The organism is Stenotrophomonas sp. FR024, assembly GCF_047500745.2.
GTDB classification, from domain to species: Bacteria; Pseudomonadota; Gammaproteobacteria; order Xanthomonadales; family Xanthomonadaceae; genus Stenotrophomonas; species Stenotrophomonas maltophilia_A.
The window spans coordinates 1-57,671 of sequence record NZ_JAXAXM020000023.1 but is presented as its reverse complement, the minus strand read 5'-3'; the positions used below and the strand labels follow the sequence as shown (position 1 = coordinate 57,671).

Sequence of the window (57,671 nt, the reverse complement as noted above, 5' to 3'; positions counted from 1 at the left end):
GTAGCCGAAGTCGGTCTTGACCGGGCCGATCACGTCACCCGCCTTGGCGGCGAACAGGGCGTCTTCGAACGGCTTGACCATCGCGCCACGCTCGACCCAGCCCAGATCACCGCCCTGGTCCTTCGAACCCGGGTCTTCCGAATTGGCCTTGGCCAGTGCAGCGAAGTCGGCACCCGCCGCCTTGGCTTCGGTGGCGATCTTGTTCGCCTTGGCTTCGGCACCGTCACCGGTGATCAGGATGTGCGCGGCCTGGCGCTGTTCCGGCGAAGTGAACTTCGCCTTCTCGTCCTCAAAGCGCTTGCGCAGGGTCGCTTCGTCGGCCGCGGTCGGTGCCGGCAGGTTGGCGCCATTGATCTCGACGTATTCCAGCGACACGCTTTCGGCCTGGCGGAAATCCTTGCCGTGGCTGTCGTACCACTGCTTGATCTGCTCATCGGTGACCGGCGCGGTATCGGCCGGAACCTCCGGCAGCGCGGCCAGTTCGACGTCGCGGGTCTCACCCAGCAGCTTCAGCAGGCGCTCGGTCTCGGACTGGGTAACGAAGCCCGAGTTCTGCAGGCCCGACGGAATCACCGACTGCTGCAGGCTCTCACGCACCAGTTCCTGGAACTGGGTCGGCGTGCGCGGCGGATTGCCACCGGCCAGAGCCAGGCGGTAGTTGTTCTCGTTGAACTTGCCGTTCGAATCGAGGAAGGCCGGGATGGTGGCGATGTACTCGCGCACCGCGCCATCGCCGATCACGACACCGGCCTGCTCGCCGACCAGGCGCACGACCTGTTCGTCGATCAGCTGATCGAGCACGGCCAGCTTGTTTTCGGTGCTTTCAAACGCGCGCGGGTCGAAATTCTCGCCCTGCTGCTGGCGCTCACGCATGCGCTCCTGCTCGAAGCGGGTGCGGAAATCCTGCGCGCTGATCTCATGATGCTGCCACAGCATGCGCACCGGCCACCACGACGGTGCCGAACGCCACCAAGTCGGCGGCGCGGAAACCTTGGCCACGTTCTGTGCGCCAACGCCACCGAGGTAGCTGTTGTCGATCACGAACAGGAACGGAATCATCAGCAGCCCCAGGATCACGGTGACGATCCAGCCTGAGGTCTTGTCGCGGAGTTTCTGCAGCATGGTGAGGAATCACAAGGCCTGATTGGCGAGCCCGGCAGTGTAACCCGCTTCGTCGCAGGGACCAAAAGCAGCGCCGGCGCGGCCTGCGCCGATCTCCGCGGACCTGTGCCGTCAGCACCTCGGCAGGCCTGCTGCCGCAGGGCACAAAGAAAAAGCCCCCGGCTTGCGCCGAGGGCTTTTAAAGTTGGCGGAGCGGACGGGACTCGAACCCGCGACCTCCGGCGTGACAGGCCAGCATTCTAACCAGCTGAACTACCGCTCCGCGCTGAAACTTTGCAGGCGCCCAGTATATCCGAAGACTCCCTGGAAACCCAGCCCGATGAACACTTTTTTCAAAGTTTTTTCACAGGGACTTAAGAATTCTGCAATGGCGGAGCGGACGGGACTCGAACCCGCGACCTCCGGCGTGACAGGCCAGCATTCTAACCAGCTGAACTACCGCTCCGCATTGTTGCTATTTCCTGTTTTCCCACCGGCCTGGACCGGGGAGAAAACAAAGCCTCCAGCTTTTGGCCGGAGGCCTCGTTGAATGGCGGAGCGGACGGGACTCGAACCCGCGACCTCCGGCGTGACAGGCCAGCATTCTAACCAGCTGAACTACCGCTCCACACTCAAACTTTTACCGCGGTGCTGTGGTGGGTGCTGAGGGTTTCGAACCCCCGACCCTCTCCGTGTAAAGGAGACGCTCTACCGCTGAGCTAAGCACCCCAGCGAGCCGCTTAGTTTACAGCATCCTTCAGGGCCTTGCCAGCCTTGAACGACGGATTCTTCGAAGCAGCGATCTTGATGGTGTCGCCGGTCTTCGGGTTGCGGCCGGTGCGCGCAGCACGGTCGCGGACCTGGAAGGTACCGAAGCCAACCAGGGTGACCGCATCGCCGTCCTTCAGCGCCTTGGTGACGGCAGCAACGACGGCATCGACAGCGCGGCTGGACTCGGCCTTGGTCAGGTCGGCAGCTTCAGCAACGGCATCGATCAATTCGGTCTTGTTCATTCTCTACAACTCCTTTGGCGGTGGGTTCCGCTTATTCGACAGGGAAGCAACCGCACGCCTTCTGCATGCGGCCGCCATGTGGAAACGGTTCGCCGATTCAGTCATCGCTGACAGCGATCACTCATTCGCGAGTGCTGCTTTTATACCAGTGGCCCTACCCCCACGCAAGCTGGAAAGCCAGCAACGACGCGGGTTTCGGGCCATCGGACAGCGCGCGTCAATGCTTGACGCGCGCGCTTCCACTCGGTTTGGCCTTGCTGCGCACCGTGACACGCTGCGCACTCTTGCGCGCCTTCTTCGGTGCCAGCGGGCGCTCCAGCGCCAGGTCCAGGACTTCTTCGATGTACTTCACCGGCACGATCTCCAGATCGCGGGTGACGTTGGCCGGAATATCTGCAAGGTCCTTGCGGTTCTCTTCCGGAATGATGACCGTGCGGATACCACCGCGCAGTGCGGCCAGCAGTTTCTCCTTCAAGCCACCGATGGCGGTGACACGACCACGCAGGGTGATCTCACCGGTCATCGCCACGTCGGCACGCACCGGCACCTTGGTCAGCATCGACACCAGCGAGGTGACCATTGCCGCACCGGCACTCGGTCCGTCCTTCGGCGTGGCACCATCGGGCACGTGCAGGTGCACGTCGTGCTTCTGCAGGAAGTCGCTGTCGATGCCAAAGCCCACGGCGCGCGAACGCACCACCGACAACGCCGCCGACGCCGATTCCTTCATCACGTTGCCGAGCTGGCCGGTCAGGATCAGCTGGCCCTTGCCCGGCACCAGCGTCGATTCGATCTGCAGCAGATCGCCACCGACTTCGGTCCACGCCAGGCCGGTGACCAGGCCGATCTCGTTCTCTTCCTCGGCGCGGCCGAAATCGAAGCGACGCACACCCAGGTACTTGTCCAGGTTCTTGCTGGACACGCTCACCAGCGCCTTGGACTTCTTCGCGCCCTTCTTCGCCTTCACCGGCTGCGGACCGGCCAGCGCGATCTCCTTCACCACCTTGCGGCAGATCTTGGCGATCTCGCGTTCCAGGTTGCGCACGCCCGATTCGCGCGTGTAGTAGCGCACGATGTCCTGGATCGCATCGCTGCCGATCTCCAGCTCTTCCGGCTGCAGGCCGTTGGCCTTGATCTGCTTCGGCACCAGGTAGCGGGTGGCGATGTTGAGCTTCTCGTCCTCGGTGTAGCCGGGGATGCGGATCACTTCCATGCGGTCCAGCAGCGGGCCGGGAATATTGAGCGAGTTCGAGGTGGCCACGAACATCACTTCGGACAGGTCCAGGTCCACTTCCAGGTAGTGGTCGTTGAACGCGTTGTTCTGCTCCGGGTCGAGCACTTCCAGCAGCGCCGACGACGGATCGCCACGGAAGTCCATCGACATCTTGTCGATCTCGTCGAGCACGAACAGCGGGTTCTTGCTGCCGACCTTGTTGAGGTTCTGCACGATGCGGCCCGGCATCGAACCAACGTAGGTACGACGGTGGCCACGGATCTCGGCTTCATCGCGAACGCCGCCCAGCGACATGCGCACGAACTTGCGGTTGGTAGCCTTGGCGATGGACTGGCCGAGCGAGGTCTTGCCCACGCCCGGCGGCCCGACCAGGCACAGGATCGGGCCCTTCATCTGCTTCACGCGCGACTGCACCGCCAGGTATTCAAGGATGCGCTCCTTGACCTTCTCCAGGCCGTAGTGGTCGGCGTCGAGGGTGTCCTGTGCGGCCTTCAGGTCCTTGCGCACCTTGCTGCGCTTCTTCCACGGCACGCCCAGCAACCACTCCAGGTAGTTGCGCACGACGGCCGCTTCAGCCGACATCGGCGACATCTGCTTGAGCTTGTTCAGTTCATTGCGTGCCTTGGCTTCAACCGCCTTCGGCATGCCGGCTTCGGCGATCTTGCGGGCCAGCTCTTCCAGCTCGCCCGGTGCATCGTCCAGGTCACCCAGTTCCTTCTGGATGGCCTTCATCTGCTCGTTGAGGTAGTACTCGCGCTGGCTCTTCTCCATCTGCGACTTCACGCGGCCGCGGATGCGCTTTTCCATCTGCTGCACGTCGATCTCGCCATCGACCAGGCCGACCAGCATCTCCAGGCGGTCACCGACGGCCAGCGTTTCCAGCAGGCGCTGCTTGTCGGCCAGGCGCACGCTGATGTGCGCAGCGATGGTGTCGGCCAGGCGGGCCGGCTCATCGATGCCCGACAACGTCTGCAGCAGCTCCGGCGGCAGCTTGCGATTGGTCTTCACGTACTGCTCGAACAGCGACATCAGCGAGCGGGCGATCGCCTCCACCTCGCGTGCTTCGCGCTCGTCGGTGGCGTCGATCTCCACGGCCTGGCCGTGCAGCGAACCGTTACGCTCGTCGACGTGGGTGACCTGCACGCGCGACAGGCCTTCGACCAGCACCTTGATGGTGCCGTCGGGCAGCTTCAGCAACTGCAGCACCTGCGCCAGCGTACCGACCTGATAGAGGTCGGCCGCATGCGGGTCGTCGGTCTCGGCCGACTTCTGCGCCAGCAGCAGGATGCGCTTGTCCGCCTCCATTGCCTGTTCGAGCGCGTGCATGGACTTGTCACGGCCGACGAACAGCGGGATGACCATGTGCGGGAACACCACTACGTCGCGCAGCGGCAGGACCGGCAGGTCGAGGGTTTCACTTGGGGAACGGGCCATGGGGGCTCCAGGGAAGGGGGAAAACCGCCTCCGGGAGGGCATCTTCCGGAGACAAAAAAAGCCGATGGCCCCGTTATGGGGCCATCGGCTTTCAGATGCAAGGCATTCCTTGAAAATCCTTTCCAATCAACAACCTGGAAGGATCACTCGGCGCCTGCGGCCTTCTGTTCAGGGGCCGCTGGGGACTGGTAGATCAGGTACGGCTCGGACTTGTGCTCGATCACCGACTCGTCCACCACCACCTTGCTGACGTTTTCCTGCGACGGCAGGTCGTACATGGTGTCCAGCAGGACCGATTCGACGATGGTACGCAGGCCGCGGGCACCGGTCTTGCGCTTGAGCGCCTTGCGGGCAATGGCCGACAACGCGTCCGGGCGGAACTCCAGCTCGACGTTCTCCATCTCGAACAGCTTCTTGAACTGCTTGGTGATGGCGTTCTTCGGCTCGGTCAGGATCTTGATCAGGGCCGGCTCATCCAGCTCCTCCAGGGTCGCCACCACCGGCAGGCGGCCGACGAACTCGGGAATCAGGCCGAACTTGATCAGGTCTTCCGGCTCGACTTCGGCCAGCACCTTGCCCACTTCCTGCTTGCGCTCGCTGCTCTTCACCTTGGCGCCGAAGCCGATGCTGCCGACGTCGGTGGAACGGGCCTGGATCACCTTGTCCAGCCCGGCGAACGCGCCGCCGCAGATGAACAGGATGTTCTTGGTGTCCACCTGCAGGAATTCCTGCTGCGGGTGCTTGCGGCCGCCCTGCGGCGGAACGCTGGCCACGGTGCCTTCGATCAGCTTCAGCAGGGCCTGCTGCACGCCTTCGCCGGACACATCGCGGGTGATCGACGGGTTCTCGCTCTTGCGCGAGATCTTGTCGATTTCATCGATGTAGACGATGCCCTGCTGCGCCTTCTCGACGTCGTAGTCGCACTTCTGCAGCAGCTTCTGGATGATGTTCTCCACGTCCTCGCCCACGTAACCGGCTTCGGTCAGCGTGGTGGCGTCGGCCATGGTGAACGGCACGTTGAGAAGGCGGGCCAGGGTCTCGGCCAGCAGGGTCTTGCCCGAACCGGTCGGGCCGACCAGCAGGATGTTCGACTTCGCCAGTTCGACGTCGTCGTTCTTCTGCCGGCTCTCGATGCGCTTGTAGTGGTTGTACACGGCCACGGCCAGCGTGCGCTTGGCGCGGTTCTGGCCGATCACGTACTGGTCGAGGACCTCGAGGATCTCGCGCGGCTTGGGCAGCGAACTGCGCGCCGACTGCGCCTTTTCCTCAAGTTCCTCACGGATGATGTCGTTGCACAGCTCCACGCACTCATCGCAGATGAATACGCTCGGACCCGCAATCAGCTTGCGCACTTCATGCTGGCTCTTGCCGCAGAAAGAGCAGTAGAGGATCTTGCCGGTGTCCGTGGAACGACCTTGGCGGTCTTCGCTCATGCTTCGCTTACCCAGTTACCCCACCCGCTGAACGGGGGTTCGATTCGAGAATAGCACAGGGCCGAGGGGACACCAGTCCCGCCCGACCCTGCAGGAACGGGGCCTCCCTGGCCCCGTGATGGCCGGTCAGCCGGCCTGGATCGACTCGTCCGGACGACGCTCCAGGACCTGGTCGACCAGACCATAGGCCTGCGCCTCGAAGGCGCTCTTGAAGTTGTCGCGCTCGGTGTCGCGGGCGATCGTCTCCAGCGACTGGCCGGTGTGCTTGGCCAGCACCTCGTTCAGGCGCGAACGCAGGGTCAGGATCTCACGCGCGTGGATGTCGATGTCGGTGGCCTGGCCCTGGTAGCCACCCAGCGGCTGGTGGATCATCACGCGCGAGTTCGGCAGCGCATAGCGCTTGCCAGCTTCGCCCGCGGCCAGCAGCAGGGCGCCCATCGAGGCGGCCTGGCCGATGCAGGTGGTGCTCACATTCGGCTTGATGTACTGCATGGTGTCGTAGATCGCCATGCCGGCGGTGACCACGCCACCCGGCGAGTTGATGTAGATGTTGATGTCCTTTTCCGGGTTCTCCGACTCCAGGAACAGCAACTGCGCCACCACCACGTTGGCCATGTGATCGTCGATCGGGCCCACGAGGAAGATCAGGCGCTCCTTCAACAGGCGCGAATAGATGTCGTAGGCACGCTCGCCGCGGCTGGTCTGCTCGACCACCATCGGAACCAGGTTCAGGGCTTTGGTTCGGTTGTCCATTACGTGAGGTACCTATCTTGGGGGGCAACAACCCCGCGCCGGCAAAGGCGCGGGGCATCCGGTGATCCGCCCGGGCTTACTGGCGGATCGCGTCCTGGAACGACAGCTTCTCTTCGGTGTGCTGGGCACGCTCGGCGATCCAGTCGATCACCTGCTCTTCCATCACACGGTTCTGCAGGCCAGACATCAGCTGGGGGTCGTTGCGGTACATCTCAATGACCTGTTCCGGCTCTTCGTAGGTCGAAGCGATCAGACGCATCGTTTCGTTCAGGCGCTTGGCTTCCAGGCGCAGGTCGTTGATGCGGGCCACTTCACCGACCAGCAGGCCGACCAGCACGCGCTTGGCGGCCGCTTCCTTGAAGCCTTCGTGGGCATCGGCCGGGATCTCGCCGACGTTCTGGCCGTTGCGGCGGATCTGCTCGACCTGCTGGGCCAGCATGGCGCGGGCTTCGTTCTCGACCAGGCGCGGCGGCATTTCCACCGACGAGTAGGCGGCGATCAGCTGCTCGCCCACTTCGCGGCGCAGGCGGTTCATCAGAGCGCCCTTCAGCTCGCGCTCCAGGTTGGCGCGGATGTCGCTGCGGAACTGCTCGACGTCGCCGCCCTTCACGCCGAAGCTCTTGATGAAGGCTTCGTCGACCGCCGGCACGACCGGCTCGGACACTTCGGCGACCTTGACGGTCACCTGCACGGTCTTGCCGGCCAGCACCGGCACGCGCCAGTCAGCCGGGAACTCGACGTCCAGGGTCTTTTCTTCGCCCTTGGCCAGGCCGACCAGGCCCTTTTCGATGGTGTCGAACATCATGCCCTGGCCGAGCACGATCGAACCCTTCTCGGTGCCCTCGGCCGGCAGGCGCTCTTCGCCGGCCTGCGACCAGGTTTCCACCGCGACCAGGTCACCGTCCTGCGCGCCACGGCTGACCGGGGCCCAGGTACGACGCTGGTTCTGCAGGTTCTCGATCATCTGATCGATGTCGGCGTCGGTGATCTCGGCGCTGTGGCGCACGACGGTCAGCTTGCTGACGTCGATGTCGCCGAAGTCCGGCACCACTTCCACGGTGGCCACGAAGGAGAATTCACCCTCGTCGCCCTTGTCGATGCGCGGGCTGCCGACGATGCGCAGGTCGTGCTCACGCACGGCGGCATCGAAGGTTTCGCGCAGCAGGCCGTCCAGCGCCTCGCCACGGACCTGCGCGCCGAAGCGCTGCTCGATCACCTTGGCCGGCACCTTGCCCGGACGGAAACCCTTGATGCGGGTGGTACGGGCGATTTCGCCCAGGCGGCCGACGATGTGGCTCTGCAGACGCTCTTCCGGCAGCGAGAAGCTCAGGCGGCGTTCCAGGTTGCCGGTGGATTCGATCGAAGCTTGCATGTTGACTCCTGCCACCGGTGGCCCACGCCCCCGGCTCGATGATTGGGATGAAACGGTTGTAAGGACACGACGTCTGGGACGCGCCTGCTTGCCGCAGCCCTTTAGTTTCGCCCAATTCGGCCTGCACTGCCAGCGCGTGCCGGTCAAGGGGGCGCAGATGGCCCGATCAGGGCGGGGACAGGCCGGCACTGGTGCGAAAGGGGGGACTCGAACCCCCACGCCTTGCGGCACTGGAACCTAAATCCAGGGCGTCTACCAATTCCGCCACTTTCGCGTGGCCGGCTCAGGCGTTCATTGTCGCAGGCGGGGGCTGGAAGCGGAAGGCCTGCACAAAACTGAATCTGCAGCGATGCGCGCGGCCCCTGCATCGCTGCCGTCCCGGCGGGCGCACCACCCGCCAGGACGACTGCGGCTTACTGCTGCGGTACAGCGCGGGCCGGTGCCATGCCTGCATGTTCGGCGGGCGCCTCCCCCTTGCGGATCTCCACGCCCCCGTCATCGGTACGGCGCAGAGCCACCGACTCCGGCATGGCCTTGCGCACATCCACCGAACCGTCCGCATTGCGCTGCACATCCACCGCGTCAGGCAGGACCTCCGCTTCCGCAGGCTGAGCTGGCTGCATCTGCATGGCGTCACCCACCGGGCGCGCCGGAGTGCTCTCCGTGCCCGCATCGCGTTCAACGGTCTTCGCGGGACCATTGGCTGGTGCGCAGGCCGCCAGCGCCATCAACGCGAAGGGAACCCACAGCGTGCGGTGCAATCGATTGATATCAGCCATCAACATCTTCCTTCGTGCATGCGCCATCGGCGCGGAAGATCCATTGGGTGCGATGCGGGACGCGATGCGGTGAGAAGCAGCGCACAGCATTGAAAACACTGATGACGCGTATGTCCCTGATTTCAGCATCGCTTCAGTAGATTCACGCCATGCGCCGTTTCAGTCGATGAAATGCCACCCGGCGCGCAGACAAGAAAAAAGCCACTTGGCGAACCAAGTGGCTTTCGTCTGGTGGGCTGTCAAGGATTCGAACCTTGGACCTATTGATTAAGAGTCAACTGCTCTACCAACTGAGCTAACAGCCCGAAATCGGGGCGCGAATTATGACCCGATCCGCTCGGTGGGTGCAAGCACTTTTTTCAACATCGTTGAAACCAGCACTGCGGTCCCGCTGCATTGCAGATCCACGGCCAAGCGGGGCTCTGCAACCCGTCATCCATCGAAACGATGGGAGTCACACTTATAAGAAAAAAGCCACCTGGGATACCAGGTGGCTTCTGTCTTGGTGGGCCGTCAAGGATTCGAACCTTGGACCTATTGATTAAGAGTCAACTGCTCTACCAACTGAGCTAACGGCCCGTAAAACTCAGACGCACATTGTAGCGTGCTTTCTGTTTATTGCAATACCGTTTCGGCTGCGCCGATGCGGTTGAATCAGTGGGGTGGCTGAGGGGATTCGAACCCCCGACCACCGGAATCACAATCCGGTACTCTAACCAACTGAGCTACAGCCACCACTGAAACTTTCGCTCCACCGCCGATGAGGCTGACGCTGGACCTTGATGCTTTGCTAGCGGGTGGAACCAGAAGTCCGTCCCCCGAAGCGAGTCCGGCATTTTCCGGGAGTCGCGAAGGAATTGCAAGCACTTCTTCACATTGATGTGCAGGGGCCGGAACAGGAGATCAGGGCTGCTCCGCCTGGATCACGCGCACGGTGTCCCCATGCTCATCCAGGAATGACAGCGTGGCCTCCCCCTTCGGCGTGACCTGCAACTGCAGGCGCGGCCGGCCCGCTCCGTCGAGCAACTGAAGCATCGCATTGCGCGACTGCGTCCTGCCAGGAAACACACGACGGGTAATCGCTTGCACACCCTGCGCGTGCAAGCACTCATCTTCGGCCGAGAACATCGGCCGCAGCTGTCCATCGGCGACATCGTTTCGATCACGTCGAACGACACACTGCGTTGGGCCGTCGCCCCCATCAGCAGGCCAATCAACGCCAGCCGGGTGACACCGCCGCAGTACAGGGTAGGTCGCCGTTGGTGCCTGCGCAGTTGATGCACTTCGGCCAGCACCTGCTCCACATCTCCCGCGTCTTTCGAAACCGCATTTCATGCCGAGCACCAGAAGGTGCGTGCCGCACGCACCGAAGGTCAGGCGCTGGCAAACAGCTCATCCGTCGTCGGACGCGCTGCCGAGATCGTGAACTTTAAGTGAATGGATCATGAATGGATCTGGAACGGCAATGGGGGAGATCCATTCATACAACGTTAGCTGCAGGACATGGAACGCAGGGCGCGCGTTTGCAACCATGCCGGTTCCTGCAATGAAGGTGAGATCAATAGATGAGCAAGCGGCTAATCGGATTCGTCGCGCTGGCAGCCGTGCTGGCAGTGGCAGCCGTTGCAATGTCCGGCTACCGGCAGCAGGCAACTGCGGATGCCACGGCAGAGGAATCCGGGAAGAGTGGCAGCCTCGATGAACGGCCTGACCAGGGAAGGCAGCTTCCGGCGTCAGGTGCGGCGGCCGCGCAAAGGCTTGAGCGGGACAACAAGATCCCGCCGGGCTCGTACAAGGCCGTGGGCCCCAAGGCCTACGAAATCGTAAGAGGCAATGAGTTCCGGCCTCCCGGTGACGCGCTTGCCCACGTCAAGCAACTGATGCTGCGCTCCGAATCCGGAGATGCCACGGCAACCTACGAAATCTATCGAACCATCGAGCAATGCCAGACCTTCATCTCGGATCGCGCTGACAAGCTGGCGGATTCGGCCACCACGGTCGGGGCCGGCAACTGGTTCCTGGAGCGGTCGGAACGAATCCTCAAAGAGTGTGAGTCGCTGGCTCTGGATCAGGACATCTATCACGCCGATTGGCTTTCGAAGGCCGCCGCCATGGGCTCGCAGGAAGCGATGCGCGCCTACTCGCGATCGCCGGAGAAAGTCATCGGTTCGCTTGATGACGCAATCCGTGATCCCGCGGCGCTCGAGGCGTGGAAGGACACCGCCACCGGATATCTGCGCGAACTGGAATCACAAGGGAACGTCAATGTCATCAGCGACATGGCGATGGCCTACACCTATGGCGGCATCGTTCCTGCGGATCCCGTTGCGGCCCTGGCGTACACCCGCGTCCTCAACCGGCTGGACCCACGTTTTGCCACCACCAATGACATTGCCAACCATGAGAAAAACCTGAGCAGCCAAGAGAAAGAGAAAGCCCGCATTTCATCGAACGAAATCTTCAAGAACTGTTGCATCCCACGATAAGGACCTATTGTGAAAGCTAGACTGATTGGGATTATCCCTTCGCTTGGTAGAAACTCCATTCCCGCCATTGCAGGCGTGCTGCTGTTCATGGCGGCCGGGAGCCTTCAAGCGAAAAAGCTTCCTGGCGTCATCAACTGCACCGCCGGATGCACGCTGACAACCCCGTATCCCGATCCGGTGACCAACCAGCAGCTTTCCCAAGAGGTCCAGAAGCTCAATGACGGCCGGACCACGGTCTGGACTGCCCAGACGCGCGTCCAGACCGGCGATGTCCTGACCGTCTGTAACGGTATTTCCTGCGTCAACTACACGTGGCGAGGTGCAGGTTTCGACTCCGGCGAAGTGATTTCGACCGTCCTCCCGCCCAACTCCCGCGGCGGTGGTGGTGGCGGCGGCGGTGGCGGCGGTGGTGGCGGCGGCAGCGGCCCGATCAGCGGCGGCTGCCACGGCAACTGCGGCGGTGGCGGCAAGGTGCGGGTGGGCGAACTGGAACAGATGTGATCCATCCGGGGTGCACTCGACCAGAGTGCACCCATCGCGACCATCGCGACATGGAAAAGGCCAGCGCATAGCGCTGGCCTTTTTTCGTTGCCGGGCGCATTGCCCCATCCCAGGCGGCGCTGCTCAAGCACCTGCGGAGTGAGCCGATCGTCGCCAGATGCCGGTCAACCGCAACCTGCATGACATCACGCCGTGCGACTGCACCCCATACAAAGGGTATCTTTCATCGAAAAATAGGAAGGTGGAATGCTCGCCACCCAGGATTGCGCAACCATCGAATGGGAACCGGTGTTCACGGGCGTGAGCGCATAAATCATTGATTCCAATGGCGCGCCCGACAGGAATCGAACCTGTAACCGCCGGCTTAGAAGGCCGGTGCTCTATCCAGTTGAGCTACGGGCGCCCGAACCGGAACGGTGTCCAATCCGACGTGATGTGGGATTGGTCGGGGTAGAGGGATTCGAACCCCCGACATCCTGCTCCCAAAGCAGGCGCGCTACCAGACTGCGCTATACCCCGGTCTTGCAATCCCCTCGGGCCATGCCCGGGGAGCTGGTCATTGTCGCCAAGCGCATTGGGAACTGTCAACGCAGGATGCGTAGATCCGGCACCTGCCACAACGCCGAAAGCAGTCATCGGCTATGCTCACGCCCATCGGCCGGATGGCCGTCCTGACCCTCATTCGCACGGAGAACGCGTATGCGCAGCGGCAACCCGGCTCTTTCCGAGTCCACCTTCCTCGACCTCGCCAGTGGCTCGGTGGTGACCAGCCCCGACCAGGCCATGACCCTCAACGGCACCGTCAACAAGACCGGTTTCCTGCTGCTGTTGACCGTACTGACGGCCGCTTTCGCCTGGAACCAGACCATCGATGACTACGGCCAGGTCATGGCTGGAGCCAAGCTGTATGCCATGGGCGGCGCCATCGGCGGCCTGGTGCTGGCGCTGATCACCGTGTTCAAGAAGGAGTGGTCGCCGGTCACCGCACCGATGTACGCGCTGGTGGAAGGCCTGTTCCTGGGCGCCATCTCGGCCGTGTTCAACGCCAAGTTCCCGGGCATCGTGTTCCAGGCGGTGCTGCTGACCTTTGGCACCCTGTTCGCGCTGCTGTTCGCGTACCGCAGCGGCCTGATCAAGGCCACCGAGAACTTCAAGATGGGCGTGGTCGCCGCCACTGGCGGCATCGCCCTGCTCTACCTCGCCTCGTTCGTGCTGGGCTTCTTCAACATCGACGTGCCGGTGATCCACGACTCCGGCTGGCTGGGCATTGCTTTCAGCCTGTTCGTGGTGGTCGTGGCCGCGCTGAACCTGGTGCTGGATTTCGACTTCATCGAAACCGGTGTCGCCCAGCGTGCACCGAAGTACATGGAGTGGTATGGCGCATTCGGCCTGATGGTGACCCTGGTCTGGCTGTATGTTGAATTCCTGCGCCTGCTGTCGAAGATCCAGCAGCGCTGAGCCGAAACATGCCGTAGACGACAAAGGGCGCCCTTCGTGGCGCCCTTTTTCGTTCTTCTGACCCGTCCTGAATTGGGTTGACACCTTTTCCCTCTGGAAAAGGAATGTTCAATGAAATCAACAATCAGGCGCAGTCAGCGGGATTACTCGCTGGCCTTCAAGTTGTCCGTGGTCGATCAGGTCGAGCGTGGAGAACTGACCTATAAGAAGGCTCAGGAGCGATACGGTATCCAAGGTAGCAGCACGGTTCTGAAGTGGCTTCGCCGCCATGGTCGGCAAGATTGGTCAGGTGGTGCATCATCTGCCCCCATGACGACTTCTCCCAAAAGTGGACCGGCCACGCCGCTGACGCCGGAACAACAGATCAAGGCCCTGCAGGTCCAGTTGCGGGAGGCCAACGAGAAAGCACAGCTTTTCGAAGCCATCGTGGATGTCCTCAAAGAGGATTACGGGGTGCGCATCGTAAAAAAGCCTTCAGGCAAGTCCTCACGCAAGGGCGCCTCAAAGGCGTAAGCGTGGCAAGGGCTTGCCGCCATTTCGGCATCAGTCGACAGGCGTTCTATCAAGCGGGGTGCCGGCATCAACGACGACGCGCCAGCGAGACCAAAGCACTGGCGCTGGTGAGCGATTGCCGCGTGCGGCAGCCACGGATCGGGACGCGCAAGTTGCACCATTTGATCGGACCGAAGCTGCAGGCGGCGGGAATCACCATGGGGCGTGACCGGTTGTTTGACGTACTTCGGGAAGCGCGCCTGCTGGTACCGAAACGTCGGGCTTATCACAAGACTACCGACAGCCATCATCGCTTTCGCAGGCATCCGAATCTGCTCAAACCTGGCCAAGGATGCGTAATACCAACCGGTAGCGAGCAGGTGTGGGTGGCGGACATCACCTATCTGCCGACGCAGGGGAAGTTCGTGTATCTGAGCCTGGTCACCGATGCCTGGTCGCGCAAGATCGTGGGCTGGAGCGTGCATGAAACGCTACAGACAGAGCAGGTAGCTCAGGCGCTGGAGATGGCGCTGAAAGGGAGAAAGACACCGCAGAAGCTGATCCATCACTCTGATCGTGGAATCCAGTACTGCTCGGATTACTACCAGAAGATCCATGCGCGGCACGGCCTGACCTGCTCGATGACCGACGGCTACGACTGCTATCAGAACGCTCTGGCAGAGCGAGTCAACGGGATCCTCAAGTGCGAGTTCCTGCTTCATCGCCCACGGGACCTGGGGCAAGCCCGCCAGATGGTGGCTGAGGCCGTAGACATCTACAACGCTGAGCGCCCCCACCTGTCCCTTAAAATGCAGACGCCCGATGCGATGCATCGGGCGTCTTTGGCCGCCTGACGGCGGCCGGACCATCCACCCATCGGTGTCAACCTATGGCAGGACGAGTCATTCCCTCAGCGCGCCAGCAGTACCGGCAGCGACGACGCCAGCAACGCGATGCCTGACGCGGTCAGCAGGCCCAGCACGACCTGCCGGAAGCGTGCCTCGCTGATGCCGATGTAGACCCGCGCGCCCAGCAGGGTCGGCACCAGCATGGCCGGTGCCACGATGGCGAAGTACGGCAACATCTGCCGGCTCACCAGGCCGCTGCCGACATAGGTGGCCATTGTCACCGCCAGCATCGCCAGGTTGAAGTTCTGGATGACCGCGCGCTGCTCGTCCTTGCCGAAGCCTCGCAGGGTGCTCCACAACGTCGGCACCGGCCCGGCAAAGCCGCCGATGCCACTGAGCACGCCACCGGCCATGCCAGCAATCGCATCACCGATACGGCCGCCGACTCGGACCGGAGGCAACGAGCGCGCCATCAGCATCACCGGGCACCACAGCGCCAGGAAGCCACCCAGCAGCGCCTTGAACCAGTCCATGTCCAGCCGTGGCAGCACCGTCACGCCCAGCGGAATGCCGGCCAGCCCACCCAGCACGAACGGCAGCAGCAGGCGCAGGTTGAAACCGCGGCGCACGGTGAACACTGCGACCAGCTGCCCGACCAGCGCACCAAACACCGAAAGCGTCGCCGCCAGCCGCGGCTCCAGTCCCCACGCCCAGAACGACATCGCCACCATGCCGAAGGCGAAGCCGGACAGACCCTGCACGAATCCGGCGACGATCGCGCCCAGCGCGACCAGCAGATACACCGACTCCATCACCACCTCGGTTGCTGCCGCGCGACTACCCCGCCGCGCCCACCTGTGCAGCGTAGTGCGCCGCAAGGTGCTCGACCAGCGCACGCACCTTCGGCGCCAGCGCCCGCGCGTGCGGATACAGCGCGAAGTAGCGCCGCTGTCCGGCGTGCCAGGCGGGCAGCACACGGATCAGGCGGCCGGCACGCAGGTCCTCCTGCACGGTCAGCGCAGTGAACAGGCTGATGCCCATGCCAGCCAACGCAGCGGCATACAACGCTGGCGTCGCATCCACCCGCAGGCGCTGCCCCGACTCGATGCTCGCGGCGGCACCGCGTGGTCCCTGCAGCTGCCAGGGCGACATCGCCGCTGTGGGACTGAAACCCAGCAGCGTGTGCTGTGCGAGGTCCGAAGCCTGCCGGGGCAGACCGTGCCGCGCCAGATAGGCCGGTGCGGCGACCAGGATGCGTGGGCAGCTGGCCAGCTCGCGCGCGACCAGCTGGCTGTCCGGCAAGGAAGGCGCGATGCGCAGCGCCAGGTCGAAGCCGCCCCCGACCACATCAACCAGCTGGTCGTCGGCGGAAAGATCCAGCGTGACCTGTGGATAGCGCTGCAGGAACGACGGCAACCAATGCGGCAGCTCCTGGCTGGCGACCACCTGCGGCACGCTGATCCGCACGGTGCCGCTGGGCTGTGCCTGCCCTGCGCGTGCGCGGTCATCCGCCTCCTGCAGGCGATCCAGCAGCGCTGCCGCCTCGCGGTAGTAGTCGCGACCGGCTTCGGTCAGTGACAGCCGGCGGCTGTTGCGATCGAGCAGTCGAACCTGCAGATGTTCTTCCAGCTGCCGCAGTTGCCGTGACATCGCCGAATGGGTGGTACCCAGTCGTTCGGCGGCGGCGGTGAAACTGCCTGCATCGACGATGGCGCGCAGCGCACGCAGGGCGGCGAAATGGTCCATCGGCGGGCGGCTCCAGGTGGCGGGGCCCGCGGCGTGCGGGCCCCGTCAGCTTATCAAGCGCCGTCGCCGGCCTTGCGCACCGGCAGTGCCAGGATCGCGTCAGTCGCCATGACATCGCCGAAGGTGTCCTCAATCTGCGCCAGCGAGGCGTCATGCAGCGCGCGATGACCGATGCGCTGGCCTCCGGCAAGATCCAGATCACGGCTGGCAGTTGCATCGGACGACACGATGACGCGGTAGCCACGCGGTGCCGCTGCGGCATCGCGGGCGGCACCTGCCACGCAGGCATGGGTCTGCAGGCCGGTGACGATCAGGGTGTCGATGCCGGCATCCTTCAGCACCTGGTCGAGCACTGCGGCCGAGTCACCGGCGAACACGCTGACGTTGTCCTTCTGCACCACGGTCTCGCCCTTGCGCGGCTGCAGGTCGCGATGGAAGGCGGCATTGACGCTGCCTTGCGCGAACAGCGGCGCACCCGCCGGCAACACGTGCTGTACATGGATCACGCGGATGCCGTGGGCATCGGCGAACTCGACCATCCGCTTCGCCTGCCGCAGTGCGGCCACGCCATCGGGGATGACCATTCGGCCACCGGCGAAGCCCGGCGCAGCGCTGCCGTCGAAGTATTCGTTCTGGAAGTCGATCACCAGCACGGCGGTCTTCGCCGCATCCAGCGAAGCCACAACGGGTGCGCCAGCCATGTGGCGGATGGTGGGATGGGCCGGTTCGGCAGCGGTGACGGGGGTAACGGTGGCCATGCCGATCAGGCTGGCCAGACCAAAGGCGGTGAGGTTCATGTTCAAGCTCCTGTGCGGTGAAAAGTGGGCACATGATGCGGAGCGGACGGCGCACGAACCAGCCATGTAAAAGCACATGATCTGTGCGAATTTCGCACAGACAATCCCCTGTAGAGCCGCCCCATGGGTGGCTGCGGACCAAAGCCCCGCCATCCACGCATGGCGTGGATCTACCGAGCCGACCCACAACGCAACGAGGCGCCCGAAGGCGCCCCGCTGCGGTTCCGTCAAGGAACGCCGGCCGCTTACAGGCGGCTGGCGATGGCCTGGGCAAAGCTCATGGTGGTGCCGGTGCCGCCCAGGTCGCCGGTCAGCGAATCCTTGGCTTCCATGGTCGCCACGATGGCCTTGCGCAGGCGCTCGGCATTTTCCGGCTGGCCGACATGGTCCAGCATCTGCGCCGCTGCCAGCAGCAGCGCGCACGGATTGGCCTTGCCCTGGCCAGCGATGTCCGGCGCAGTGCCGTGCACGGCTTCGAAGATCGCCGCGTCCTTGCCGATGTTGGCACCCGGGGCCAGGCCCAGGCCGCCGACGAGGCCGGCGCACAGGTCGGAGATGATGTCGCCGAACAGGTTGGTGGTGACGATCACGTCGAACTGTTCCGGACGCATCACCAGCTGCATGCAGCAGTTGTCGACGATCATTTCCTGGAATTCGATGTCCGGGTACTGCGCAGCCACTTCACGGGCGACATTCAGGAACAGGCCCGAGGTCGACTTGATGATGTTGGCCTTGTGTACGGCGGTGACCTTCTTGCGGCCGGTGCTCTTGGCCAGCTCGAAGGCGTAGCGCACGATGCGCTCGGAGCCCTTGCGGGTGATGCGGGTGCCGGAGAAGGCGGTCTCGCCGTCGGCCGACACTTCCTGGCCTTCGGCCAGGTAGGCGCCTTCGGTGTTCTCACGCACGGTGATCAGGTCGACGTTGTCGAAACGCGACTTGGTGTTCGGGAAGGTGTGGGCCGGACGCACATTGGCGTACAGGTCGAAGTGACGGCGCAGGCTGACGTTGATCGAGGTGAAGCCACCACCGACCGGGGTGGTCAGCGGGCTCTTCAGCGCGACCTTGTTGCGCGCGATCGATTCCAGGGTCACCGCCGGCATCAGGTCGCCGTGCTTTTCCAGGGCCACCAGGCCGGCGTCGGCGTCTTCGTACTCCAGGCCAGTCTTGAGCTGGTCGAGTACGAACAGGGTGGCGTCCATGATTTCCGGGCCAATGCCGTCGCCGCGGATGACCGTAATTTTCTGCGTCATTGATCGATGTTCCGAACAGGGGGAAAAACGCCGTCCGGACGTGCCCGGAAACGCCGGCGCAAAGGAAGTTTCACCGGCAATTATGCCTGAGCCGGGGCCGAGGTCCCAAATAGACCATGGTCCCAGTGCCCGGCTCAGGCAGAATTGCCCGCGCACCCCACCTTATCCCCGCGCCTGTCGGCGCGCCCCCTTGAACAACAAGGGGGCTGCTGGGCTGTGGGATCACGGGGAAGGCGCCCCGCACGTCCGGTAGTGCCGGCCGCTGGCCGGCAACCTCGGCCATGTGGGGTTCACGGGATGCCGGCCAGCGGCCGGCACTACCGGGAGGGCCACAGGGCCCGGTTCCCGGCGCCCGTCAGGTTCAGTGCGCGTGCGCTTCCGGGGCGGCGGCGCCGCCTTCGAGCTGGTCGAGGAAGTCGACCGCGCGGCGCAGGTGCGGGATCACGATGGAACCGCCCACCACCAGGCCGACCGAGAAGGTCTCGAAGAACTCTTCTCGGGTCACCCCGGCGTCCTTGCACTGGGCCACGTGATAGCTGATGCAGTCGTCGCAGCGCAGCACCATCGAGGCCACCAGGCCCAGCAGTTCCTTGGTCTTCACGTCCAGCGCGCCGGCCTGGTAGGTCTGCGTGTCCAGCGCGAAGAAGCGGCGCACCACCTGGTTCGGCTCGCCCAGGATCCGCTCGTTCATGCGCTTGCGGAAGTCGGTGAACTCGGCGATGCGGTCCTTGCTGCCGTCGTCGGCCGCGCTCATGCCTGGCCCTGCCCGGCCAGCAGCGGCTCGAGCTTGCCTTCACGGTGCAGGGCCATCATGTCGTCGTAGCCGCCTACGTGGACGTCGCCGACGAAGATCTGCGGCACGCTGGTACGGCGGGTCAGTGCCATCATCTTCTCGCGCTCGACCGGGTCCAGGTCGATGCGGACCTCGGTCCACTGCTGTCCCTTGCTCTTCAGGAAGTTCTTGGCGGCCACGCAGTACGGGCAGACGGCGGTGGAATAGATGGTGATGGCGGGGGCACCGCCGGCGGTCTGGGCTGTCACGGGAAACTCCACGATGGATCGACGGTCTACATATGGTACCGGTGCGCTGGAATTTCCACGCCACGGCCGCAACACTGTGGATTAACGAATGGTTGCCCCCCACCCTGCCACGCTTGGCGCGCCCTGCCCGAGGACCCACTGCTTGCGAGCCCTGCTGCTGACTACCGCCGTCACCCTGGCCCTGGCCATGCCGCTCGCCCAGGCCCAGGAGAAGCTGCCCGACATCGGCTCCTCGGCCGGCGAGCTGCTGACCCCGGCCCGCCAGGCCGAGTACGGCGCGATGATGCTGCGCGAGCTGCGCAACTACGGCTACCTGCTGGATGACCCGCTGGTCAACGACTGGCTGCAGACCATGGGTACCCGGCTCGGCTCCAACAGCGACCAGCCTCGCCAGCCCTACACGTTCTTCGTGATGAAGGACCGCCAGATCAACGCCTTCGCCACGCTGGGCGGCTACATCGGGGTCAATGCTGGCCTGGTGCTGACCGCCGAGCGCGAGGACGAGGTCGCGGCGGTGCTGTCGCACGAAATCGCCCACGTCACCCAGCAGCACGTGCTGCGCGGGGTCGAGCGTGCCCAGCGCGACCAGATCCCGATCCTGCTCGGCATGCTGGCGGCGGTGGTGGCCGCACAGGCCAGCAACAGCACGTCGTCCGGCAACGCGACCATGGCCGCGATCAGCTCGGGCATGGGCCTGATGCAGCAGCGCCAGATCAACTACACCCGCTCCAACGAGTCCGAGGCCGATCGCCTCGGCATCCGCACCCTGTCGCGCAGCGGTTACGACGTGGACGCCATGGCCGGCTTCTTCGAGCGGATGGCATCGGCGATGCGCGGCAACGAGGGTGGCTACAGCGTGCCCGAGTTCCTGCGCACCCATCCGGTCAACATCACCCGCATCAGCGAGGCCAAGGCCCGCGCCGACCAGATGAAGAAGGACACGGTGCTGCTGACCACCAGCACCCCCAGCGGCGAGCGCAGGGAGCGCGTGGACCCGGCCGATCCCAGCCTGGCCGAACCCCTGTTGCGCGGAACCAACCCGCTGCTGCCCAGCAGCGTGCTGCGCATCCCGATGGGCCAGCTCAGCCGCGGCGCCAGTGGCGACTTCGACTGGGCCCGCGAGCGCCTGCGCGTGCTCAGCGCGGATTCCACCCCCGAGCTGGAACGCGAGTATGCCGATCTGGCCAAGCGTCAGAAGGACGGCCTCAACGATGCCCAGCGCTATGGCCAGGCGCTGGCGGTGATGCGCAGCGGTCGCGCCGGCGCCACCCAGGCCCGGCAGACCCTGGCAGGCCTGCTGCAGACCCGCCCGGACAACCTGTGGCTGGCTCTGGGGCTGGGCGAGGCCGAATCGCGTGCAGGCCAGACCGCCCAGGCCAACAGCCGCTTCGAGCAGTTGCTACGTCAGCACCCCAACAGCCGTCCGGTGGCGCTGACCTATGCCGAGATCCTGAACGAACAGGGCAGCCGCGAGGCGGGCCAACGCGCGCAGGCCATGCTGCGGCCCCTGCTGTCACAAAGCGGTAACGATCCGGTCTTCCAGCAGCGGTACGCCCGCGCCAGCGAGTTGGCCGGCGACAGCGTGCGTGCCAGCGAGGCCTACGCCGAGGCGGCCTTCCTCAGCGGCCGGCCGGAACAGTCGCTGATGCAGCTGCAGGCGCTCAAGCGCAATCCGGCGCTGGACTACGTAGGCCGGGCACGGGTGGATGCGCGCATCGAGGCGATCACCCCCACCGTGCTGGAGCTGCGCCGGCAGGGCGTGCAGGACCCGGACCTGGACCGCCGCTGAGCGCTGCATGACCGGCCGATGGCAATCCCGACCGGTTCCGGCCAGGTAGTCACAAACATGTCATCAAACCGTAGTCTACTGGCACCACTCCAGTAATCGAGCCCTACGGTGTCCTCGTGCAGAAACGCATCCTGATCGTCGATGACGAGCCCGCGATCCGTGAAATGGTCGCCTTCGCCCTGCGCAAGGGCGATTACGAACCGGTCCACGCCGGCGACGCCCGTGAGGCCCAGACCGCCATCGCCGACCGCGTCCCCGACCTGATCCTGCTGGACTGGATGCTGCCCGGCACCAGCGGCCTGGACCTGGCCCGCCGCTGGCGCAAGGAAACCCTGACCCGCGAAGTGCCGATCATCATGCTGACCGCCCGCGGCGAAGAAAACGACCGCGTGGGTGGCCTTGAAGCCGGCGTCGACGACTATGTGGTCAAACCGTTCTCGGCGCGCGAACTGCTGGCCCGCATCCGTGCGGTGATGCGCCGCGCCCGCGAGGACGACGAGGACGGCAGCGTGGCGGTCGGCCCGATCCGAATCGACGGCGCCGCCCATCGCGTGTTCGCCAACGACCAGCCGGTGCCGATCGGCCCGACCGAATACCGCCTGCTGCACTTCTTCATGACCCACCCGGAGCGCGTCTATACCCGCGCCCAGCTGCTGGACCATGTGTGGGGCGGCAGCGTCTACGTGGAGGAGCGCACCATCGACGTGCACATCCGCCGCCTGCGCAAGACGCTGGAACCGTTCAACGCCGAAAACATGGTGCAGACCGTGCGCGGCGCCGGCTACCGCTTCTCCACTGCTACCTGAGTCTCGTCGTGCCGGCGCCACGCACCTGCGGGTGCCGGCGCCGGCAACTCTGCTATAACCCTCGGTTCACCCCAGTGAACCGCCGCACCTCAACGACGAGATCGCAATGCCCCGCCACATCCGCTCTGCCTGGTTGAAGACCCTGGCCACCGTTGCCGCGGTACTGCTGTTCGCCGGACTGGTGGGGTGGTTCACGGGCCATCTGTGGTTGTGCATCGCGTTGGGCGCGCTGGCCACGCTGGCATGGCATTACTGGCGCCTGCGCAGCGTGCTGCGGCGCCTGACCGCGCGCCAGCGCTGGGATACCGCCGAAGAAGGCACCGGCGTCTGGAACGAGCTGGACCGCCTGCTGTACCGCAACCAGGTGGAAATGCGCGTGCGTAAGCGCCGCCTGCTGGACATGCTGCGCAGCTATCGCGCTGCGGCCGCCGCACTTCCCGATGCGGTGGTGGTGCTGGACCGCAACAGCCAGCGCGTGCAGTGGTTCAACGAAGCGGCCACCGCCCTGCTCGGCCTGCATCACCCCGGCGACCTCGGCGAAGCCCTGGTCGAACGCCTGCAGCCGATGCCGCTGGCGCACTGGCTGGCCGGCGGCCGCAATGCCGAGCCGATCCTCGACGTGCCTTCGCCGGTCGATCCGGCGATCCGCCTGAACCTGCGCCTGATTCCCTATTCGTCGGATTACTGGCTGCTGATCGCCCGCGACGTCAGCAAGCTGCTGCGCCTGGAACAGGTGCGCCGCGATTTCGTGGCCAACGTTTCACACGAACTGCGCACGCCGCTCACCGTGGTGCACGGCTATCTGGACATGATGGACCCGGAGGATTTCCCGGGAACCGGACCGATGCTGGAAGAAATGCGCAAGCAGAGCCAGCGCATGGCCCAGCTGGTGGAAGACCTGCTGACCCTGTCGCGCCTCGAATCGCAGGAACACAGCGAGGAAGAGACCGTGGCCATGCAGCCGATGCTGGCGACGCTGCGCCGCGAAGCCGAAGCGCACAGCCAGGGCCGCCACCAGATCAGCATCGACGACCTGGCCGGCGTCGACCTGCAGGGTTCCACCAAGGAGCTGCATAGCGCCTTCTCCAACCTGGTCACCAATGCGGTGCGCTATACGCCAGCCGGTGGCCGCATCGCCGTGGAGTTCCGCCGCGAAGGCGATGGTGCCGTGCTGGCGGTGCGCGATTCCGGCTATGGCATCCCGGCCTCCCACCTGCCGCGCCTGACCGAACGTTTCTACCGTGTCTCCAGCAGCCGCTCCCGCGAAAGCGGCGGTACCGGCCTGGGCCTGTCCATCGTCAAGCACATCCTCGGCCTGCACCACGCACGGCTGGAGATTGAAAGCGAGGTCGGCAAGGGCTCGGTGTTCTCCTGCCATTTCGATGCCGACCACGTGCGCCCGCGCGAGTCCGCCCCCCTGACCTCCATCGAAGAATGACTCCATGAGCAGCCTCGGATCCCTCCCCCTCCCCGTGAGCCCGGACAACGATCCGTTGCGCGACCCGGCGCTGTACATCAACCGCGAGCTGTCGCAGCTGGATTTCAACTTCCGCGTGCTGGCCCAGGCGATGGACCCGCAGGTGCCGCTGCTGGAGCGCCTGCGCTTCATGTGCATCTCCTGCACCAACCTCGACGAGTTCTTCGAGATCCGCGCCGCTGCCGTACGCCACGCACAGGAATTCGGCCTGCCGCCGGCGCCGGACGGGATGAGCCCGCAGGCCATCCTCAACGCCATCCATGACCGCGCCGCGGAACTGGTGGACCAGCAGTACCGCTGCTGGAACGAGACGCTGCGCCCGGCGCTGATGGAGGCCGGCATCGGCGTGCTCGGCCGCCATTCCTGGACCGATCGCCAGAAGCGCTGGCTGCGTGCGTACTTCCGCAACGAGATCATGCCGGTGCTGTCGCCGCTGGGCCTGGACCCGGTGCACCCGTTCCCGAAGATCCTCAACAAGTCGCTGAACATCGTGGTGGTGCTGAAGGGCACCGACGCGTTCGGCCGCGCCGGCCACCTGGCCATCGTGCGTGCGCCACGCTCGCTGCCGCGCATCATCCAGCTGCCGGAGAAGCTCGGCGGGTCGCAGAATTTCGTGTTCCTGTCCTCGGTGCTGTCCACCTTCGTCGATGAGCTGTTCCCGGGCATGGAAGTCCAGGGGGCCTACCAGTTCCGCGTCACCCGCAACTCCGAGCTGGTGGTGGACGAGGAGGAGGTGGAGAACCTGGCGCTGGCACTGCGCGACGAACTGGTCGATCGCGGCTACCGGCCGGCGGTGCGGCTGGAAATCGCGCAGGACATGCCGCGCGAGATCGTGCGCACCCTGCTGCAGAACTTCGGCCTGACCGAGAACGCGGTGTACCGCATCGACGGCCCGGTCAACCTCAACCGCATCATCCAGTTGTACGACCTGATCGCACAGCCGGACCTGAAGTACCCGCCAATGACCCCGCGCACGCTGCGCGACAGCGACGGCATCTTCGAGACCGCGGCGCGCCAGGACCTGCTGCTGCACCACCCGTTCGATGCTTTCACCGCGGTGCTGGACCTGATCCGGCAGGCGGCGATCGACCCCAACGTGCTGGCGATCAAGCAGACCCTGTACCGCACCGGCAAGGATTCGCTGATTGTCGATGCGCTGATCCAGGCTGCGCGCAACGGCAAGGACGTGACCGTGGTCGTTGAACTGCGCGCACGCTTCGACGAAGAGGCAAACCTGGGCCTGGCCGATCGCCTGCAGGAAGCCGGCGTGCAGGTGGTGTACGGCGTGGTCGGCTACAAGACCCACGCCAAGATGCTGCTGATCGTGCGCCGCGAGGGCCGCAAGCTGCGCCGCTATGTACACCTGGGCACAGGCAACTACCACAGCGGCACCGCCCGCGCGTACACCGACATCAGCCTGATCACCGCCGATGCGGACATCGGTAACGACGTGCACCTGCTGTTCCAGCAGCTGTCCGGGCTGGCCTCGAAGATGAAGCTCAAGCGCCTGCTGCAGTCGCCCTTCACCCTGCACACCGGCATCCTCGGCCGCATCGAGCGCGAAACGCGCATCGCCGCCGCCGGTCGCCCGGCGCGGATCATCGCCAAGATGAACGCCCTGAACGAACCGCAGGTGGTGCGCGCGCTGTACGCCGCCTCGCAGGCCGGCGTGCAGATCGACCTGATCATCCGCGGCGCCTGCACTCTGCGCCCGGGCGTGCCGGGCATCTCGGACAACATCCGCGTGCGCTCGATCGTCGGCCGCTTCCTGGAGCACAGCCGCGTCTACTGGTTCGGCAACGACGGCGCACCGGAGATGTACTGCGCCAGCGCCGACTGGCTGGAGCGCAACCTGCTGCGCCGGGTCGAGACCTGCTTCCCGATCCTCGATCCGGAGCTGGCCAAGCGGGTCTACCGCGAGGTCCTGCAGAACTACCTGGACGACAACCTCAACGCCTGGGAACTGGATGCCGACGGCATCTACCACAAGCGTGCGCCCGCCCACGACGAGGCACCGCATTCTGCGCAGATGGCACTGATGCAGGGTCTGTAACCCGGTGTGTCGACCAAGGTCGACACCTACCAGGAGCGGTAGGCACCGATTTTGGTCGGGATTGGATCAGTGCCGACCAACGGTCGGCACCCACCATCAGATCGCAGAAATCTGTCGAAGGCGGGGTGGGTCCGGTGGCAGGGGTGTGAGCCGCATGGATGCGGCGACCAAGCCCCATGGACGGGTTCACGGCGTCCCCTGCCATCGGACCCGCCCCGCCATCCCACGGATAGCCCGCTGTTGCTGTTGCTGTTGCTGTTGCTGTTGCTCTGGCCTCTGCGGGTGCAGGGCGCAGCCCTGCCGCACTCCCCTCTTCCAAAATGTGAAGGTCGCGCGGTGACGAGCACACCGCCCCTTCGGCTAACATTCGTCCATGCCGCACACCACCACGACTCCGCCCGCATTGCAGGATGGCGACCTGCTGGCCGCCATCGACCTTGGCTCCAATAGTTTCCACATGGTCATCGCGCGCTACACGCTCGGCCAGCTGCGGGTGATCGACCGCCTGCGCGAGACGGTGCGCATGGCCGATGGGCTGGATGGCAAGGGTGGGCTCTCCTCCGCTGCCCGGCAGCGCGCGCTGGAATGCCTGGCCCGCTTCGGCCAGCGCATCCGCAATGTACCGCCGCACCGGGTGCGCGCACTGGCCACCAACACCGTGCGCCAGCTGCGTTCACCGCAGTCGTTCCTGGTTCCCGCCGAAACCGCGCTCGGGCACGCCATCGAAGTGGTCAGCGGCCGCGAAGAAGCGCGCCTGATCTACCTGGGCGTGGCCCATGCACAACCGCCCAAGCCCGGCCAGCGCCGGCTGGTCATCGACATCGGCGGCGGCTCCACCGAGTTCATCATCGGCATGGGCATGCAGACCCTGGAGCGCGAAAGCCTGCAGGCCGGCTGCATTGCCAGCACCCGGCGTTTCTTCCCCGGCGGCAAGCTGAGCAAGAAGCGCTGGAAGGACGCGCTGGCCGAGATCGGTCGCGAGTTCCAGCCCTTCGCCAGCAAGTACCGCGCGCTGGGCTGGCAGGAAGCGCTGGGTTCTTCGGGCACGCACAAGGCGATCAGCGAGATCTGCGCGACGATGAAGCTGAGCAAGGGCGCGATTACCGCCGAGGCCCTGCCGCAACTGCGCGACGAACTGCTGAAGGCCAAGAAGATCGACGACATCCAGTTGCCGGGACTGTCCAGCGACCGCCGCCCGATCATTGCCGGCGGCATCCTGGTGCTGGAGGCCGCCTTCCAGGCACTGGGCCTGCAGAAGCTGCTGGTCAGCAAGGCCGCGATGCGCGAAGGCATCCTCTACGACATCGTCGGCCGCGCTGGCGAGAACGACCTGCGCGATGAATCGGTGTCCGCGCTCAGCCAGCGCTACGGCATCGATACCGTGCAGGCCGACCGTGTGCAGGACACCGCGCTGTCACTGCTGGAACAGGTGCAGGAACGCTGGCGGCTCGATGCCGACGACGCGCGCATGCTCGGCTGGGCCGCGCGCCTGCACGAGCTGGGTCTGATGATCGCGCACAGCGGCTACCACGTGCATGGCAGCTACGTGCTGGAACACTCGGATATCGCCGGCTTCTCGCGGCAGGAACAGCAGATGCTGGCCGCGCTGGTGCGCAGCCATCGCCGCAGCGTGACCAAGACCGCCTTCGACGCCCTGCCCGAGCGCCTGCTGCTGACCGCTCGCCGGCTGGCCGCCCTGCTGCGCCTGGCGGTGCTGCTCAATCGTGCCCATGAGGACGATCCACTGCCGGCGTTGGAACTGACCGCCGACGACAACCGCCTGTCGTTGATCGTGCCGCAGGCCTTCATTGATGCCCGGCCACTGCTGCGCGCCGATCTGATCGGCGAGACCGACGGCATCGCCGGGCTGGGCATCCAGTTCCGGCCCTTCGTAGCCTGAGGCTCACGCTTTCCCGCGAGGGGAAAAAGGTCACACACCGTTACGGTTCGCGCATGCGCCCCCGGTTGACCTGCTGCGACGCAGCAGATCAAGTCGGCGGAGCGCATTCAGCGTTACAGCTAAGCGACTGCTTTTGTTGAGCTTTCGTGAAATCTGACGATGAAGCCTGGTACAAATCGACACGACCTCTTTACAGAGCATTAACCAACGAGACTACTATCGGGTCATCGGTCCGCTTGTGGGCGGCCGATTTCTTCGACGCCCCTTTTGGCGTCCCTGCACGACCTGAGAGAGAGAGAGCTCGTCATGACTTCACGTACCACCCCCCTGGGGCAGGCCATCCGCTACGCCCTGGCAACCACTGCGACGCTGGCCGCCCTGCCTGCGTTCGCCCAGAGTGGCAGCACCGCCGCGCCGACCACCCTGGATCGCATCGAGATCACTGGCTCGCGCATCCGCCAGGTGGACGTGGAGACCGCTCAGCCGGTCCTGGCACTGAGCCGGTTGGACATCGAGCGCCAGGGCTTCAGCTCGGTGGCCGACATCCTGCAGAACGTGACCGCCATGGGCAGCCCGGCGATCAGCCGTGCAAACGCACTGAGCTCGGGCGAAAACACCGGCGGCACCTACATCGACATGCGCAACCTGGGCGCGCAGCGCACCCTGGTGCTGGTCAACGGCAAGCGCCTGGGCATCAGTACCTCTGGCCTGCAGGACGTGTCCTCGCTGCCGGTGTCGGCGGTGGAGCGCATCGAAGTGCTGAAGGATGGCGCGTCGGCCATCTACGGTTCCGATGCGATGGCCGGCGTGGTCAACATCATCACCCGTTCCAACGTCAACGGTGTGACCGCCAACGTCTACCACGGCCAGTACAGCGAAGGTGACGGCGCGCGCGATCGCTTCGACGTGGTGGGTGGCTGGAGCAATGACCGCGTGTCGCTGACCCTGGCACTGGAACACTCCGAAGAAAAGAGCGTCTGGGCCAAGGACCGCTGGTTCAGCAAGTACGGCGTGAGCGACCGCCACCCGAACGATGCCTCCAACTGGACCACGCTGAGCCAGTGGGGCCAGGTCACCGGCCTGAAGGGCGGCCCGGGCTGCACCAACACCAAGGACGGCTGCGGCTACTCGCTCAACCGTGGTGCTGACCCGACCAACCCGGCCAACTACCACCTGACCGATGCGACCCCGTTCACCGGCGACGTCAGCAACGCCAACGAACAGATGCACGTCATGTATCCGCTCAAGCGTGATTCGGTGTACTTCGACGGTCGCTTCAAGATCACCGACCAGGTCAACCTGCGCACCGAATTCGGCTACAACAAGCGTTCGGCCGAGCGCCAGATTGCAGGCTACCCCCTGCAGTCCAGCTCGGTGTCCATCTCGGGCGACCCGACCGCCACCGGCCTGATGTCCAAGGACAGCTACTTCAATCCGTTCGGCAACCAGCACGGCTATGCCAAGCCAACCGACGTGGCCTGGAACCGCCGCACCTGGGAAATCCCGCGTGTGAGCACCAGCGAACTGAAGACCTACCGTGCGGTAGTGTCGCTGGATGGCAGCTTCGAGATCGGCCAGCGCTACTTCGACTGGGACGTGGGCTACCAGTACAACCGCAACGAGCTGACCGCTACCGCCACCGGCAACCTGCACAAGAAGCGCGTGCGTGACGCCGTGGGTCCGTCGTTCCTGGATCCGGCCACCGGCAAGGTGATGTGTGGCCGTCCGGGCGCGGTGATCAGCGGCTGCACGCCGTGGAACCCGCTGGTGCCCTACGGCAAGAACGATCCGAACGGACTGACCGGCAATGAAGAACTGATGGCCTGGCTGTTCCCGGCGGAGCACACCACCGGCCGGACCACCACCAAGAACGCGTTCGCCAACCTGTCCGGCAGCATCATGACCCTGCCGGCCGGCGACCTCGGCTTCGCTTTCGGCGTGGAAAGCCGCAAGGAAGATGGCCGCTACACCCCCGATGCCCTGGCCCAGACCGGCGCTACCACCAACCTGGCCGCAGGCCCGACCGGTGGCAGCTACAACGTGAAGGAAGCCTACCTGGAGCTCAGCGTGCCGGTGCTGGCCGACCTGCCCGGTGCGCGTGAGCTGAGCTTCAGTGCCGCCACCCGCTACTCCAAGTACAACACCTTCGGCAACACGCTCAACAGCAAGTTCGGCTTCAAGTGGAAGCCGATCGACCAGCTGCTGGTCCGTGGTACCTGGGCCGAAGGATTCCGCGCACCGACCATCAACGATCTGTACGGTGGCGGTTCGGAAACCTTCGCGCAGTTCAGCGACCCGTGCGACACCGTATTCGGCTCGGCCAAGGGCAGTGCTGAAGTCCGCGCGCGCTGCGCACGTGACATCGCCGATGCTGCCAACTTCCGCCAGCTGAAGCAGGGCAACGCCCCGGTGACCACGGCACAGGATGCAACCCCGACGCCGTTCGTGTCCGGTTCGAACCCGCTGCTGGTTCCGGAAACCTCGACCAGCAAGACGCTGGGCCTGGTGTGGAGCCCGACCTTCCTCAGCAACCTCAACGTGGCGCTGGACTGGTGGAAGATCCGCATCGACAACACCATCGTCGGTGACAGCCCGAACCAGATCCTGAAGGACTGCTACGAGCAGGGCATCGAATCGCGCTGCAGCCGCTTCACCCGCGACCCGTCCAACGGCATCGTCACCGGCCTGAAGTTCGGCAACCGCAATGCCGGTTTCGCGGAGACCGAAGGTTATGACCTGGATGTCAGCTATCGCGTCGACACCAGCTACGGCAAGCTGAGCGCAGGCTGGACCAGCACCTATGTGAGCAAGAACGTCTACCGCTCCACCAACGATGTCCGTGATGCGATCACGCCGATCAACGGCGTTGCCAACACCATCGGCACCGCCACCAGCCTTGCGTTCCGCGTGCGCTCGAACCTGGTGCTGGGCTGGGATGTGGGTGACTTCGGCGTCAGCTGGACGGCACGCTACTACTCCGGTGTGAAGGAGCGCTGCCTCAACGCCTCGCGTTATGCGGACGAATGCTCCGATCCGACCTTCCTGGCTCCGTGGCTGAAGTCGCCGACCGCGTACAACGAGCGCGGTGCGGTGACCTTCCACGACGTGCAGTTCCGCTACAACCTGCCGTGGGATGCCACCGTTTCGGTGGGCGCGAACAATGTGTTCGGCAAGGAAGCGCCGGTGATGTACAGCAAGCCGAACTCGTCGTTCTCCTACTACGGTGGCTACGACATCGGTCGTTTCATGTACATGAAGTACCAGCAGCGCTTCTGATCCATCCGCGCTGTTGAAGCTCGACGACCACGGCCCTTCGGGGCCGTGGTTTTTTTCTGCCTCCGCGCAGACTGTCGCTTTCCACATTGACCGTGATGCGTTCAATCAGGGACACGGTCCTCTGCGCTGCGTCCGCCGCGATGCCACAGGTTGGAGCAATCGATTGATTTGCTTCCGCTTTGTGCAGAAGCGTCACGGCCGTCTGCAGCGCTTTCGTCGCTTGCCCATACGTCTCCCCATCCATCTTCACTAGGTTCGAACATCCACCGCCGCGGTGGAGTTGACGCAGCCCCGCTTGGCTGTGTTCCGAAGACTTCGAAGACTGAGAGAGAGACCCATGACCATCCGTATTCCCGAGCTCGGGTTGGCGATCCGTCGTGCACTGGCGATGACGGCCACCACCGCACTGGCCGCCCCCGCATTCGCCCAGCACGCACCGGAAGCCACCACGCTGGACCGTATCGAGATCACCGGTTCGCGCATCCGCCAGGTCGACCTGGAAACCGCGCAGCCGGTGCTGACCATCAGCCGCGCCGACATCGAGCGGCAGGGCTTCAATTCCGTTGCCGACATCCTGCAGAACCTGACCGCAACCGGCAGCCCGGCCTTGAGCCGTGCCAGCCCGCTCAGTGCGGGCGAGGCCGCAGGCGGCAGCTACGTGGACATGCGCGGCCTCGGCGCACAGCGCACCCTGGTGCTGGTCAACGGCAAGCGCCTGGGCATGACCACTTCGGGTTACCAGGATATATCCAGCATTCCCGCCGCTGCCGTGGAACGCATGGAAGTGCTGAAGGACGGCGCCTCGGCCATCTACGGTTCCGACGCGATGGCCGGCGTGGTCAACATCATCACCCGGCGCAACGTCCAGGGCGTGACCGCCAACGTCTACCACGGGCAGTTCAGCGAAGGCGATGGTGCCCGCACCCAGTACGACGTGGTTGCCGGCTGGTCGAATGACCGCGCTTCGATCAGTGTCGCCGCCGAGCATGTCGAAGAAAAGGGCGTTTGGGCGAAGGACCGCGGCTTCAGCGCCTACACCTATACCGATCGTCATCCGGACGATGGCTGGACCACGGTCGGGCAGTGGGGGCGCATCGTCGGCTTCAAGGGCCCGGGCTGCAGCAGCGCCCGTGGCTGCAGCTATTCGCTCGATCGCGGCAGCCAGCCGGGCGGGCCGGACAGCTTCCACCTCAGTGACAACACGCCGTTCACCGGTGATGTCAGCAACAGCAATGAACAGATGCACGTGCAGACGCCGATCAAGCGCGATTCGCTCTTCGTCGATGCACGCATGGATCTGAACGACCAGATCCGCTTCAACACCCAGCTGGCCTACAACCGACGCACCACCACGCGCCAGATTGCCGGCTATCCGTTCCAGTCCGGTGCGGCCGGCATCACGCCGATGTCCGCCGACAGCTGGTTCAATCCGTTCGGCAGCCACCACGGCTATGAACGCCCAAGCGACGTGCACTGGAACCGCCGAACCTGGGAGATTCCACGCGTCAGCACCAGTGAACTGACCACCTGGCAGGGTGTCGCAGCGTTTGAAGGCAGCTTCCAGTTCGCCGGTCGCGACTTCGATTGGGAAGCCGGCTACCAGTACAACCGCAGCGAGCTGGAGCAGCGTGCCACCGGCGACCTGCACAAGCAGCGCGTTGCCGATTCCACCGGTCCTTCGTTCTACAACCCGGCCACCGGCAAGGTGGAATGCGGTACACCGGATGCACCGATTGCCGGCTGCAAGCCCTGGAATCCACTGGTGCCCTATGGCCAGGATGACCCGTACGGCCTGACCGGCAATGGCGAACTGCAGGACTGGCTGTTCCCCGAGGAACTCACCCGTGGCCGCAACACCACCCGCAACCTGTTCGCCAGCCTCAGTGGCGGCCTTGCCACGCTGCCCGCCGGGGAACTGGGCTTCGCCCTGGGTGTGGAGAGCCGCCGCGAGGAGGGTCGCTTCATTCCCGATGCGCTGGCCCAGACCGGCGCCACCACCAATCTGGCGGCGGGCCCCACCGGCGGTGGCTACCGTGTCGACGAGGCCTATCTGGAGCTGAGCGTGCCGGTGCTGAGCGACCTCCCTGGTGCACGCCAGCTGACCCTGGACATGGCAACGCGCTACTCGGACTACACCACCTTCGGCGGAACCCTCAACAGCAAGTTCGGCATCTCGTGGAAGCCGATCGACCAGCTGCTGGTCCGTGGCACGTGGGCACAGGGTTTCCGTGCACCGACCATCTCGAATCTGTACGGTGGCGGCTCGCAGACCTTCACCACCGGCTTCCGTGACCCCTGCGATACGGTCTATGGCGCCGCCGCCAGCAGCCCGGAGGTACGTGCACGCTGCGCCGCCGACATCGCCAACGCGGACAGCTACCGCCAGCTCGGCCAGGGCAACGAGCCGATCACCGGCAGCAGTGGACAGACGCCCCTGCCCTTCACCAACGGCTCCAATCCCGACCTGAAGCCGGAAACCTCGACCAGCCGCACGCTGGGCCTGGTCTGGAGCCCGACGTTTGCCGAAGGACTGAACATTGCGTTGGACTGGTGGAAGATCCGCATCGACAACACCATCGTCGCCGACCATCCCAACGACATCCTCCGCGACTGCTACGAACTGGGCATCGCCGAGCGCTGCGGCAGTTTCACCCGCGACCCGGAACTGGGCATCGTCAACACGCTCAACTATGGCAGCCGCAACAGCGGGTTCCGCCAGGCCGAAGGCTATGACCTGGAGATCGGCCACAAGATCGAAACGTCCTGGGGCACGCTGAGCGCCGACTGGAAGACCACCTATGTGGTCGCCGCGGAAGAACGGACCACCAACGAGGCGGATGCCCCGCCCATTCCCAGCAATGGCATCGCCAGCAACGGCGGCATCGGCTTCCGTGTGCGCTCCAACGCATCGTTGGGCTGGGAGCGTGGCAACTTCGGCCTTAACTGGGGCCTGCGCTATTTCTCCGCGGTCAAGGAGCGTTGCCTGGATGCAGCCACGTATCCGGGTGAGTGCTCGCACCCGGGCCAGCGCGCGCCGTGGTTCAGTGGCAGCCGTGACTACAACCGTCGCGGATCGGTCACCTTCCACGACGTGCAGGCGCGCTACAACCTGCCATGGGATGCGACCGTCTCGATCGGTGCCAACAATGTGTTCGGCCGCCAGGGACCGGCCATGTACAGCCAGCCGAGCGCCAACTTCTCCTACTACGGTGGCTTCGACATCGGTCGTTTCATCTACATGAAATACCAGCAGCGCTTCTGATCCACCGCGCCCCCTGCACGACCGCCACGGCCCTTCGGGGCCGTGGCTTCGTACAGGGACCTGACCACCGTCATCCCGTGGTCGCAAAGCGGTCATATCGGCTACATCGCCAGGCCCGAGCATGCCGGAAACCCGGAGGCCCGCCATGCGCTATGCCATCGTCACCGAGACCTACCCACCGGAAGTGAACGGCGTTGCCCTCACCGTGCAGGGCCTGGAGCAGGGACTGCGCAATTCCGGCCATGACATCGACCTGATCCGACCACGCCAGACCAGCGAAGCACTGGACTCGGCACCGGGCACGCTGCTGGTGCCGGGCGCCGCACTGCCGCGCTACCCCGGCCTGCGCTTTGGCCTGCCTGCACCGATCAGGCTCAACCGCCACTGGCAGCAGCAGCGTCCCGATGCGGTCTACATCGCCACCGAAGGGCCGCTGGGCTGGTCGGCGCTGCGCACCGCGCGCCGCCTTGGCATTCCGGTCGCCAGTGGTTTCCATACCCGCTTCGACGAGTACCTGCCCGACTACGGCGTGGCGTGGCTGCAGGCTGCCGCGATGCGCTGGATGCGCCGGTTCCACAACCAGGCCGATGCAACCCTGGTGCCCACCCGCGAGCTGCAGCAGTTCCTCGGTGAACAGGGCTTCGAACGCGTGCGCCTGCTGGCACGCGCGGTCGACAGCCAGCAGTTCGATCCGGGCCGGCGCGACCCGGCGCTGCGCGAGGAATGGGGCGTGGACGGCAACGGCCTGGTCGCGATCCATGTCGGCCGCATCGCTGCGGAAAAAAACCTTGGCCTGGCGGTGAAAGCCTTCCGCCGCCTGCAGCAGGTCCGGCCCAAAGCCCGCTTCGTCTGGGTGGGTGATGGTCCGGCCCGCGAAAAACTGGCACATGAAAACCCCGATTTCATTTTCTGCGGCATCCAGCGCGGCGAAGCCCTGGCACGGCATTTCGCCAGCGGTGACCTGTTCCTGTTCCCCAGCCGCAGCGAGACCTTTGGCAACGTGACCCTGGAAAGCATGGCCAGCGGCCTGGCCACCGTCGCTTTCGACTACGGTGCGGCCCGCGAATACCTGCGTGATGGCGAGAACGGTGCGGCCGTGGAAAACGATGAGCAGTTCATCGAGGCAGCGGTGCAGCTGGCCGCCGATGATGCACGGCGCCGCGAATTCGGCAGCAGCGCCGCGCGTGCGATGAAGCGCCTGCATCCACAGCAGGTGGTTGCCGAATTCGATGCCCTGCTGGCCGAGCTGGCCCAGTCGCGGAGGAGCGGCCATGCGCACCACGCCGCTTGAGCTGCTGGCTGGCCGCGAGGCGCGGCTCTGCCGCCGGGCCAACCACTACTGCCGGCGTCGCCGCGTGCGTCGCCTGTTCTCGGTCATCAGCCGGCTCGGCGATGGCGTGTTCTGGTACGTGCTGATGGGCGCGCTGGTGGCGCTGGACGGCTTCGACGGACTGCGTGCATCGGTGCACATGGCCGCCACCGGCCTGGCCGCCCTGCTGCTCTACAAAGGCCTCAAGCGGTGGACCCGGCGTCCTCGCCCGTATGCGGCCGATCTGCGCATCCGCGCCTGGGTGGCGCCGCTGGACGAGTTCAGCTTCCCCTCCGGGCACACCCTGCACGCGGTGTCGTTCACCATCGTCGCGCTGGCCTACTACCCGTGGCTGGCGCCGCTACTGGTGCCGTTCACCTTCGGCGTCGCGCTGTCGCGGGTGGTGCTGGGCCTGCACTACCCGTCCGATGTACTGGCCGCCACCGGCATTGCCATCCTGCTGGCATCGGCCAGCCTGGCCTGGTTGCCGCTGCCGGTGTAGCCCCCGGGGCCAGATCCCTTCGGTAGCGCCGGGCCATGCCCGGCGGTGGATGCCCTAGAATGCCTGCATGACCACGTTGTTCATTTCCGACCTGCACCTGGACCCCAGCCGTCCGGAGATCACCGACCTGTTCCTGCGCTTCCTGCGCGAGCAGGCGCCCGGCGCCGATGCGCTGTACATCCTCGGCGACCTGTTCGAAGCCTGGATCGGCGACGACACGCCCTCGCCTGCTGCCGATGCGGTGGCCGACGCGCTGAAGGTACTTTCCGACAGCGGCGTACCGGTGTACTTCATCCGCGGCAACCGCGACTTCCTGCTCGGCGAAGACTATGCGCGCCGTGCCGGCCTGCGCATCCTGCCCGACCCGTGCGTGATCGAGCTGTACGGCCGCCCGGTGCTGCTGCAGCACGGCGACCTGCTGTGCACGGACGACATCCCCTACCAGCAGTTCCGTGCACAGACGCGCGACCCGGTCTTCCAGGCGCAGTTCCTGTCGCAGCCGCTGGCCGCACGCATCGCCTTCGCGCAGAAGGCACGCGACGCCAGCCAGGCCCGCCAGACGGAAATGAAGCAGGATGATCGTGCGCAGTTCGAGTCGGTAACCGACGTGTCACCCGCCGAAGTCGATGCCACCTTCGTGCGCCATGGCGTGGACACCATGATCCACGGCCACACCCATCGCCCGGCGGTGCACACGCTGCAGGCCGGTGGCCGCGCCTGCAACCGCATCGTGCTGGGTGACTGGTACGAACAGGGATCGGTGCTGCGCGTGGATGCCGGCGGCTGGTCGCTGGATACGCTCGCGCGCGAATGATGGATCGCGGGGTGCCAACCAAGGTTGGCATCTACCAGGGCAGGTGAACGCACCCGGGTAGACGCCGACCTCGGTCGGCGGTTGGCCTCAGCGGAAGGCCGCGATGGTGGCCTTGGTATTGACCAGCACGCGCTGGTTGTCGGCGGTGCTGGCATTGCCCATCGGGATGCCGTTGTAGTTGATGTTCGGGTTGGACCAGTAGTTCAGGCGCGGGCAGCCGGCCGAGCAGTCATAAGCCATGATCGTGCGCCAGCGCGAACCGGAGGACGGCTCGTAGCGATAACCGTGCCCATAGGCATAGGGCGACGTGCTGGGATCACTGGCGATATCGTGCCGCGCACTCTGCAGGTGGCCGATCTCATGCGCGAAGGAGTAATAGCCGGTCGCGCAATCCCAGTACACCGCCGCGAACGCCGTCGATGCCGTCGAACCGATGCCCGAGGCCAACCCGCAGTAGCTCGTGTTGTTGATCAGCAGCACGCCGACATCGGCCGCAGTGTTGTTGCGGCTGGTGTGGATGCTGTCCATGTAGCCGTCGCTGGTGTTGCGGAAGCGGGTCAGGTCGGTGGTGAAGTTGCCGGATTCGGTGTAGCTGGTGGTTTCATAGCCGGCCAGCTGCAGGGTGATGCCCACGTTGCTGTTGACGTAGCCCTGGTTGGATTCGGCTACCGCCAGCTGCACCAGCGACTGCATGTTGCCGCCATAGGCCGTTACCGCTGCATTGGTTGCCACCACCAGCACGCGGATGGTGGCCGGGGTACCGGACGAGGCCTGCGCGATGCCGATGCGGTCATTGTTGCCCATCGGGATTTTCGGCAGCTGGTTGTAGTCGGCCGGATGGTCGGCCGGCATCCGCGACTCATCCACTTCCACCAGTACATGGCGGTTGCCCAGTGGGCGCAGGCGATACAGCTTGCCGTCCTTGCGGATCGAACCGGTGAGGGTGTTGCCCGAACGCACCAGGATCACTGAATTACCAGGATCATCCTGGCCATTCGAAGTGGCGGCAGTCAGCCGATCGGACGGCGAGCGCAACTGGCCGTACCAGATGCTGCCGCCATCGGGCAGGGCTTCCACCTTGCTGCGCACCGCCTGCACACGCTGGCCAAGCAGTTCGAACTCCAGCTGCGGCTGCGCAGTGGCAGCAGCGTCGACACGCACTTCCTGTACCGTCGCGGTGGACGGGGTGGCCAGCAGCTTGCCCAGCGCGGGCTCACTGTTTGCCGATGCGCGGCTGATGACCGTCACCGGCTCGAACAACGGTGCCGCATGCGCGGCCGCTGCCACCGACAAACCCAACACCAGGCCACCTGCCGCTTTGCCAATCGATCTGGACAACATTGCGTCGCTCCTTGAATGATGTGAACAGCGTTGATGCAGCACGCCCGGGTCTACCGGGTCTGGCCATCTGGCCTGCGCGGGTCGTGTGAATTCAATAGAAGATGGGAATGAAAATCAGGAACTGTGATCGACCGCATCTGCGTTAAGTAAGGTCAAAAGCGTCACTACACTTCGCCAATACACCGCTTTCGCGCTACCGTGACGCAGCCACGACGGGGAATGCACATGGCACCATCGCAGGACACGGACGAAGATGTCGGCTTGCTGCGGTTCGGCCTGTTCTTCGATGGCACCCGCAACAACGCACACAACCTGGCACGCGGTCGCCCACAGGTTCCGCAGCCACGCCCGGCGCAGCTGCGCGCGGATGATGATTCGACCTACCAGAGCCGGCTGACCAGCAGCTACGACAACGGCCTGACCAACATCGCGCGCCTGCAGCAGCTGTATCCGGACAGCCGCCGCGATGCGATGGCCGCGCCTTGGCTGTCGATCTATGTCGAGGGCGTGGGGACCCGCGATGAAGCCGATGACGACCTGATCGGACTGGCCTTCGGCATCGGTGCCAGTGGCGTTCGCGCGAAAGTGCAGCGCGCGCTGCAGGTGCTGCTGCCGGCGGCACTGGCCGAGCTGTCCGCGCGCTGGCAGCGACCGCTGCGTGGCGTGCAGCTGGATCTGTTCGGCTATTCGCGCGGTGCTGCCGCGGCACGTGATATCGCAAACCAGCTGCAGGCCTGGGACAGCGCGCGCTGGCGCCAGCTGCTGCAGGGCGCCGGCCTGCCCTGCACTGCGGACTTCGCCGCCGTCACGCCGGTGCTGCGCTTCATCGGACTGTTCGACACCGTGGTTGCAGTCAATGGTGGCCGCGCCGATGAACACCCGCAGCTCGCCCTGCGCAGTGGCATCGCGGCACACGTCGTGCAACTGGCCGCGCGTGACGAGCATCGCCAACACTATCCATTGACCAGCGTCGCGCCAACGTTCACCGAGATCGCCCTGCCCGGCGTGCACGCCAACATCGGCGGTGGCTACAACCAGTTGGAAGAAGGGCCCAAGCTGCTCAGCCGTCCACGCCGGCAGCAGCTGCGTCGCCCGCCGGTTTCCGACTACCAGGTCCCCCCACTGGCGTTGCTGCAGGCCACCACGGCCTACGCCGAAACGCAGGCCGACGCCGAACGCTGGCGGCAGCAGCTGGGCGTGGGTGAAAAGGAGATCTGGGTGGATGTCTGGCACCAGTGGCAGCAGCAGCGTCGCGCCGGCAGCCGCAGCGTGCTGTTGTCGCCGGTGCTGTATGTGACCGCCGCGGTGGTGCTGCGTCGGCGCATCGACTGGCGTTACCAGCTGATCGCACTGCAGGTGATGCAGCAGCAGGCCATCGATGCTGGCGTGCAATGGACCGCCAATGCCGCTGGAGTTCCCGGCTGGGAGCTGCCGTCCGCCCTGCAGCCGATCGCACGCCGACTGGTTGCCGGACAGCCGCTGACGCAGACACAGGAGGCGCTGCTGCGACGGCGTTACCTGATGCAGTCGGCGCACTGGAACTTCGATGCACTGGGCGACACCGCACTGACCTACGCCGCCGATGCCGGCGTCAGCGAACTGCCGTACCGGCCGGGTCCCGGCCTGTTCTACATCAACCGGCCAACGGTGGATGGCAAGCGCGTGGTGTTGCCAAACGCATGAAAAAAGGGACGGAGGGGATTAAGTCGTTTGTGCCACAAACGACTTAATCCCCTCCGTCCCCTTTTCTTCAACCGGCCTGTTCAATCAGGTTGGCCAACTCATCCGCATCGAACCCGGCCAGCAGGCGCGCTTCGATGTTGAATGGCCCATGCAGGTAGCCGCCGGCGTACTCCACCAGCAGTTCCTTGAAGCGCGCACGCGGCTCGACAGCGGCGCGGTCGCAGTACCAGCGATACCAGCGCGAACCGGCAGCGACGTGCGCCACTTCCTCGCGCAGGATCACTTCCAGCACATCGGCGGTTTCGCCATCGCCGACATTGCGCAGCTTCCCGATCATGCCGGGCGTTACGTCCAGGCCGCGCGCTTCCAGCACGCGCGGCACCAGCGCCATGCGTGCCAGGCCGTCATGGGCGGTCTTTTCGCACATTTCCCACAGGCCGTTGTGCGCTGGGAAATCGGCATAGTCGTGACCATGCACCTGCAGGCGTTCGCGCAGCAGCATGAAGTGCCGCGATTCGTCGTCGGCACAGCTGACCCAGTCGGCATGGAACGCCGGCGGCAGGCCACGGAAGCGGTATACCGCATCCCAGGCCAGGTCGATCGCGTTGAGTTCGATATGGGCGATGGCGTGGATGAAGGCGGCACGCCCTTCCACACCGCCCAGTCCACGCCGCGGCACTTCACGCGGATGCACCAGCACCAGCTGCGCCGGCCGGCCGGGCATGCGGATCGGCTCCGGCGGCGGTGCATCGGCCTCCACCTTCAGGCGGCCAGCACGGAACGCGGCGGCATAGGCCTGGGTCAGCGCCACCTTGCGCAGCGGGTCGGCTTCGGCCAGGCACTGCTGCGCAGCGCGCAGCAGGTCGCCACCAACGTCGGGTACATCGACCACGCCTGGACCTCAGGCGCGGCGCTTGTGCTTGGCGTCGTCCGAACGCAGCTGCTGGATGCGCTCGAAGTAGCCCGGCTCGATACCCGTCGGGTAGTGGCCGTTGAAGCAGGACGAATCGAAGTTGCGCAGCGCCGGGTTGCCCTCGCTCACCGCCGCTTCCATGTCTTCCAGGTCCTGGTAGATCAGCCAGTCGCAGCCCAGGTGGGCTTCGATCTCTTCCACGGTGCGGTTGTGCGCGACCAGCTCTTCGGCCGCCGGCATGTCGATGCCGTAGATGTTCGGGTAGCGCACCGGCGGTGCCGCGCTGGCCAGGTAGACCTTGCGCGCGCCCGCATCACGGGCCATCTGCACGATCTGCTGGCTGGTGGTGCCGCGCACGATCGAATCGTCCACCAGCAGCACCACGCGGTTGCGGAACTCCAGGTGGATCGGGTTGAGCTTGCGGCGCACCGACTTCACGCGTTCGCCCTGGCCCGGCATGATGAAGGTGCGGCCGATGTAGCGGTTCTTGATGAAGCCTTCGCGGTACTTCACCCCGAGCACGTTGGAGATCTCCAGCGCGGCATCGCGCGAGGTATCCGGGATCGGGATGATGGTGTCGATGTCGTGGTCCGGGCGCAGGCGCAGGATCTTCTCGCCCAGCTTGATGCCCATGCGCATGCGCGCCTTGTGTACCGAGACGTTGTCGATCATCGAATCCGGGCGCGCGAAGTACACGTATTCGAAGATGCACGGGGTGTGCTCGGCCGGCTCGGCGCAGATCTCCGAGAACAGCTCGCCACGCGCGGTGATCACCAGCGCTTCGCCCGGCTGCACGTCGCGCACGCGCTGGAAGCCCAGCACGTCCAGCGCGGCCGACTCGGAGGCGACGATGTACTCGTCACCTTCGGCGTGGCTGCGCTTGCCCAGTACCAGCGGCCGGATGCCATGCGGGTCGCGGAAGGCGACCAGGCCCAGGCCCAGCACCACGCTGACCACCGCATAGCCACCCTTGCAGCGGCGGTGCACGCCGGCCACCGCGCGGATGGCCGCTTCCGGGCTGAGCTGGCGCTGCTGCTCCAGTTCATAGGCGAACACGTTCAGCAGCACTTCGCTGTCCGAATCGGTGTTGACGTTGCGGCGGTCCTGCTCGAACACCTGCTGGCGCAGCGCTTCGGTGTTGATCAGGTTGCCGTTGTGGGCCAGCGCGATGCCGTACGGCGAATTGACGTAGAACGGCTGTGCCTCGTCCATGCCTTCCGAACCGGCGGTCGGGTAGCGCACATGGGCGATGCCGACGCTGCCTTCCAGGGTGGACATGGTGCGGGCATCGAACACATCGCGGACCAGGCCGGTGGCCTTCTGCACGCGCAGGCGGCTGCCGCTGGCGGTGGCGATGCCCGCCGCATCCTGGCCACGGTGCTGGAGAACGGTCAAGCCGTCATACAACTGCCCGGCGACGTTCTGGTTGCCGACGATTCCGACGATGCCACACATGGTGCGAGGTCTCCGCTGGGCTGTGCCCAGTTACAAGGAAGGTGGCCGTACCTGGCCGCGGTGGTCGCCGCGCGCGCGGTCGACGTTGGCCGGATCGCCCGGCTCGATACTGTCCGGCAGTGCAGGAGCGTCCGGGCGCACTTCGGCCGGATCGTAGGAATCGCCCTGTTCCGCTTTCGCAGGCCGCAGCCATCCGCTGCCTGCCACTACCTGGTTGAGGATGCCATTATCGCCTGCCGCGCCCGGCTTTCCCAACCCGGCGCCTGCGTTCTTGCCCAACTCCATCAATGCAGATGGGGACAGCGCGTCGGTCGGCAAGGCCTTGGGCAGCAGATCGCCCCCGGGAACCTCCCAGTGCGGCAGTTTGCGGTTCATCCAGGCCACGGTCGGGTTCAGCAACGGACGCACCGCCGAGCGCTGCCACGAGGGTTCGGCGGTCAGCGGGGTGAAGCTGCCCAGCAGCAGCAGGACCGCGGCGATCAGGCCGCCTCGCACCGCGCCCAGCACCCCGCCCAGCAGGCGGTCCAGGCTGGTCAGCATGCTGCGGTGGACCAGGGCCTTGATGACCATGCCGATCACCGCGACCACGATCATCACGCCGATGCCGACCCCCAGGTAGCCACCGACGAAGTGCTCGCCTCCGGGGGCCGCCGGCGCGGCCCACCAGTGGGCCGCGTCATTACCGAAGGCGAAGGCCGCCCACGCGGCCAGCAGCCACGACAGGGTGCCGATGACGATTCCGACGAAGCCGCGCAGCATCCCCAGCAGGGTCGAGGCGGCGATCACGATCAGCAGCACCACGTCGATCATGGCGCCCCTCTCCTTCGGCGGCGCTGGCAACGGGGCTGCGCGTGGGTCATGGGTGCGGTCGGACCATGCCGGCCACGCCGACCTTGGCGGCGACCTGCGCCTTCAGCTGCTCGGCGTCAGCGCGGTTGGCCACCGGCCCGACGCGGACGCGATGCAGGGTTCCCTTGTCCGTGCGCACCTGCTCGACGAAAGCGCTGAAACCAGCGGCACGAACCTTGTCGCGCAGGGCATTGGCATCGTTGGCCTGACCGAACGCGCCCAGCTGCACGGCAAAGCCGACGCCGCTGGCAGCCGGTGCTGCCGGTGTGGTCGGCACCGTCGCCGGCTTGCTGGCGGTGGCCTCCGGCTTCGGTTCGGGCTTCGGCGCCGGCTTCGGCGGTTCCGGCTTGGCGGCCGGCGGCGCGGTCGCCGTTGGCGTGCTCGGCGGCAGGCTTTCGCTGCGGACCGGGTTGCCGCTGGCCGAGGGCGCAACAGCTGCGGACGGGGTGCTGGCGCTCGGCGCAGCCGGTGCCGGGGTGGCCGCAACCGGGGCACTGCTGCCGGCCGCCGCGTCCAGGGTGATCACTTCGGCCTTCACATCCGCACGGATCTTCACCGCCTGCAGGCGGGCCGCTTCGGCCTGGGCACGGTCGGCGTAAGGTCCAACGCGCACGCGCCATGCCTGGCGGCCGTTGATGGTGGCCGCTTCAGCGAAGCCCGGCAGCTGCGAGCGCTTCAGGTAGGCGATCACCGCATCGGCGTCGGCCTTGCTGCCGTAGGCACCGAAGGTGACCGCATAGTTGCCGGCGGCGACTGCCGGCGAGGTGTCCACGGTCGGCGGCGTAGCCGGCGTGGCAGCCTCCTGCAGCGGCTTGGCCTGCCCGGTCTGCAGGCCGGTGGCACCACCGGCCGGGGCGACCAGAGGCAGCTCACGGGTTTCGAACTGGCCATCGGCCGGCGCATCCGGCGCGGCGATCGGCACATTGGCGACACCGCTGTCAGGTGCGGGTCCCTTGACCAGCATCGGCAGGAAAATCACGGCCAGTGCCACCAGCACGATGGCACCAATCAGACGCTGTTTCAGAGGCGTATCCACGTGAGGCAGGCAACTGTCCGGAGATTGCCGTCGATTATACGGGTGCCGGACCGGCCGGCGTCGGCGTTGGCTGAACGCGGATCAGGCGTCGCCCTGCAGCCACTGCAGGGCCGCAGCGGCGGTATGGAAGGAGCCGAACACCAGCACCCGGTCACCCCGCTCAGCCTGGGCCAGCACCTGCGCCAGGGCCTGTTCGACGCTATCGGCCAGCGGTGCCTTGGCCGCCACCGTACCGCTCAGGCGTGCCTGCAGCTGAGCGGCGCTCTGTCCACGCGGACCGTCCAGCCCGGCCAGGGTCCACTCGCCCACCACGTCCTGCAGGGCCTGCACCACACCCGCCGCGTCCTTGTCCTGCAACGCGGCGTACACCGCCAGGGTGCGGCCGGCTGACACTTCGGCCTTCAGCGCACGCGCCAGCTGGCCCGCCGCCTGTGGGTTGTGGCCCACGTCCACGCGGATCTGCACGCCGTCGCGCTCGAATGCCTGCATGCGGCCGGAGATACGCGCTGCTGCGATGCCCGCGGTCCACGCAGCACGCGGCACCGGCTTGTCCAGCGCGCGCAGGGCGGCGATGGCAGCACCGGCATTGGCCAGCTGGATCGGGCCGGCCAGCGCCGGGGTCGGCAGCTCCATGCGCAGGCCGACGTCGCGCCAGCGCCAGCGCTGGGCGTCGATCGGCTCGTAGAAGTAATCGCTGCCGCCGCGGATCGCGTTGGCACCGACCAGATAGGCACGCGCCAGCACGCTGGACGGCGGATCGGTCTCGCCCAGGATCACCGGCTTCCAGCCACGGATGATGCCGGCCTTCTCGGCGCCGATCGCTTCGCGGTCCTCGCCCAGCCACTCGGCATGGTCGATGTCCACGGTGGTGATCACCGATACATCGGCGTCGACGATGTTGACCGCATCCAGGCGGCCGCCCAAGCCCACTTCCAGCACCGCCAGGTCCAGCCCGGCGTCGGCGAACAGCTGCAAAGCAGCGAGCGTGCCGTACTCGAAATAGGTCAGCGTGGTGTCGCCGCGTGCCGCTTCGACGGCATTGAACGCAGCAACCAGCGCCGCATCGTCCACGTCCTGCCCGTCGATGCGCACGCGCTCGTTGTAGCGCAGCAGGTGCGGCGAGGTGTAGGCACCCACCTTCCAACCGGCAGCACGGCCGATGGCCTCGATGAAGGCCACGGTGGAGCCTTTGCCGTTGGTGCCACCGACCACGATGGTGCGCCCGGCCGGCGCGCCAAGACCCATCGCCGTGGCCACAGCGCGCACGCGTTCCAGGCCCATGTCGATGGTCGCCGGGTGCTGGCGTTCAATGTAATCCAGCCAATCGGCCAGGGTGGTCGGGGTGTTCGTCACGGCAGTGCTTCCAGCAGGTACAGGTGGTTCGGTGTGGCGGGTCAGAGTGCGCGGTGCTTGGCTTCGCCGAAGAACGGCGTGTGGTGGGCGCAGTCGTTCAGGCGCACCACTTCCAGGCTGTCCAGGTCGGCGCCTTCGAGCAGGTTGAGCGTGGTCGGTGCCTGGCGGAAGGTCCACAGGCGGGAAATCGGCAGGCCCAGCACCTTGCACAGGATCACGCGGTTGACCGCATCGTGCGCAACCACCAGCAGGGTGTCGTGCTCGCCGAGGCCTTCGGTGGCACGGGCCAGACCACGCCAGCTGCGTTCCAGCACCAGCCGCAGCGATTCGCCACCGGGCATCAGCACGGTATCAGGCTCCTCGCGCCAGGCCTGCAGGCGCGACGGATCCTTTTCGTTGATCTCGCTGGCGAGCAGGCCTTCCCACTCACCGTGGGCGATTTCCTGCAGCTCCGGCTCGGTCAGCAGCATGTCGGCACGCGCGGCGCCAAGCGCCAGCTGCGCGGTGCGCTGCGCGCGCGACAGCGGCGAGGCGACGGCACGGGTGATGTCCACCGAGGCCAGGCGGGCACCCAGTGCCTGGGCCTGGGCTTCACCGATCGGCGAAAGCGGAATATCGATCTGGCCCTGGTAGCGGCCTTCGGCGTTCCATGGCGTTTCGCCGTGGCGGGCAAGCAGGATGCGCATGCGTGCAAGGGGTCCTGGGGGGAGGAGGTTTCCGCGTTTCGTTCACATCCTGTGAAGTACGCGGAACAGGGATGATACCTGTTCGGCGCACCGGGCCGGGCCGGGCATGAAAAAACCCCGCGACCTGCGTCGCGGGGTTTCGGAAACTCCGGCTATCTGGTCGAGGTTGCCGGCCAGCGGCCGGCACTACCCTCGGTACAGGCAGTAGATCCACGCCATGCGTGGATGGACCGCCCGGAACCGCGAACCTTACTTGACCAGGTTCAGTTCCTTCAGCAGCTGCGGCGCCGGCGCCACTTCCTGCATGATCCACTGCATGTAGCGGCTGTCGACGGCGATCATGCGGGTCATCACCGGGTCGAACACCCAGTTGGAGCTGACCGATTCCCAGTTGCCATCGAAGGCCAGGCCGACCAGCTTGCCGTTGGCGTCCAGCACCGGCGAACCCGAGTTGCCACCGGTGATGTCCAGGTTGGACAGGAAGTTCACCGGCACCGAACCAATGCGCTTGTCTTCCAGGCCGCCGTAACGCTTGGCCTTGACTGCATCAAGCAGCGCCTTCGGCGAATCGAACGGATCCTCACCGGTTTCCTTCGCCGCCACGCCTTCCAGGGTGGTGAACGGGGTGTACTTTACGCCGTCCTTGCCATAGCCCATGACGTTGCCGAAGGTGATGCGCAGCGACAGGTTGGCGTCCGGGTAGACGAACTCACCCTGGCTCTTCTTGTAGTCGGCCACGGCCTGCAGGTACAGCGGGCGCGCGGTCAGCGATTCGCCTTCGCGGATCTTCTTCTGCTCTTCCTGCTTCAGCAGCGCCGGCATGACGGCCACGGCGTACTGGATGGCCGGATCGTTGCTGGCCTCAAACGCGGCGCGGTCGGCCTTGAACCATTTCAGGCGTGCGTCCAGGCTGCCCAGCTCGGTGCCCGACAGCTTGCCCACCAGCGACTTCACCGCAGCGGCATCGCTGCCGGCCAGCCACTTGTTCAGCACTTCGTTGTCGCGCTGTGCGGCCGGCAGGGCCACGTACTGGTCCAGCCAGTAGGCCTGCAGCTGCTGATCCATCTTCGCCACGTAGCGGCGGTCCATCTGCTTCAGGCCACCTTCGATGGTGGTCAGGTCGCGTTCCTGGTAACCGGCTTCGCGTTCGGCATCCGGTTTGCTGCGCTCGATCGACAGGCGGTACAGGGTGATCGCCGCGCCAACGGCCGAGGTGTTGTTGAACTGACCGACGAACAGGTCGCGTTCGCGGGTCGACTTGCTGGTATCCAGATGCTTGAGCAGCTGCGCGTGGGCGGCCAGGGCCGGCTTGCCGGCAGCACCCTGCTTCTTCAGCCAGGCCAGCACGGCGGCTTCTTCAGCCTGCTTCTGGCCGGCGGCGTCGATGCGCTTGAAGCCTTCCAGCTGGCCCAGGTAGTTCTTGGCCACGTTGTTCATGCTGGCGGCGGTCGCTGCGTACTTCACCTTGACGTCGGCGTCGGCCTTGCCGGCATCGGCGATCATCTTCAGCACCGCGTTGTAGTGCTTGGCGATGGACGGGTAGGTGAAGCTGGCGGTTTCGTTGAACTCACCGGCCAGTGCATAGCGGTTGGTGCGGCCGGGGTAGCCGGCCACCATCACGAAGTCGTCGGCGCCCAGCGGCTGGTCGGCGAACTTCAGGAAGTGCTTGGGCTGGTACGGCACGTTGTCGGCGGCGAAGGCGGCCGGCTTGCCGTCCTTGCCCACATAGGCGCGGTAGAACGAGAAGTCGCCGGTGTGGCGCGGCCACATCCAGTTGTCGACGTCGCCGCCGAACTTGCCGACGCTGCCCGGGGGCGCGTAGACCAGGCGCACGTCCTTGATTTCCATGTTGCGGAACAGGCGGTAGGTGTTGCCGCCGGAGAAGCTGTACAGGCGGCAGCGGAAGCCGGCATCGGCTTCACAGGCGGCGACCTGGGCCTTGTCGAAGGCGTCCAGCGCGCGGCTGCGGGCCAGCGGATCGTTGCCGGCGCCAGCAATGGCGGCCTTGGCCTGGGCGGTGACGTCGGTGATCTGGTCGAGCACGAACACGCGGGCGTTCGGGCCGGCGCTCAGTTCGTCCTTCAGGGTCGGCGCGTTGAAGCCGTCCTTGATCAGGTTCTTCTGCGCGGTCGAATTCAGCTGGATGGCGCCATAAGCGCAGTGGTGGTTGGTGACTACCAGGCCCTGCGGCGAGACGAAGCTGGCGGTGCAGCCGCCGAGGGCGACGACGGCGCCCATCGGGTCGCCGGTCAGGTTGGCCAGCTGTTCCGGGGACAGCTTGAGGCCGGCCTTCTGCAGCGGGCCGGCGATTTCCGGCAGCTGCTGCGGCACCCACATGCCTTCAGCGGCATGGGCGACCTGGGCCAGCCCAAGGCTGGCGACGATGGAGAATGCAAGCAGGTTCGAGCGCATGGAGCGGCCCCTGGTAGTGGAACCTTCGATTGTAGCCCGCCGCCCTGCCCCGGCCCGAACCCCGGAAGTCATGGGCCTGCTTCTTGCTCTGCCACGCGCACGTGGGCCGCGCACACGGAAATCGTCCAGAGGGGGCGTGGTCACCCTCCCCCGAACCAGGGAGACGCTGCTGTTCGCAGCACGTTCGAAACGCCCGCCGGCGCACGCCTTTCGTTCCGCCACTGCACCCGCAGCGCAACATGGGAAATCCGCGCGGCACCCTATAATCCGCGCTTTCCCCCTGATGAGTTCCACCCCGATGGCGCAGCAAACGATGAAGGCCCTGGTCAAGCGCGAAGCGGCCAAGGGCATCTGGCTGGAAGAAGTTCCGGTTCCGACCCCGGGCCCGAACGAGGTCCTGATCAAGCTCGAGAAGACCGCGATCTGCGGCACCGACCTGCACATCTACCTGTGGGACGAGTGGAGCCAGCGCACCATCAAGCCGGGCCTGACCATCGGCCACGAATTCGTCGGTCGCGTCGCCGCACTCGGCTCGGCCGTGACCGGCTATGAAATCGGCCAGCGCGTCTCGGCCGAAGGCCACATCGTCTGCGGCCACTGCCGCAACTGCCGTGGCGGCCGCCCGCACCTGTGCCCGAACACCGTCGGCATCGGCGTCAACGTCAACGGCGCCTTCGCCGAGTACATGGTGATGCCGGCCAGCAACCTGTGGCCGATCCCGGACCAGATTCCGTCCGAGCTGGCCGCGTTCTTCGATCCGTACGGCAACGCCGCGCACTGTGCGCTGGAGTTCAACGTGATCGGTGAAGACGTGCTGATCACCGGCGCGGGCCCGATCGGCATCATCGCCGCCGGCATCTGCAAGCACATCGGTGCGCGCAACGTGGTGGTGACCGACGTCAACGACTTCCGTCTGAAGCTGGCCGCCGACATGGGTGCCACCCGCGTCGTCAACGTGGCCAACCAGTCGCTGAAGGACGTGATGAAGGAGCTGCACATGGAGGGCTTCGACGTCGGCCTGGAAATGAGCGGCAACCCGCGCGCGTTCAACGACATGCTCGACTGCATGTACCACGGCGGCAAGATCGCCATGCTCGGCATCATGCCCAAGGGCGCCGGCTGCGACTGGGACAAGATCATCTTCAAGGGCCTGACCGTGCAGGGCATCTACGGCCGCAAGATGTACGAGACCTGGTACAAGATGACCCAGCTGGTGCTGTCCGGCTTCCCGCTCGGCAAGGTGATGACCCACCAGCTGCCGATCGACGACTTCCAGAAGGGCTTCGACCTGATGGAAGAAGGCAAGGCCGGCAAGGTCGTGCTCAGCTGGAATTGACCCTTCGGGTCAATTCCCCCGCAGGTCTCCTTATCCCCGCGCCGTCGGCGCGCCCCCTTGAACAACAAGGGGGCTCTCCCCCAGCCGGGGTAAGGCATGCTGCTGGAATTGAAAAAGGCGCCCATTGGGCGCCTTTTTCGTAAAGCGTGCCAGGCAAGCCTGGCACCTACCGTAACGCCTGCGGCGTTACTTGCCGACGGCGACGCTCAGCATCACGCGGCTGTGGGCCAGCTTGCCGGAGTTGTCGCGGCCGTTGCCGTCGGTGCCGTAGTAACCCAGGCCGACCTTGGCCATCCCGAACTGGCGCTCAACGCCGACATTCCAGTCGGTGTAATCCTTGGCGATGCCGTCTTCAAACGTGCTGCGACCGACGTTGGCATTCAGGGTGAAGTCCTTCGGCAGGCCCCAGCTGCCGCCCAGGCCGAAGTACCAGCCATCGGTGCTGCTGTTCCATACATCGTTGGTGTAGGCCACCGTCAGCTTGTAGGTGTCATCCAGCGTGGTGGTGGTGATCAGCTCGTTGTAGTTCTGGTGGCTGGACTTCAGGTAGGTGTAGCGGTTCAGCAGCACGTCGACGTTGACGCGCTCGGTGACGTCCACGCCGTAGCCGATCAGGTAGTCGACCTCGGTCTTCGGATCACCTGCACCGAAGTCCACGCCCGAACCCCACACGCCGGCATACAGGCCAACCGGGCTGGTGTAGGTGAAACCGGCCTGCAGGGTCGGATCCTCGTCGGTCTGCGACACACCACGGAACAGGTAATCGGAAACAGCGGTGACGTTCCAGCTGTACGGCGATTCGTTTTCCTGTGCGCAGGCGGCGAACGGGGCGGCCAGGGTCAGGGCAGCGGCAATGGCGAGGCAGGCACGGGCGTGCTTCATGGGCGTCTCCGAGGGTGGCGGGGGCGGGAAGGGGGAGCGGGCAACCGGCGCCAGACAGGCACGGTTCACGAATTTTTAACCCGTTTGCTATTGCGATGCAACATGTGCCACCCGTGGCGGTGCCCTGCCCGGCCCGGTCGAAGGCCGTCGTAGCCCGGTAGAATCAACGGTTTCCCCGTTCAGAGCCGTGCCCACGCCATGACCGACGCCTCCTCCGCCCTGACCCGCCACTACGCCGAGGAACTGGACGCCATCCGCGCCCAGGGCCTGTTCAAGTCCGAGCGGATCATCACCAGCCCGCAGTCGGCCGAGATCACCCTCGAGGATGGCCGCAAGGTGCTGAACTTCTGTGCCAACAACTACCTGGGCCTGGCCGACCATCCGGACCTGATCCAGGCCGCCAAGGATGCGCTGGATACCCACGGCTTCGGCATGGCCTCGGTGCGCTTCATCTGCGGCACCCAGGACCTGCACAAGCAGCTGGAGAAGCAGATTGCCGACTTCTTCGGCAAGCAGGACACCATTCTGTACGCGGCCTGTTTCGACGCCAACGGCGGCCTGTTCGAACCGCTGCTCGGTGAGAACGACGCGATCATTTCCGATGCACTGAACCACGCCTCGATCATCGACGGCGTGCGCCTGTGCAAGGCCAAGCGCTTCCGCTACGCCAACTGCGACATGGCCGACCTGGAAGCCCAGCTGCAGGCCGCCGATGCCGCCGGCTGCAAGACCAAGCTGATCACCACCGACGGCGTGTTCTCGATGGACGGCTTCATTGCGCCGCTGGACGAGATCACCGCGCTGGCGAAGAAGTACAACGCGCTGGTGCACATCGACGAATGCCACGCTACCGGCTTCCTCGGTGCCACCGGCCGCGGCTCGGCCGAAGTGAAGGGCGTGCTGGAAAAGATCGACATCATCACCGGCACCCTGGGCAAGGCCATGGGCGGCGCAATGGGCGGCTTCACCTGCGCCAGCGCCGAGGTGATCGAGCTGCTGCGCCAGCGTTCGCGGCCGTACCTGTTCTCCAACTCGCTGCCGCCGCATGTGGTGGCCGCCGGCATCAAGGCGTTCGAGATGCTGGCCGCCGCTGACGACCTGCGCGACACCCTGGTGGAGAACACCCGCTACTTCCGCGAAAAGATGGTCGCCGCCGGTTTCGACGTGAAGCCGGGCGTGCACCCGATCAGCCCGGTGATGCTGTACGACGCGCCGCTGGCGCAGAAGTTCGCCGAGCGCCTGCTCGAAGAAGGCATCTACGCGATCGGCTTCTTCTTCCCGGTGGTGCCCAAGGGCCAGGCGCGCATCCGCACCCAGATCAGCGCTGCGCACAGCCGCGAGCACCTGGACCGCGCGATCGATGCGTTCACCCGCATCGGTGTCGAGCTGGGCGTGATCAAGGGTTGATCCCCACCGGCCAAAGCGTGCCGACCAAGGTCGGCACCTACCAGGCGTGAGGGCGTGCCGACCGAGGTCGGCACCTTCCCGGCATCACTTCTTTTTCTTCTTGCCCTTCGGCTCGTCCTTGCTGGCCACCACCACCGGCTTGGCGGCAGCATCCTGGCCGTTGCCCTTGGCAACGCGGATGCCGTTGGCCTTCATCCAGGCGTCGAACTCGTCGGCGGTCATCTTCTTGTCGCCGTTGCTCATCAGGAAGCGGTAGCTGCCGCGACCATCCAGCTCCGGGGTCTTCACTTCCACCACCGGGGTCTCGGCCGGCATTTCCGCCTTGGCCACCTTCTTGTGGCCACCACAGGCGGTCAGCAGCACCATCGGCAGCAGCAGGCCTGCGCAGCGCAGGGTTTGGTTGAGGGTCGGGTGGTACATGGCAGGCTCCGTTCGGGAAATTCAGCAGCCAGACGCCCCCTACGCCTGGAACGGTGGCCGGCAACCGCCGGCCGCGGGCGATGATCAGCCCGGTGCAGCGGCCCCCAGCCGCGGCTGGTCACTGACCTCCAGCACCCGCCACTGGCCCTTGCCGAGATCGCCGAGCTGCAGCCCGCCGATCGCAACCCGGACCAGGCGCAGCACCTGCAGGTCGAAGGCCGCCAACAGGCGGCGGATGTGGCGGTTGCGGCCCTCGTCGAGGACCACCTCCAGCCACGCGGTCTTATCGCCGCTGCGCAGCACGCGCACAGCCTGGGCGACGAGGAACTCGCCCTCGTCTTCGACACCGGCGCGCAGCGCGGCCAGGGTGTCCTCATCGGGCAGACGATCCACCTGCACGTGATAGGTCTTCTGCGGGCCGGTCTCTGGATCGGTCAGGCGCGCGGCCCACTGCGGATCGTTGCTGAACAGCAACAACCCTTCACTGGCCTTGTCCAGGCGCCCGACCGGCGCGATCCACGGCAGGCCGGCACCATCGAAGCAGCGGTACACGGTGTCGCGGCCACGTTCGTCCTGCGCGGTGGTCACCACCCCACGCGGTTTGTTGAGCATCAGGTACAGGCGCTGCGGCGCGCCCATCGGCTGGCCATCGACCTCGATCGGCGGCGCCGGCTGCCCAATCGGGAATTCGGGATCCCGCACGATGCGGCCGGAGACGCGCACGCGGCCATCGGCGATCCAGCGCGCGGCCTCGCTGCGCGAACACACGCCGGCCTTGGACAGCACGCGCGCCAGACCATGACGGACACCGGCGGCTGTGGCAGCGGGAGTCGCACGCCCACGCGGTGCGTGGGAGCGGGCGGCGGGGGCGGCAGGTGGGCGGCGCGTGCGCAAGCCTCTGCTCCCCGCGGTGCTTACTTCTTGTCGACCGGCTTGGTCTCAGCCGGTGCTTCGGCCGGGGCCGGAATGGCGGCCGGAGCCGGACGCGCCTTGACCACACGCACGCCACGCGCCTTCATCCAGGCGTCGAACTCTTCGGCGGTCATGCGCTTGCCGTTCTGGCTCATGTCGAAGCGCCAGGGCGTGTTGTCGAATTCGGTCTGCGGCTTGTAGGCCGCCGGATCATTCGGCTTCACTGCAGGGGCGCTCGGAATGGCCTTGGCGATGTTCTGGCAGCCATCGATGCGCAGGCGCTGCAGCACCTGGTCCAGCGACTGCGACGGATCGTAGTTGCTGCTCAGCACGCCGGCCGGCATGCCCAGCTGGTTGCCACGGATGTAGAGCTCGTCGGCCACCGGCGCGATGGTCGTGGCCGGCAACGGCAGCGGCGAGGCGCTGGTGTTGACCGAGCAATCGACCGCAGCGTGGGCGGCGGGAACCAGGGCCAGCGCCAGGACGGCGGCCGATGCAGAGCGCAGCATGAAGGGCATCCAGAAAAGGAAGTGACGCGGCGAGTTTAGCAATGCCGCGACAGCTTTCAAGCGCCACTTTCAATGAATACGGCAACCCATTGGTTTTACGGACAAAAACCCGACGAACGGTTACCCCGGACCGGCAGGCACCGGATTCCGGGCCGCAGAAACAACAAGACCCGGCCGAAGCCGGGTCCTGCTGTGTCCTACTGGCAGAGCGTCAGAACTTAGTTCTGGACGTTCAGCTCGGTACGACGGTTCTTGGCGCGACCTTCCGGGTTGTCCGAACCATCCGGGTTGGTGTTCGGAGCAATCGGACGGCTCTCGCCGTAGCCGATCGGGCCGACCAGGCGACCGGCGTCAACGCCGTTCTTGGTCAGGTAGTTGTACACGGCGGTAGCGCGACGCTCCGACAGCTTCTGGTTGTAAGCGTCGGTACCCTTCGAGTCGGTGTGACCGGCAACTTCAACGCGCAGATCCGGGTAACGCTTCAGGATCTCGGTGGCTTCGCTCAGGATCGCCACGGCGTCCGGACGCAGGTTCGACTTGTCGAAGTCGAAGTTGACGCCCTTCAGGTCGATGGAGACCGGAACCGGGCAACCGTCCGGACCGATGGTCTGACCCGGCTGCGAGTTCGGGCACTTGTCGTCGCAGTTGTTGACGCCGTCACCGTCGTCATCCAGGTCGGCGCAGCTCGGGGCAACCGGAGCCGGAGCCGGAGCAGCCGCGACCGGAGCCGGGCCCAGCGGGATCACGACGCCGACCGAAGCCAGCACGTCACCGAACCAGTCTTCCTTCGGAGCGGCAACGCTCTGGTCGTCGAAGTCAGCGCGGTAAGCCACTTCGGCGCGGACAGCAACGCGCTTTTCGAAGGTGGTCTGCAGGCCGACGCCCAGCTTGGCGGCAACGTTGCCGTCCTTACGCTGGCGCGGACCGTTGGCATTCAGCGCCGGGTACTCTTCTTCCGACTTCTGGTAGCCCAGGCCACCGACGATGTACGGGTTCCAGCCGCGGCCTTCCTTGATGAAGTGGCGACGCAGGTCCAGCGAGACGCCGTACTGCGACCAGTTCAGGTCCTTGTTCGAATCGAAGTTCGGGTTCTGATAGTTCAGCTCACCGTCCAGCGACCAGTTCGGGCTGATGAACTTGCCCAGGCCCAGGGTCACGAACGGAGCGTCATTGGTCAGACGGTCGCTGTCCTGGAAGTTGAAGCCGGCCGAACCGGTCAGGTACCAGCGGTCATCGAACTCCTGCGCCGAAGCTGCCTGGGCAAAAGCCAGGCCGCCCAGCAGCGCGGCAGTAAGGATCTTCTTGTTCATTGAGTACAGCTCCTATTTCGGGGGTATGAAACCGGTAGAGGCATGGGCCAGCACAAGTGCGTCGATGTACGACAGCCGATTCAGCACGCCACCGCCGCGAACATTATGCTCAGGCGGGTGAAGGCCATGTTAACAGTCCCGTAACATGTGAAGTGTTGCGCCCGACCGTCCGCCGGTCCGACGTTGAAACCCTATACAGGATGATGAAAATCCGCAAGACCCTCACGCTGCAAGGGTTTGACGGGGTTTAGGCGGGGAAAACGACATATTGCGCGGCGCGCTGCATCAAACGGTTCAGCGCGCCTGCGGAAACGTGAGGAACCTTATGATGGAGCCACGAACCCAGCCGGAGCCGTGATGAAAGCCGTCGCCCTGAGTCGTGAATCCGCCACTGCCCTGTGCGATATCCACCTGCCTCCGCCGCTGCCTCCCCGGGGCCGTGACCTGCTGGTCCGGGTCGAGGCGGTTTCAGTCAACCCCGTCGATGGCAAGCAGCGCGCCAGCACGGATCCGGCCACGCTCCAGGCACCCCGCGTGCTGGGTTGGGACGCTGCCGGCGTGGTCGAGGCAATCGGCGACGAGGCGAGCCTGTTTGCCTCCGGTGACGAGGTTTATTACGCAGGCGATGTCACCCGCCCCGGCTGCAATGCGCAGTACCACTGGGTGGATGAACGCCTGGTCGCGCGCAAGCCAACCACGCTGGATTTCGCTGAAGCCGCAGCGCTGCCGCTGACCACGCTCACCGCCTGGGAGCTGCTGTTCGAGCGCATGCCGCTGCGGCTGGACGATCGCCGCCACGCCGGCCAGCACCTGCTGGTGATCGGCGGTGCGGGCGGGGTCGGCTCGATGGCAATCCAGCTGGCCCGCCATGCGGGTTTCGAGGTGATCGCCACGGCGTCGCGCGAGGCCTCGGCCGACTGGTGCCGGCAGATGGGTGCCCGGCACGTGATCGACCACCGGCAACCACTTCAGGCCCAACTGCAGGCGCTGGGCATCGACACGGTGCAGGTCGCACTCAACCTGGCCGACACCGATCACTACTGGGACGAACTGGGCCTGCTGCTGGCGCCGCAGGGACATGTGGGCCTGATCGTCGAGCCGCGTGGGCCGCTGCGCATCGGCGATCCCTACAAAGCCAAGTGCATCGGCATCCACTGGGAGTTCATGTTCGCGCGCTCGCGCTTTGCCACTGCCGACTGCATCGAGCAGCACCGCATCCTCAGCCGCACGGCCAGCATGATCGATGCCGGCCAGCTGCGCGGCACCCTCAGTGAAAGCCTGGGCCCGATCAATGCGGCAAATCTGGACATCGCGCATCAGCGCCTGGCCAGCGGACGCACGGTGGGCAAGCTGGCGCTGGCAGGCTGGGGCGACTGAGCCAGGCTGGAGCGCCGCTGTAAAGCCGAGCCCATGCCCGGCCGTGCGGTCTGATCGTAGCGTCGAGCGTGCTCGACTGATTCATCAGGAGCAGTCGAGCATGCTCGACGACACTGTAGCGGCGGATTGGTCGGCATCTGTATCTATGGAAGTGACTGGATCGGAATTACGGTGGAAACAGATTCCTCTCCCCCGAGACCGTCATGCCCACCGCCCTGCCCTTGCGCCTGCTGCAACTGATCACCGGCCTGTTCCTGTACGGCTTCGGCGCCTCGCTGATGATCCGTGCGGCCATCGGCGTGGCGCCCTGGGACGTGCTGTCGCAGGGCATCGCCGCGCAGACGCCGCTGTCGTTCGGCCTGGCGACCAATGTCATCGGCGCACTGGTGTTGCTGCTGTGGTGGCCGCTGCGGCAGAAGCCGGGTGTAGGGACCGTTCTCAACGTGATGCTGATCGGCCCCTCCGCGCAGTTCGGGCTATGGCTGCTGCCGCCGGCCGTCGGCCTTGGCTGGCAGCTGGCGATGTTCTGCGCGGGCATGCTGCTGGTCGCGCTGGCCACCGGCCTGTACATCGGCGCCAGGCTTGGCCCTGGCCCGCGCGACGGCCTGATGACCGGCCTGCATGCCCGCACCGGCTGGCCGATCTGGAAAGTGCGCAGCCTGATCGAAGGCAGCGTATTGCTGCTGGGCTGGTGGCTGGGCGGCAATGTTGGGCTCGGCACCCTCGCCTTCGCCCTGCTGATCGGTCCGCTGTGTGGTGTCACGCTGGGCTGGTTCGGGATCGGTCGCACCCCGGTAGTGCCGGCCGCTGGCCGGCATCCCGATCAGCTCAGGGGGACTGCGGCTGCCGGCCAGCGGCCGGCAC

At 65.6% G+C, this 57,671-nt stretch carries 46 protein-coding genes and 10 tRNA genes (1 of these 56 running past the window's edge); 19 read left to right on the top strand and 37 right to left on the bottom strand.

Features of this window, described 5'->3' with window-relative positions:
• The 16 genes from ACMZ91_RS19365 to ACMZ91_RS19290 all read right to left on the bottom strand — a co-directional run.
• A protein-coding gene (locus ACMZ91_RS19365; RefSeq protein WP_049461399.1) for a peptidyl-prolyl cis-trans isomerase crosses the window boundary here: on the bottom strand, window positions 1-1,122 show its 5' portion. It extends 834 nt beyond the left edge of the window; 1,122 of the gene's 1,956 nt are visible here — the first part of the coding sequence; its start codon is at window positions 1,120-1,122; its stop codon lies off the left edge, out of view.
• A gap of 185 nt (window positions 1,123-1,307) precedes the next feature.
• Window positions 1,308-1,384, bottom strand: a tRNA-Asp gene (locus ACMZ91_RS19360).
• 106 nt (window positions 1,385-1,490) lie between these two features.
• Window positions 1,491-1,567 (bottom strand) — tRNA-Asp (locus ACMZ91_RS19355).
• 85 nt (window positions 1,568-1,652) lie between these two features.
• Window positions 1,653-1,729, bottom strand: a tRNA-Asp gene (locus ACMZ91_RS19350).
• A 26-nt stretch (window positions 1,730-1,755) separates the two neighbouring features.
• A tRNA-Val gene (locus ACMZ91_RS19345) sits at window positions 1,756-1,830 on the bottom strand.
• An 11-nt stretch (window positions 1,831-1,841) separates the two neighbouring features.
• A complete protein-coding gene (gene hbs, locus ACMZ91_RS19340; protein ID WP_004146343.1) occupies window positions 1,842-2,114 on the bottom strand; it encodes a non-specific DNA-binding protein Hbs in 273 nt (90 codons plus the stop codon).
• A 217-nt stretch (window positions 2,115-2,331) separates the two neighbouring features.
• Window positions 2,332-4,782, bottom strand: coding sequence for an endopeptidase La (gene lon, locus ACMZ91_RS19335; RefSeq protein ID WP_049422624.1), 2,451 nt, complete (start codon window positions 4,780-4,782; stop codon window positions 2,332-2,334).
• 143 nt (window positions 4,783-4,925) lie between these two features.
• Window positions 4,926-6,215 carry an ATP-dependent Clp protease ATP-binding subunit ClpX gene (gene clpX, locus ACMZ91_RS19330; RefSeq protein WP_049463494.1) on the bottom strand — a complete coding sequence of 430 codons (1,290 nt, stop codon included), beginning with the start codon at window positions 6,213-6,215 and terminating at the stop codon, window positions 4,926-4,928.
• Window positions 6,216-6,341: 126 nt separating this feature from the next.
• Window positions 6,342-6,968, bottom strand: a complete 627-nt coding sequence (clpP, locus tag ACMZ91_RS19325) for an ATP-dependent Clp endopeptidase proteolytic subunit ClpP (RefSeq protein WP_004146318.1) — start codon at window positions 6,966-6,968, stop codon at window positions 6,342-6,344.
• A gap of 76 nt (window positions 6,969-7,044) precedes the next feature.
• Window positions 7,045-8,340: a trigger factor gene (gene tig / locus ACMZ91_RS19320; protein WP_049400909.1), complete on the bottom strand. Its 1,296-nt coding sequence runs from the start codon at window positions 8,338-8,340 to the stop codon at window positions 7,045-7,047.
• 189 nt (window positions 8,341-8,529) lie between these two features.
• Window positions 8,530-8,614, bottom strand: a tRNA-Leu gene (locus ACMZ91_RS19315).
• Between the two features lie 139 nt (window positions 8,615-8,753).
• Window positions 8,754-9,119, bottom strand: coding sequence for a hypothetical protein (locus ACMZ91_RS19310; RefSeq protein WP_049463492.1), 366 nt, complete (start codon window positions 9,117-9,119; stop codon window positions 8,754-8,756).
• 229 nt (window positions 9,120-9,348) lie between these two features.
• Window positions 9,349-9,424 (bottom strand) — tRNA-Lys (locus ACMZ91_RS19305).
• A 198-nt stretch (window positions 9,425-9,622) separates the two neighbouring features.
• A tRNA-Lys gene (locus ACMZ91_RS19300) sits at window positions 9,623-9,698 on the bottom strand.
• Window positions 9,699-9,777: 79 nt separating this feature from the next.
• A tRNA-His gene (locus tag ACMZ91_RS19295) sits at window positions 9,778-9,854 on the bottom strand.
• A gap of 168 nt (window positions 9,855-10,022) precedes the next feature.
• Entirely contained in the window at window positions 10,023-10,247 is a 225-nt protein-coding gene (locus ACMZ91_RS19290) for a hypothetical protein (protein ID WP_049461432.1), read from the bottom strand.
• Window positions 10,248-10,684: 437 nt separating this feature from the next.
• Here ACMZ91_RS19290 and ACMZ91_RS19285 point away from each other — a divergent pair, with 437 nt between their 5' ends.
• Together ACMZ91_RS19285 and ACMZ91_RS19280 are read left to right on the top strand one after the other, a co-directional pair.
• The gene (locus ACMZ91_RS19285) at window positions 10,685-11,605 is read left to right on the top strand and encodes a hypothetical protein (RefSeq protein WP_032129316.1); all 921 of its coding nucleotides are present in this window, start codon (window positions 10,685-10,687) and stop codon (window positions 11,603-11,605) included.
• Window positions 11,606-11,614: 9 nt separating this feature from the next.
• Window positions 11,615-12,106 (top strand): hypothetical protein, encoded by a 492-nt coding sequence (locus ACMZ91_RS19280; RefSeq protein ID WP_162292252.1) that lies wholly within the window; start codon window positions 11,615-11,617, stop codon window positions 12,104-12,106.
• Between the two features lie 326 nt (window positions 12,107-12,432).
• Here ACMZ91_RS19280 and ACMZ91_RS19275 read toward each other — a convergent pair.
• Window positions 12,433-12,509 (bottom strand) — tRNA-Arg (locus tag ACMZ91_RS19275).
• A gap of 39 nt (window positions 12,510-12,548) precedes the next feature.
• Window positions 12,549-12,625: transfer RNA gene (locus ACMZ91_RS19270), tRNA-Pro, on the bottom strand.
• 180 nt (window positions 12,626-12,805) lie between these two features.
• Between ACMZ91_RS19270 and ACMZ91_RS19265 the strand changes: the two genes are divergently transcribed.
• Together ACMZ91_RS19265 and ACMZ91_RS19260 are read left to right on the top strand one after the other, a co-directional pair.
• Entirely contained in the window at window positions 12,806-13,564 is a 759-nt protein-coding gene (locus ACMZ91_RS19265; protein ID WP_049461430.1) for a Bax inhibitor-1/YccA family protein, read from the top strand.
• A gap of 111 nt (window positions 13,565-13,675) precedes the next feature.
• Window positions 13,676-14,910, top strand: a protein-coding gene (locus ACMZ91_RS19260) for an IS3 family transposase (RefSeq protein ID WP_223224739.1) whose coding sequence is annotated in 2 segments (ribosomal slippage) — window positions 13,676-14,027 and window positions 14,027-14,910 — 1,236 coding nt in all. Because the reading frame shifts where the segments join, the coding sequence is not laid out codon by codon here.
• Between the two features lie 56 nt (window positions 14,911-14,966).
• Here the strand turns inward: ACMZ91_RS19260 and ACMZ91_RS19255 are convergent.
• The 6 genes from ACMZ91_RS19255 to grxC all read right to left on the bottom strand — a co-directional run bounded on the left by ACMZ91_RS19255 (window position 14,967) and on the right by grxC (window position 19,738).
• Window positions 14,967-15,716: a sulfite exporter TauE/SafE family protein gene (locus ACMZ91_RS19255; protein ID WP_032129085.1), complete on the bottom strand. Its 750-nt coding sequence runs from the start codon at window positions 15,714-15,716 to the stop codon at window positions 14,967-14,969.
• A gap of 25 nt (window positions 15,717-15,741) precedes the next feature.
• Window positions 15,742-16,650 (bottom strand): LysR family transcriptional regulator, encoded by a 909-nt coding sequence (locus ACMZ91_RS19250; RefSeq protein WP_049462836.1) that lies wholly within the window; start codon window positions 16,648-16,650, stop codon window positions 15,742-15,744.
• Between the two features lie 53 nt (window positions 16,651-16,703).
• On the bottom strand, window positions 16,704-17,447 hold the full coding sequence (locus tag ACMZ91_RS19245; RefSeq protein WP_049462835.1) for a cysteine hydrolase family protein: 744 nt from the start codon (window positions 17,445-17,447) through the stop codon (window positions 16,704-16,706).
• A gap of 245 nt (window positions 17,448-17,692) precedes the next feature.
• Window positions 17,693-18,697: an isocitrate dehydrogenase gene (locus tag ACMZ91_RS19240; RefSeq protein ID WP_032129081.1), complete on the bottom strand. Its 1,005-nt coding sequence runs from the start codon at window positions 18,695-18,697 to the stop codon at window positions 17,693-17,695.
• Window positions 18,698-19,058: 361 nt separating this feature from the next.
• Window positions 19,059-19,451, bottom strand: coding sequence for a carboxymuconolactone decarboxylase family protein (locus ACMZ91_RS19235; RefSeq protein WP_004146041.1), 393 nt, complete (start codon window positions 19,449-19,451; stop codon window positions 19,059-19,061).
• Complete coding sequence (grxC, locus tag ACMZ91_RS19230) at window positions 19,448-19,738, bottom strand: glutaredoxin 3 (protein WP_049400919.1); 291 nt, start codon at window positions 19,736-19,738, stop codon at window positions 19,448-19,450. The genes ACMZ91_RS19235 and grxC overlap by 4 nt, the downstream gene beginning before the upstream one ends.
• Window positions 19,739-19,880: 142 nt before the next feature.
• Between grxC and ACMZ91_RS19225 the strand changes: the two genes are divergently transcribed.
• From ACMZ91_RS19225 to lpxH, 10 genes are all read left to right on the top strand, one after another.
• Window positions 19,881-21,527: a M48 family metalloprotease gene (locus tag ACMZ91_RS19225; protein WP_032129079.1), complete on the top strand. Its 1,647-nt coding sequence runs from the start codon at window positions 19,881-19,883 to the stop codon at window positions 21,525-21,527.
• 116 nt (window positions 21,528-21,643) lie between these two features.
• Window positions 21,644-22,333 (top strand): phosphate regulon transcriptional regulator PhoB, encoded by a 690-nt coding sequence (gene phoB, locus ACMZ91_RS19220; protein WP_005408258.1) that lies wholly within the window; start codon window positions 21,644-21,646, stop codon window positions 22,331-22,333.
• 106 nt (window positions 22,334-22,439) lie between these two features.
• Complete coding sequence (phoR, locus tag ACMZ91_RS19215; protein ID WP_032129078.1) at window positions 22,440-23,771, top strand: phosphate regulon sensor histidine kinase PhoR; 1,332 nt, start codon at window positions 22,440-22,442, stop codon at window positions 23,769-23,771.
• Between the two features lie 4 nt (window positions 23,772-23,775).
• Window positions 23,776-25,863 (top strand): polyphosphate kinase 1, encoded by a 2,088-nt coding sequence (gene ppk1, locus ACMZ91_RS19210; RefSeq protein ID WP_049462834.1) that lies wholly within the window; start codon window positions 23,776-23,778, stop codon window positions 25,861-25,863.
• 373 nt (window positions 25,864-26,236) lie between these two features.
• Window positions 26,237-27,763 (top strand): exopolyphosphatase, encoded by a 1,527-nt coding sequence (ppx, locus tag ACMZ91_RS19205; protein ID WP_010483920.1) that lies wholly within the window; start codon window positions 26,237-26,239, stop codon window positions 27,761-27,763.
• A 306-nt stretch (window positions 27,764-28,069) separates the two neighbouring features.
• Complete coding sequence (locus ACMZ91_RS19200) at window positions 28,070-31,039, top strand: TonB-dependent receptor domain-containing protein (protein ID WP_049400921.1); 2,970 nt, start codon at window positions 28,070-28,072, stop codon at window positions 31,037-31,039.
• A gap of 337 nt (window positions 31,040-31,376) precedes the next feature.
• Entirely contained in the window at window positions 31,377-34,301 is a 2,925-nt protein-coding gene (locus tag ACMZ91_RS19195) for a TonB-dependent receptor domain-containing protein (RefSeq protein WP_049462833.1), read from the top strand.
• A gap of 145 nt (window positions 34,302-34,446) precedes the next feature.
• Window positions 34,447-35,592 (top strand): glycosyltransferase family 4 protein, encoded by a 1,146-nt coding sequence (locus tag ACMZ91_RS19190; protein ID WP_049462832.1) that lies wholly within the window; start codon window positions 34,447-34,449, stop codon window positions 35,590-35,592.
• Complete coding sequence (locus ACMZ91_RS19185; protein ID WP_049400923.1) at window positions 35,573-36,112, top strand: phosphatase PAP2 family protein; 540 nt, start codon at window positions 35,573-35,575, stop codon at window positions 36,110-36,112. The genes ACMZ91_RS19190 and ACMZ91_RS19185 overlap by 20 nt, the downstream gene beginning before the upstream one ends.
• A gap of 67 nt (window positions 36,113-36,179) precedes the next feature.
• Window positions 36,180-36,926, top strand: a complete 747-nt coding sequence (gene lpxH / locus ACMZ91_RS19180) for a UDP-2,3-diacylglucosamine diphosphatase (RefSeq protein ID WP_049462831.1) — start codon at window positions 36,180-36,182, stop codon at window positions 36,924-36,926.
• A gap of 87 nt (window positions 36,927-37,013) precedes the next feature.
• Here lpxH and ACMZ91_RS19175 read toward each other — a convergent pair whose 3' ends face one another.
• The gene (locus ACMZ91_RS19175) at window positions 37,014-38,267 is read right to left on the bottom strand and encodes a zinc-dependent metalloprotease (protein ID WP_032129071.1); all 1,254 of its coding nucleotides are present in this window, start codon (window positions 38,265-38,267) and stop codon (window positions 37,014-37,016) included.
• A gap of 225 nt (window positions 38,268-38,492) precedes the next feature.
• Here ACMZ91_RS19175 and ACMZ91_RS19170 point away from each other — a divergent pair, with 225 nt between their 5' ends.
• Window positions 38,493-39,950, top strand: a complete 1,458-nt coding sequence (locus tag ACMZ91_RS19170; RefSeq protein WP_414578050.1) for a T6SS phospholipase effector Tle1-like catalytic domain-containing protein — start codon at window positions 38,493-38,495, stop codon at window positions 39,948-39,950.
• A gap of 67 nt (window positions 39,951-40,017) precedes the next feature.
• On the opposite strand, the gene ACMZ91_RS19165 is transcribed toward ACMZ91_RS19170, so the two are convergent.
• The 7 genes from ACMZ91_RS19165 to ACMZ91_RS19135 all read right to left on the bottom strand — a co-directional run bounded on the left by ACMZ91_RS19165 (window position 40,018) and on the right by ACMZ91_RS19135 (window position 48,654).
• Window positions 40,018-40,842: a ferritin-like domain-containing protein gene (locus ACMZ91_RS19165; RefSeq protein WP_049422611.1), complete on the bottom strand. Its 825-nt coding sequence runs from the start codon at window positions 40,840-40,842 to the stop codon at window positions 40,018-40,020.
• Between the two features lie 9 nt (window positions 40,843-40,851).
• Complete coding sequence (gene purF / locus ACMZ91_RS19160; RefSeq protein WP_032129068.1) at window positions 40,852-42,318, bottom strand: amidophosphoribosyltransferase; 1,467 nt, start codon at window positions 42,316-42,318, stop codon at window positions 40,852-40,854.
• 30 nt (window positions 42,319-42,348) lie between these two features.
• Entirely contained in the window at window positions 42,349-43,128 is a 780-nt protein-coding gene (locus ACMZ91_RS19155; RefSeq protein ID WP_049463446.1) for a CvpA family protein, read from the bottom strand.
• A 46-nt stretch (window positions 43,129-43,174) separates the two neighbouring features.
• On the bottom strand, window positions 43,175-44,203 hold the full coding sequence (locus tag ACMZ91_RS19150) for an SPOR domain-containing protein (RefSeq protein WP_049463442.1): 1,029 nt from the start codon (window positions 44,201-44,203) through the stop codon (window positions 43,175-43,177).
• 81 nt (window positions 44,204-44,284) lie between these two features.
• A complete protein-coding gene (gene folC, locus ACMZ91_RS19145; RefSeq protein WP_049463441.1) occupies window positions 44,285-45,556 on the bottom strand; it encodes a bifunctional tetrahydrofolate synthase/dihydrofolate synthase in 1,272 nt (423 codons plus the stop codon).
• A gap of 41 nt (window positions 45,557-45,597) precedes the next feature.
• A complete protein-coding gene (locus ACMZ91_RS19140) occupies window positions 45,598-46,242 on the bottom strand; it encodes a histidine phosphatase family protein (RefSeq protein WP_010483945.1) in 645 nt (214 codons plus the stop codon).
• 249 nt (window positions 46,243-46,491) lie between these two features.
• Window positions 46,492-48,654, bottom strand: a complete 2,163-nt coding sequence (locus tag ACMZ91_RS19135) for a S46 family peptidase (RefSeq protein WP_049463439.1) — start codon at window positions 48,652-48,654, stop codon at window positions 46,492-46,494.
• Window positions 48,655-48,967: 313 nt separating this feature from the next.
• Between ACMZ91_RS19135 and tdh the strand changes: the two genes are divergently transcribed.
• Window positions 48,968-49,990 (top strand): L-threonine 3-dehydrogenase, encoded by a 1,023-nt coding sequence (tdh, locus tag ACMZ91_RS19130; RefSeq protein ID WP_010483949.1) that lies wholly within the window; start codon window positions 48,968-48,970, stop codon window positions 49,988-49,990.
• A gap of 186 nt (window positions 49,991-50,176) precedes the next feature.
• On the opposite strand, the gene ACMZ91_RS19125 is transcribed toward tdh, so the two are convergent.
• Window positions 50,177-50,872 (bottom strand): TorF family putative porin, encoded by a 696-nt coding sequence (locus ACMZ91_RS19125; RefSeq protein ID WP_049463438.1) that lies wholly within the window; start codon window positions 50,870-50,872, stop codon window positions 50,177-50,179.
• 198 nt (window positions 50,873-51,070) lie between these two features.
• Between ACMZ91_RS19125 and kbl the strand changes: the two genes are divergently transcribed.
• Entirely contained in the window at window positions 51,071-52,279 is a 1,209-nt protein-coding gene (gene kbl, locus ACMZ91_RS19120) for a glycine C-acetyltransferase (protein ID WP_049463435.1), read from the top strand.
• 84 nt (window positions 52,280-52,363) lie between these two features.
• Here the strand turns inward: kbl and ACMZ91_RS19115 are convergent, their stop codons facing one another.
• The 4 genes from ACMZ91_RS19115 to ACMZ91_RS19100 form a co-directional block, all read right to left on the bottom strand.
• Window positions 52,364-52,699 carry a hypothetical protein gene (locus ACMZ91_RS19115; RefSeq protein WP_049463434.1) on the bottom strand — a complete coding sequence of 112 codons (336 nt, stop codon included), beginning with the start codon at window positions 52,697-52,699 and terminating at the stop codon, window positions 52,364-52,366.
• Window positions 52,700-52,783: 84 nt separating this feature from the next.
• Window positions 52,784-53,593 (bottom strand): pseudouridine synthase, encoded by an 810-nt coding sequence (locus ACMZ91_RS19110; RefSeq protein ID WP_049463432.1) that lies wholly within the window; start codon window positions 53,591-53,593, stop codon window positions 52,784-52,786.
• Window positions 53,594-53,613: 20 nt separating this feature from the next.
• The gene (locus ACMZ91_RS19105; RefSeq protein ID WP_049463430.1) at window positions 53,614-54,120 is read right to left on the bottom strand and encodes a hypothetical protein; all 507 of its coding nucleotides are present in this window, start codon (window positions 54,118-54,120) and stop codon (window positions 53,614-53,616) included.
• Between the two features lie 218 nt (window positions 54,121-54,338).
• Window positions 54,339-55,430, bottom strand: a complete 1,092-nt coding sequence (locus tag ACMZ91_RS19100; protein ID WP_010483958.1) for an OmpA family protein — start codon at window positions 55,428-55,430, stop codon at window positions 54,339-54,341.
• A gap of 357 nt (window positions 55,431-55,787) precedes the next feature.
• Here ACMZ91_RS19100 and ACMZ91_RS19095 point away from each other — a divergent pair, with 357 nt between their 5' ends.
• Both ACMZ91_RS19095 and yczE read left to right on the top strand, forming a co-directional pair.
• On the top strand, window positions 55,788-56,807 hold the full coding sequence (locus ACMZ91_RS19095; RefSeq protein WP_049463678.1) for a zinc-binding alcohol dehydrogenase family protein: 1,020 nt from the start codon (window positions 55,788-55,790) through the stop codon (window positions 56,805-56,807).
• Window positions 56,808-57,010: 203 nt separating this feature from the next.
• Window positions 57,011-57,671 (top strand): membrane protein YczE (yczE, locus tag ACMZ91_RS19090; RefSeq protein WP_495497672.1); only part of this gene is annotated, 661 nt, incomplete at its 3' end.

Bases quoted from the DNA above. Each gene is read 5' to 3' on its own strand.
- ACMZ91_RS19115 (WP_049463434.1), bottom strand. From the start codon at position 52,699: ATGTACCACCCGACCCTCAACCAAACCCTGCGCTGCGCAGGCCTGCTG.
- ACMZ91_RS19200 (WP_049400921.1), top strand. From the start codon at position 28,070: ATGACTTCACGTACCACCCCCCTGGGGCAGGCCATCCGCTACGCCCTG.
- ACMZ91_RS19235 (WP_004146041.1), bottom strand. From the start codon at position 19,451: ATGAGCGCGGCCGACGACGGCAGCAAGGACCGCATCGCCGAGTTCACC.
- ACMZ91_RS19175 (WP_032129071.1), bottom strand. From the start codon at position 38,267: ATGTTGTCCAGATCGATTGGCAAAGCGGCAGGTGGCCTGGTGTTGGGT.
- lon (WP_049422624.1), bottom strand. From the start codon at position 4,782: ATGGCCCGTTCCCCAAGTGAAACCCTCGACCTGCCGGTCCTGCCGCTG.
- ACMZ91_RS19250 (WP_049462836.1), bottom strand. From the start codon at position 16,650: ATGGACCATTTCGCCGCCCTGCGTGCGCTGCGCGCCATCGTCGATGCA.
- ACMZ91_RS19140 (WP_010483945.1), bottom strand. From the start codon at position 46,242: ATGCGCATCCTGCTTGCCCGCCACGGCGAAACGCCATGGAACGCCGAA.
- ppx (WP_010483920.1), top strand. From the start codon at position 26,237: ATGCCGCACACCACCACGACTCCGCCCGCATTGCAGGATGGCGACCTG.
- kbl (WP_049463435.1), top strand. From the start codon at position 51,071: ATGACCGACGCCTCCTCCGCCCTGACCCGCCACTACGCCGAGGAACTG.
- ACMZ91_RS19265 (WP_049461430.1), top strand. From the start codon at position 12,806: ATGCGCAGCGGCAACCCGGCTCTTTCCGAGTCCACCTTCCTCGACCTC.
- ACMZ91_RS19170 (WP_414578050.1), top strand. From the start codon at position 38,493: ATGGCACCATCGCAGGACACGGACGAAGATGTCGGCTTGCTGCGGTTC.
- ACMZ91_RS19100 (WP_010483958.1), bottom strand. From the start codon at position 55,430: ATGAACAAGAAGATCCTTACTGCCGCGCTGCTGGGCGGCCTGGCTTTT.
- phoR (WP_032129078.1), top strand. From the start codon at position 22,440: ATGCCCCGCCACATCCGCTCTGCCTGGTTGAAGACCCTGGCCACCGTT.
- tdh (WP_010483949.1), top strand. From the start codon at position 48,968: ATGAAGGCCCTGGTCAAGCGCGAAGCGGCCAAGGGCATCTGGCTGGAA.
- ACMZ91_RS19190 (WP_049462832.1), top strand. From the start codon at position 34,447: ATGCGCTATGCCATCGTCACCGAGACCTACCCACCGGAAGTGAACGGC.
- hbs (WP_004146343.1), bottom strand. From the start codon at position 2,114: ATGAACAAGACCGAATTGATCGATGCCGTTGCTGAAGCTGCCGACCTG.
- ACMZ91_RS19310 (WP_049463492.1), bottom strand. From the start codon at position 9,119: ATGGCTGATATCAATCGATTGCACCGCACGCTGTGGGTTCCCTTCGCG.
- purF (WP_032129068.1), bottom strand. From the start codon at position 42,318: ATGTGTGGCATCGTCGGAATCGTCGGCAACCAGAACGTCGCCGGGCAG.
- ACMZ91_RS19195 (WP_049462833.1), top strand. From the start codon at position 31,377: ATGACCATCCGTATTCCCGAGCTCGGGTTGGCGATCCGTCGTGCACTG.
- ACMZ91_RS19105 (WP_049463430.1), bottom strand. From the start codon at position 54,120: ATGCTGCGCTCTGCATCGGCCGCCGTCCTGGCGCTGGCCCTGGTTCCC.
- ACMZ91_RS19285 (WP_032129316.1), top strand. From the start codon at position 10,685: ATGAGCAAGCGGCTAATCGGATTCGTCGCGCTGGCAGCCGTGCTGGCA.
- ACMZ91_RS19095 (WP_049463678.1), top strand. From the start codon at position 55,788: ATGAAAGCCGTCGCCCTGAGTCGTGAATCCGCCACTGCCCTGTGCGAT.
- clpX (WP_049463494.1), bottom strand. From the start codon at position 6,215: ATGAGCGAAGACCGCCAAGGTCGTTCCACGGACACCGGCAAGATCCTC.
- ACMZ91_RS19185 (WP_049400923.1), top strand. From the start codon at position 35,573: ATGCGCACCACGCCGCTTGAGCTGCTGGCTGGCCGCGAGGCGCGGCTC.
- ACMZ91_RS19245 (WP_049462835.1), bottom strand. From the start codon at position 17,447: ATGAACCTCACCGCCTTTGGTCTGGCCAGCCTGATCGGCATGGCCACC.
- ACMZ91_RS19240 (WP_032129081.1), bottom strand. From the start codon at position 18,697: ATGACGCAGAAAATTACGGTCATCCGCGGCGACGGCATTGGCCCGGAA.
- ACMZ91_RS19125 (WP_049463438.1), bottom strand. From the start codon at position 50,872: ATGAAGCACGCCCGTGCCTGCCTCGCCATTGCCGCTGCCCTGACCCTG.
- ppk1 (WP_049462834.1), top strand. From the start codon at position 23,776: ATGAGCAGCCTCGGATCCCTCCCCCTCCCCGTGAGCCCGGACAACGAT.
- lpxH (WP_049462831.1), top strand. From the start codon at position 36,180: ATGACCACGTTGTTCATTTCCGACCTGCACCTGGACCCCAGCCGTCCG.
- tig (WP_049400909.1), bottom strand. From the start codon at position 8,340: ATGCAAGCTTCGATCGAATCCACCGGCAACCTGGAACGCCGCCTGAGC.
- ACMZ91_RS19135 (WP_049463439.1), bottom strand. From the start codon at position 48,654: ATGCGCTCGAACCTGCTTGCATTCTCCATCGTCGCCAGCCTTGGGCTG.
- ACMZ91_RS19290 (WP_049461432.1), bottom strand. From the start codon at position 10,247: ATGTTCTCGGCCGAAGATGAGTGCTTGCACGCGCAGGGTGTGCAAGCG.
- ACMZ91_RS19255 (WP_032129085.1), bottom strand. From the start codon at position 15,716: ATGGAGTCGGTGTATCTGCTGGTCGCGCTGGGCGCGATCGTCGCCGGA.
- ACMZ91_RS19155 (WP_049463446.1), bottom strand. From the start codon at position 43,128: ATGATCGACGTGGTGCTGCTGATCGTGATCGCCGCCTCGACCCTGCTG.
- clpP (WP_004146318.1), bottom strand. From the start codon at position 6,968: ATGGACAACCGAACCAAAGCCCTGAACCTGGTTCCGATGGTGGTCGAG.